We start from the raw sequence: 51,116 nt of genomic DNA, 5'->3' as shown, positions 1-51,116 counted from the left end.
GGTTTCCGTCCCATCAACAGGCGCATGACAAGATTTTTCGCTATATTGAACTGATTTACAACCGCAAGCGTATCCACAGTACCCTGAACTATTTGACCCCGGTGCAGTATTATAAACAGCAGGTTCTGCGGAGTCGAGCGCCCGTAGAAACCTCCTAATGCAGGCAGGAGAGTACTTTTTTCCTTAACCACCGCTCTAGATGATAGAGCGGATGGGTCAAGCGGTTTGAGCTTGACGCTTCCGCGGCATCATCTATCCTGACAGGTGGGAAAAAACCTGCGTCCGTTCCGTTTTATAACGGACAAATCATAAAAAAGGGTGTCTACTTTCTTGACATAGATCCAAAATGTCCGGAAAAGTTCACGAAGGCCGATTATTCGGCCATTTAACGGAATAAATGTCCTCAAGCCATCCTCATATCCCATTCGCTGATAACCGCAACATAGTGAAAGTACCCCCCTGACCAGGGTATGTTACATCCTAATTTAACAATAAATGTAAACTATAAACTTATAAATTTATAAAATGTACAATATTGACGATATTTATGTAAACTTTTTTATTTATAAAATTCATAAGTTTGTATCTGCTTATATCTTTTCTTTACTTATTTATACTTAGTCATCTGAACGTTTGTAGTAAAAACGATGTGTGATAAAGTGCAAACATAAGTCATTCAGAGGAGGTCTCCATGGACGATAAAGTGTTTCATGAAGTGGAGCAAGCACATAACCAGATTATTGAAAAACTTGCTGATAACATGCGTTCGTTTGGAACTTCCACTACGGTCGGCAGGGTATTGGGCATTATTTATATGAACCGTGCCCCCATGACATTGGATGAGCTGTCAGAACAAACAGGCATGAGCAAGACAAGAATGAGTCAGGTCGTCCGTGAAATGATGGAATTGAACATTGCCGAACGGACGTTTCAACTCGGGGGGCGGAAGGATTATTATCAGGTCGAGCAGGATTATTATCAGACCTTTATTTCCCTGTTTACGTCAAATTGGCGGCAGGCCATAAACAAAAGCAGACATTTTGAGCAGAAATTAAAGAACAGACTGGAAAAGCTGCTACAGACAGAAAGACTGACAGAAGAAGAAGAGGAACAAATAAATGAACTTCTTCATGAAATTTATGAATGGATGGAATACTACGACTGGATTTTCCGTTTGATTCAGTTTTTTGAAAGCGGAGAAGTGTTTGAACATGTACCAAAAAACCGAAGCATAAGAGGAGGGACTCATTCTGATGAATAAAAATCCGATTCTTTCCTGCGCTGTAACAGGAGCAGGGGAAACGACAGAGAAAAACCCGGATGTACCGGTAACACCCAAAGAAATTGCGGATTCATCCATAAAAGCTGCAAAAGCCGGAGCCACCATTGTCCATCTTCATGTAAGAGATCCAAAGACAGGAAAACTCAGCCATGATGTGGAGCTGTTTAAAGAAGCGGTGGAAAGAATTAGAGAAGCCGATACGGATGTCATCATTAATATAACAGCCGGCGGCGGCGGAGATTGGGTGCCAAGCACTGACGACCCAGCTAAAGGCGGTGCCGGCACAGATATTCAGATACCGCAGGAAAGGCATGAGCCGGTCGAAGAACTGCTGCCGGAAATTTGCACACTCGACTGCGGCAGTATTAATTTCGGCGATCAGGTATATATCAATCCAGGAAGCTGGCTGCGGGAACATGCAGCATTGATTCAGCAAAGCGGGGTGAAACCGGAACTTGAATGTTTTGATACGGGTCAGATCCGCATGGCAAACCAGCTAAACAACGAGGGACTCGTAGACGATGATATGCTGTTCCAGTTTTGTCTGGGTATTCCGTGGGGAGCAGCAGCCGATGCCGAAACAATAGCCTACATGAAAAGCCGTATTCCCGATAACAGCAGCTGGGCCGCATTTGGCATCGGGGCACAGCAGATGCCGATCGTGGCAGAATCAGTTCTGCAGGGCGGTAATGCCCGCGTAGGGCTGGAGGATAACTTATATTTGAAAAAAGGAGTCCTTGCTACAAACGAACAGTTGACAGACAAAGCAGTGGACATTATTCAAAATCTGGGCGGCGAGGTCATGTCACCGCAGGCTGCCAGAGAAAAACTGCAGTTAAAAAAGAGATAGGAACGAATAAAAAATTCGTCACCCCATAGGAGGAGAGAAATCATGAGAGAAAGTCAACAGAAACAGCCGACGGTGGCGATTGTTGGAACGGGAGTTATCGGAGTCGGCTGGATTACACGGTTTTTAGCAGGCGGGTGCGATGTCGTTGCAACCGACATGGCAGAAGGTGCAGAAGAGCGGATGAGAAAAGGAGTAGAGCAGGCTTGGCCGTATATGGAACAGCGGGGACTGGCAGAAGGGGCTTCGATGGACCGGCTGACATTTAAAAACAATATAGAAGATGCTGTGAAAGACGCTGCATTGGTACAGGAAAACGTCCCGGAGAGAGAGGACATCAAAAGAAAGGTTCTCTCTGATATTGATGAACATGCTCCGCTGGAGGCAGTTATTGCTTCCAGTACATCAGGGATCACCCCCTCCACCCTGCAGCAGGATTGCAATCATCCGGAACGGGTGATTGTAGCCCACCCGTTTCACCCAGTATATCTGCTTCCTTTGGTAGAGCTGGTAGGCGGTACTTCTACCGTTCAGAAAACAATGGATAAAGCAGAGGATATTTATAAACAAGTCGATATGAAACCGCTCGTCATCGAGAAAGAAGTAGAAGGCCATGTCGCCGACCGTCTCATGGAAGCGTTGTGGCGGGAGGCCCTTCATATTGTAAACGACGGCATTGCGACAACAGAGGAAGTCGATGCAGCGATAACGTATGGCGCCGGGTTGCGCTGGGCTCAGATGGGACCGTTTATGACATTTCATCTTGCCGGCGGTGACCAGGGAATGCGGCATATGCTTCATCAGTTCGGACCGGCATTAAAGCTTCCATGGACGAAACTGGAAGCGCCGGAACTGACAGAAGAGCTGAAAGAACAAGTCATTGAAGGAAGTGAAAAAGGGGCCGGTAATCAGAGCGTAGCGGAGCTTGAAAAACAGCGTAATGAGTTTCTCGTGAAGCTGCTGGACTTAGTAGAAGAATACTGGCCGGAACCTCAGACGATCATGCATAACAAAACAAAGGAGTCCAGTCATGATGGGTAACAAACTTCTTTTAAACGAAAAGGTTCGCTCGGAATGGGTAGACTACAACGGTCACATGAATGATGCAGCTTATGCCGCTGTATTCAGCCTGGCAGTGGATGAACTGATGCAGGTTATCGGACTGGATAAAAAAGGCCGCGAAGCCCATGCCTATACGATTTATACGTTAGAAACCCACCTCTCTTATCTGATGGAAGCAAAAGAAGGAGAAGACATCCGTGTAACGTATCAACTGCTTGACCATGATGCAAAACGAATGCATGTGTATTTCGTCATGACCGGCAGTACGGAGGAAGAATTGGCAGTAAGTGAACAAATGCTGATGGGTATCAACACAGAGACAGGCCGGCCCGATGCATTTCCAGCTGATATTCGAAGTAACCTGGAAGAAATCGCTGCTCATCACCAAGAAGCAGAAACCCCAGCGCGGGCAGGTCGGAAAATAGGAATAAACAAGAAATAAAAAGCAAACATTCAAAGGAGAATGTTCATGAGTAAAATCAACGTGCAGGAACTGACTAAGATTTTTGGGCCTTCGCCGGAAAAGGGAATGGAATATTTAAAACAAGGTAAAACAAAAGATGAAATATTAGCAGAATCAGGAATGACCGTAGGAGTGAATCAGGCTTCCTTCTCCGTAGAGGAAGGAGAAATCTTTGTGATCATGGGCCTTTCCGGAAGTGGAAAGTCTACCTTGATCCGGCTGCTGAATCGGTTGATTGATCCCACATTTGGACAAGTATGGATTGATAACGAAGATATTACGAAGGCTGCGAATCAGCAGTTAATAGAAACCAGACGGCAAAAACTTGGGATGGTTTTTCAACGGTTTGGCTTATTCCCCTTCCGTACGGTTCTTGCTAATGTGGCCTATGGGCTCGAGATTCAAGGTATAGAAAAATCCGAACGGGAAGAAAAAGCCGCCAAGGCAATCGAAGATGTCGGCCTGAAAGGATATGAAAAGAGCTATCCAGAGCAATTGAGCGGCGGAATGCAGCAAAGAGTGGGACTGGCCCGGGCCCTTGCCAATGAAACTGATATTCTGCTGATGGATGAAGCCTTTAGCGCACTGGACCCGCTGATCCGCCAGGAAATGCAGGATGAGCTGCTGCAGCTGCAAAACAAATGGAACAAAACGGTCGTCTTTATTACCCACGACTTGGACGAAGCCTTAAAACTGGGAGACCGGATAGCTATTATGAAAGATGGAGCTATCGTTCAGGTGGGAACGGCAGAACAAATTCTGGAGTCTCCGGCAAATGATTATGTGTCAAGATTCGTAGAAGACGTGGACCGTTCGAAAGTGCTTACCGCCTCTCATATTATGAAAAACCCCTCGGTTCTGGCATCAGAAAAAGATGGACCGCGGGTGGCTGTTCGAAAAATGGAAGAAGCAGGGGTGTCCAGTATTTTTGTGGTAGACCGGGAACGCCATTTGAAAGGATTATTAACCATTGATGATGCAATTGGTGCTCACAAACAAGGCCTTCCTATGGAAAGTGTACTAATTTCTGATTTTCATACGACTACCCCTGACACTCCAATTCAGGACTTGATTGCGAATGCGGTGGATACGAAATACCCGATTACCGTATTACAAGATGGAAAACTGACGGGCATTGTATCACGGGTTTCCATTCTATCAGGTCTTGTACTTGGCAAAGAGGAGGAGGTGACATCATGAAGACATTCTATCTCCCATTAGAGGAATGGACCAATTCGTTTGTAAATGACTGGCTTCTTCCCACTGTAGGCGGATTTTTTAATAGTTTAAGTGACGGTATAGAATCGGTGGTAGATGGGATTACAGATTTTCTTATTTTTCTTCCCCCGCTGCTTATTACGATTGTATTAATTGGATTAGCGTTATGGCTGGCCGGAAAAGGCATTGCGCTCTTTACCCTGGTGGGCTGTCTCTATCTAGGAGCAGTCGAATTATGGCCAGAAGCTATGATGACCGTAGCTATTGTTATTGTTGCTACCTTTCTTTCTGTATTTTTTGGAGTGCCTCTTGGGATACTCGCTGCTAAAAGTGATATGGTCAACCGTTTCATCAGGCCGGTACTGGATTTTATGCAGACCCTTCCAAGTTTCGTTTACCTTATACCAGCGATTTTACTTTTTGGGCTCGGAGGCGTACCAGCCGTCATTGCTACGTTTATATTTGCCACGCCGCCGGCAGTCCGAATGACGAATCTTGGGATACGCCAGGTGCCGGAGGATATTGCGGAGGCCTCCAAAGCTTTTGGTTCCACTTCCTGGCAGATGCTATTAAAAGTAGAACTGCCCATGTCGCTGCAGACAATTATGGCAGGAGTAAACCAGACGATTATGCTGGCGCTGTCGATGGCTGTTATAGCTTCGATGATCGGAGCGCCAGGACTCGGATCGACAGTATTGTCCGGAATATCCAATGTAAACGTGGGCTTAGGATTAACCGGAGGTCTTGGCATTGTCGTATTGGCTATTATCATCGACCGTATTACCCAGGGCATTGGAGACAAACTTTAATTCTATGAAAAGGAGAGAAATGAACATGAGAAAATTTGGACTTAGTTTCATAGCAGCCGCAAGTATGATGGTATTTGCCGCTTGCGGGGAATCGGAAGAGGAAAGCAGTGCAGAAAATGCCTCGGAGGACGCGGGGGAAACGACGCAGAATGAAGAAGCGGCGGATAATGAAAGCGCAAAAGATGAAGTGATTGAAATAGGAGTCACCCCGTGGACCAGTACGGTTCCTCCTACAGAAATTGCAACGATTATCCTTGAAGACATGGGATATGAAGTAGAACAGACCCAGGCTGATGTAGGCGGCGTATTTACCGGATTGTCCAGCGGCGACCTTGATGTCTTTATGGACGGCTGGTTTCCCATGCATAACACGTATATGGAAGAGTATGGAGACAGCCTCGATGAAACAGCCGTAAGCTACCCTGAAGCCGAAGTAGGCTGGGTGGTTCCGGAATATATGGAAGATATTAATTCTCTGGAAGATTTAAAAGGCAACGAAGATCAGTTCGAAAACGAAATGTATGCGATCGAAGAGGGAGCGGAAGCCACAGAAACATCCCGGAATATGGTGGAGAATTATGACCTGAACATGGAAGTGGTCGCTTCCAGTGAGGGTGGAATGATGGCAGAAGCCTCTCGTAAAATCCAGCAGGAGCAGCCAGTGGTATTCTACGGCTGGAGGCCCCATCCAATGTTTAATGATTACGACTTGAAAGTATTAGAAGATCCGGACAATTTCTTTGAAACCTCAGAGGTGAAAGTCATTACAAATGCCGATTTTCAGGACAAGGCACCTGAGGCTTATGAATTCCTGAGCAACTGGAGCATTGATATCGCAGATGTAGAGCAGATGATTGTGGAGATTGAAGAAAATAACAAAGACGCGGAAGAAGTAGCGCAGGAATGGATCGATAACAACCAGGACAAAGTCGACTCCATGACAGGCGAATAACGACGTATAGAAACATCAGAGGAGCGGTATCAAAAGGTACAGTTCCTTTTCTATGTTCAAGAAAAACCACTTTGGGCGGGAGCGGAAGGCGGCGACTCCGGGCCAACAGGATGTTGGTCATGCAGGCGTTGCCACACGATGTGGCGGTTTTAGCCTGTTTCCTTTTCAAGCAGCAGCCGAAGATCCCATCAAACGAAGGCTCCCACGATGGGAGTCAGATCGGCGTTGGCACAGGACGTGCCGAACTTAGCCGATCTTCCTTCAGGGATGTAGCTGAGGCGCTGCCCGGCGGCAAAGAAGACACGGCGATCCGCAGGGAGCCGATGTCGCCCTTGTGCTCTGGAGTGAAAGCGTCCGCCTGCAGCGGATGCCCATGTACTTACGAAAGCCCCTGCCAATTTAAATGGACTTTTGATACAGCCCCCCTTTTTAAGATGAAGATTTTAAACACATTAGAAGAACACTTTTGCACACCTGGCAGTATGTATCCAAACCTTTACAGACTGTAGTATAATACAAGAAACGACAGTGTGTACGAAGGTATGTGGAGGTCGTATCATGACGGAACAAGCAGTACAGGGAATAAAACTGTATGAAAGCAAGCATAAAGAAAAGGATATCGTCCAGGCCCATCATCATGTGACCCATCAAATTTTATACGTGCTCGATGGAAACGGGAAATGTACATTAAACGACAGGGAACATTCGTTAGAAGCAGATAACGTGGCGGTGGTGGCTCCGTATACGAACCATTCGATTATTTCCAAGTCAAAAATGACGGTCCTGGTGCTCGAATTTAATGAAACATTTTTAAGCGAAGAAGTAAGAGCAGAACTGCTTCCGCTGGTGTTTGACGAATCCAGGGTGCTGAAGATGAGCTTGTTTGACAGCAGTGAACTCAGGCAGCTGCTTCGGAAAATGCTGTATGAGCAGTCTCATGGAGATAACCTGCGGATGCTTGCGATGAAGATTTTTTTGGCAGAACTGCTCTTTGTGTTTAAACGTTCTTATCAAACGAATCAAATCAATGACACAAATATATTGAGAGTAGAGTGGCTTCGTAATTATATCAATACGCATTATTTTGAAATCTCAGGTTCAGATGACATTTCAAAAAAAATGGGGATGAGCACCCGTTATGTGCACAGCATTTTCAAAGAACACTATGAAAAAACGCCGATGCAGTATTTAACAGAAGTCAGGCTCGAGCTGGTCAAAAAGATGCTGCTGGAAACGGATAACGATATTGCTTCGATTTGTTTTGAAGTCGGATTTGAATCGGTGTCGACCTTTTACCGTGTATTTAAAAAATATGTAGGGGTCCCGCCCAACCATTATAGAACCTCCCATCTCGAACCGGAGTACAGGAAAGAATAAAGATCTAACGAAAACTACTTCTTCTTTGGAGCTGTATCAAAAGGTAGTAAGCAGTTGACTGAATCCCAAAAATAATCCCGTATCACTTCAAAAGTGGTACGGGATTATTTGTTTTGATGTGATTTTATCCATTAAAGTGGGGGCTGAAATTATTAAAAATAACTTGATACAGCCCCAATATTTATTATAAATTCAACAACTTGTTTATAGCATTGCAAGTAGTCGTTTATTACGTAGCAGGAGAGCTCTTTCTGAGCCAGCTAGTGCTCCTAATCCAGTAATCGCAATATTTTCCCAAACGGAAAATTCAATTGGAGATATGAATGTACCTACATTTTCTGAAATCCATGGAATTTCAGAAATGGGTTCTATTAATTGGGGTAATTCTAAAATTAGAGCTGCTAATAAAGTTATAACAGAGATAACCCCGATGAGTTTGCTGATTCGGGGGAAGTGTTGGTCTAAACGCAACCGCAACCCTCTGATAGAGCGTTTATCGGGAGTCAATGGACACTCTTCTTTTTCATCTGCAACATAATGCATTCGGTTAATTCCATAGTTGCCTTCTGCCACCTCAATGACACCATTTTCTACGGGGAAAGTAGCTGGTAGTGTGGAGGAGGCGATATGCCTTCCCTCACGGTATAAATCAGCTCTAGGCTCTTCCACGAAATATTTATAATTTACAGCATAGTTTAGCACTTCGTTTTTATCGTTCTTTATTTCTATATGGAACAATGAACGAGTGAAAATATGCCAAAACTTATATTTTTTTAATGTATGACCATCCCCTTTTTTGACTTTTTTTAGACGTCTATTACGGCGATTAAATCGAAACACGGTCAGATACAACTCCCTTATTCATTTATTTGAAATTAGTTTTTTGAAGTAGAGTCAAGTTTGTCACTCGTATTCCAAAATGAATCTAGCACTTCTAGTTACATAAATTTGAATTGATCATTTATCACCGTTCAGTTTGATTTTCATTAGGAATGGTCTGAGGAGTCAGCTCAGGACTGCTATGGCGAGTGATGAACCATACAATGATAGTGATGAAAATAATAAATGCAGAAATGATAAGGATAATCTCTGATCCCGCTCCGGCTGATCGATCGCTCTCGGCTAGTAACTCCGTGCGTAGTACCACTGCTAAGACGAAAGTGAGCGTATTATTCACAGCGTGAGCAACAATAGAGTACTCCAACCCACCTGTACGCCAAGTCATCAGTGCAAAGGTGACGCCGAGAACGAGGTAATGCAGGTTGAGCCACGGATCGGTCGATAGATGAATAAGAGCAAACAATACGCTAGAAACAGCAATACCGAAAATAAGCGAAGCTCTAGGACTACGAATCCAACTTGAAGCAATCTGGAATACGAGTCCGCGAAAGCCGTACTCCTCACCCGCGCTTTGGAGCGGCACAATCAATATCCCCACAGCAAACATAGCAAACAGATCTGCGGTGCGCCATTCTGTGGTGGTGTACGGAGCGAACCAATTAAAGAGGAGCAAACAGACTGTCCAGATTGGAAGAATGAGCAGAAATGCACGACCGAAAACATCTGATCGGAAGGTTGAACGAACCGAATGCAAAATGGAACCCTTTCCCCCGTAAAGCCAGCGCTGTATCAACATACTCCACGGAATGAGCATGGCGATCGCAAGGTAGCTGCTAGCCATATGAACTGGGGTGAAGCCTGTCTCCCCGACATGTCCGAAAACACGTGTGTCGATTTCACTTCCGATGAAAGAGAACGCTATAGCAAAGAAAAACATTCCCCCGATAAGAAGAATAAAAGCTAGTATGCCACGCCAAATACGACGATTACTGCTTACGAGTACACGATGGTATGGAACTTGTTCCGGCACAGAGTATGTCCCTTGCTTAGTCTTTTCCATAATTAACTTTTCCTCATTTCTAATGTTTTATATCATATGTGTCTGTAGTGGTTCGAAGAGGGTTATTGAATCATTTTTAAAATGCTCTTAACTAACTTTTCACTGTAATCTTCAAGGTTTAGCTTATTTTCATATTGAGGTAATGACATCGACCCTGATATAGCACCCCGTATGACAATCGCAATCACTTGAGGATCAAAGTCGCCAAATTCTTTAGATTCTTGTCCTTTGTAAAGAATCTCTTTCAACAAAACATTTAATTCATCTTCATGATCAATTTCTACCAGATAATAAGGTACATTGTCTGGGGTACGCCCATTAAAAACAATTTCAAGTAAAGCGATGTTATTTCCACGTTTTGTACCCTGATATGCTAAACCTGCTTCTATAAAAACCATTAATTTTTCCATATAGGTTTGCTTCTGTTCTACTTTTTCCTTAATAAAGGCTCGCTCTTGTTGAACCAAATACATCAAAGTATTTCTCATCAAATCTTCCTTACCAGAGAAATGATAAGAGATAAGTCCTGTACTTATATTTGCTTTACTTGCTATTTTGGAAAGACTTGTGCTGGAATACCCAATATCTGTCAAAACCTCTATAGATGCTTTGATGATTTGTTCTCTCCGAGCTTCAGCTATCAAATATTGTTTATTTTCCATTTCTTCACTTCCTTTATAATATTGATTGTTCATTTAATAATTTGATCGTTCAGTCAATTTTATATTAAACATTTCCCTAGATCCTGTCAATGTTTTGTGAGCAGCTCTACTGTATAGTCTTCTCAGCCGCCTAAAGTGTTGCCTTCTATGGGCACACTTCGGTGCTAATATAATAGTATCCATATTTAAAATGCGGATTTTTCAGCAATTTCGACGCTGGGCTTTCTGAAGTCTCCTGATTTTTTTCGAAAAAGCGGGAAGCGGTAACTCTAGCGGATGCTGGAGTTAAAGTAGAATGATTAGGTGAATAAGAGGTTAAAGATTACGGAGTTTGGGCGGTTTTCCCCTGCCCGTTTTTTTGTTCCGATATTGAGATCATCCTTCGGTAATTAATAAGACATTCTGCACTCTGTTTATTATGATAAGGTTACATCAAAAAAGGAGAGGGATGATTCGATGTCAGCACAAAAAATCGGTATTATCATGAACGGAGTAACGGGAAGAATGGGAACCAATCAGCACTTGATCCGTTCCATTAAAGCCATTCGGGAACAGGGCGGAGTTGACTTGGGCGACGGGGAATTCCTTATGCCGGATCCGATCCTCATCGGCCGCAATGAAAAAAAACTGGAGTCGCTTGCAAAAGCTCATGATGTTGAACGCTGGAGTACGGATTTAGAAGCAGCACTGAATGATTCCTACAATCAGATTTATTTTGATTCCCAGACGACTGTACGGCGGGCAGAAGGCATTAAAAAAGCGATCGCAGCAGGGAAGCATATTTACTGTGAAAAACCGACAGCGACATCCCTGGAAGAGTCCATTGAACTAGCCCGTCTTGCGAAAGAAGCCGGGGTGAAAAATGGGGTGGTGCAGGACAAGCTGTTTCTGCCAGGTCTTTTGAAACTGAAACGTTTGATTGACGCTGGATTTTTCGGGGAAATGCTTTCGGTCCGAATGGAATTTGGATACTGGGTGTTTGAAGGGGATTGGCAGGAAGGACAGCGGCCGTCCTGGAACTACCGCAAAGAAGACGGGGGCGGCATTATCGTAGATATGTTCGCTCACTGGAGATATGTGATTGATAACTTGTTCGGAAACGTTAAATCTCTGACATGCCTGGGGGCGACGCATATTCCAGAACGCCTTGATGAAAACGGCGAAAGATATAAAGCAACTGCGGATGACGCCGCGTACGGTACGTTTGAACTGGATAACGGGGTGATTGTGCAGGCGAACTCGTCCTGGGCGGTACGGGTGAACCGGGATGATCTGCTCACAATCCAGGTGGACGGCACAGAAGGAAGCGCTGTCGCCGGGCTTCGCGAGTGTAAAACACAGCATCGCGTCAATACGCCGAAACCAGTATGGAACCCTGATATTGAAAACCCATTCGATTTTGAAGATCAGTGGCAGGAAGTCCCGGACAATGCTATCTTTGACAACGGTTTTAAAGTACAGTGGGAATATTTCCTGAAACACGTATACGCGGATGAGCCGTTTCCTTGGGACCTTTTGGAAGGGGCAAAAGGAACCCAGCTTTCCGATCTCGGCCTGAAATCCTGGGAAGAGCGGAAATGGGTGGACGTCCCGGAAATTAATTTGTAGGAGGTGGACTTAAAATGGTTCAATCATTAACACTGCCGAAAGCTGGAGGAGAATTATATACGTATACTCCGTCGCAAAGGGCGGCGTTTGAAGTGGAAAAAGGAAAACCGTTTGAAAAACGGACGGCTTTTTCTGCAGCTCACGTGGTCTGTGATCCGCTGGTGGATGCCGATCCGCTCCATAACGCCCATATTGATTGGAAAGCAACGATGGAATACCGTCATTATCTGTGGTCGCTCGGTTTCGGGGTGGCCGAAGCGATGGACACCGCGCAGCGCGGAATGGGCCTCAGCTGGGAAAGCGCTCAAGAATTGATCCGCCGTTCCATCCCGGAAGCACGTTCTGTCGGCGGCAGGATTGCCTGTGGTACCGGAACGGACCAGCTGCTTCCTGCCCCGGATGTCACGCTTAACGACGTGGAAAAAGCATATGAAGAGCAATGCGAATTTGTGGAAGGAGAAGGCGGACAGATTATCCTGATGGCGAGCCGTGCTCTTGCCGCCTGCGCTGCCAGTCCGGAAGATTACGAACGGGTTTACGGAAATATTCTCGGCCAAGTGTCCCAGCCTGTTATCCTGCACTGGCTCGGCGATATGTTCGACCCTGCTTTAAAAGGATACTGGGGGTATGAAGATCTCGACAAGGCAACGGAAGTCTGCCTGAAAGTCATTCAGGACAATGTGGATAAAGTGGACGGCATTAAAATATCGTTGTTGGATAAGCAGCGGGAGATTGATATCAGAAACAGACTGCCCGAAGGAGTGAAGCTGTATACCGGAGATGACTTTAATTACCCGGAATTGATCAAGGGAGATGAAAAAGGGTACAGTGATGCCCTGCTCGGTATTTTTGATGCTATTGCCCCGGCCGCATCGGCAGGACTGCACGCACTTGACGAAGGGAATATGGAACGCTATCACGACATTCTTGATAAAACTGTTCCGCTTGCTCGCCATATTTTCCAGAAACCGACCTTTGCCTACAAAACCGGTGTGGTGTTTATGGCTTATCTGAACGGTCATCAATCCCATTTTCGAATGATTGGCGGAGCAGAAGGGGCACGTTCCATTGTCCATCTATCCGATCTGTTTGTGATGGCCGATGAAGCCGGACTGTTGCTGAAACCAGAACTGGCTGTCCAGAGAATGAGTCTTGTATTGGAACAGGCCGGGGTCAAACAGGAGGTGCAGACCTCATGAGCAGCCAGCCGTCCCTGGAGAAAATCAGTTTAAATCAAATTACGACCGAACACTGGTCTCTGGAAGAAGCGGTAGAAGGGTGCCTGCGTCAGGATGTGCCCTGGATCTCTGTCTGGCGGCATAAAATTCATGACCTTGGCCTTTCTAAAAGCCGGAAATTGATAAACGATGCCGGGCTGAAGGTATCAAGTGTCTGCCGCGGCGGTATGTTTCCAGCTCCAACACCAGAAGAACGGAAAGAAAGAATGGAAGACAATAAGCGTGCAATCGAAGAAGCGGCGGAATTAAACACGGATGTCCTCGTGCTTGTCTGCGGGCCCGCCCCTGATAGAGATATAGACAGTGCCCGGAAATGGGTCGAAGAAGGGATTGAAGAATTAATTCCTTATGCCGGTCAGCACGGTGTGAAGCTGGGTATTGAGCCGCTTCACCCGATGTATGCTGCAGACCGGTCCGTGATTTCTACCCTTGGCCAGGCCAATTCTATTAGTGAAAAATTAAAGTCAGATCAGGTGGGTGTTGTGGTGGACGTGTTTCATGTCTGGTGGGACCCGCAGTTGTATCTTGAAATTGCAAGAGCTGGCAGCAATATCCTTGGTTTTCACGTTTCGGACTGGATTGTCCCCGTCCCGGATATCTTTAAAGGGCGCGGCATGATGGGGGATGGCGTCATTGAAATCCGCCGAATGCGAAAAGCAGTGGAAGAGGCTGGATATCACGGGCCGATCGAAGTAGAAATTATAAATGAGGCCATCTGGAATCAGCCTGGCGATGAGACGTTAAAGCAAATGAAAGATCGGTTTATAGAACACGTGTAAAAAAGGAAACGGAGTGGAGAGAAAATAAAAAGGGATAAAGCAGCCTGCTTTTTTATGGCAGGCGCTTTAATCCACGTTTTTGTTCAGAAAATTTAGATTATAAGGGAGAGATCGAGCTGGTGACCCAAAGAGAACAGGCGTTAAAAATGCATAGAGAAGCCCGAGGAAAAATCGGAACCCATTCCAAAGTAGAGCTGGCTTCCCGGGACGATCTCGGGTTGGCCTATTCTCCGGGAGTAGCAGAGCCATGTAAAGAAATAGAGGAAGACAGGGATAGGATATATGAGTACACAAGCAAAGGGAATATGGTAGCGGTTGCCAGTAACGGCTCAGCTGTACTTGGCCTTGGAAACATCGGAGCAGAAGCCTCTATGCCTGTCATGGAAGGAAAGGCTGTCTTGTTTAAGGAATTTGCCGATATTGATGCTTTTCCTTTATGTATTCATAAACAAGCATCCAGATGAATTCATTGAAGTAGTAAAAGCGTTGGAACCAACGTTTGGCGGCATTAATCTGGAAGATATTGCAGCACCGGACTGCTTTTATATTGAGGAAACCCTGCGGAGCGAATTAAATATACCCGTTTTTCATGATGATCAGCACGGCACCGCCATTGTCACCCTTGCCGGTTTAATCAATGCGTTGAAGCTGGCCGGGAAAAAAGCAGAAGAATGTAAAATGGTCATTAACGGCGCTGGGTCAGCCGGCATTGCTGTTACCAAATTACTTCTCTCGCTCGGGGTCACAAATATCATTTTATGCGATTCCAAAGGAGCTATCTATCAGGGACGACAAGAGCGGATGAACCCACGGAAGGATGATCTTGCGGCCCGGACAAACCCTGAACGACAGGCAGGACCGCTGGAAGATGTTATGGCGGAGGCTGATGTCATTATAGGTGTTTCCGTGGCAGAATGTATCTCCCAAAACATGGTACGCTCGATGAACCGGGATCCCATTATATTTGCCATGGCCAACCCCGTTCCAGAAATTTTACCGAAAGCCGCAAAAGAAGCCGGGGTGAAGGTAATCGGGACAGGCCGGTCCGACTTCCCAAACCAAATCAACAACGTTTTAGCTTTTCCTGGTATTTTTCGTGGAGCACTGGATGTGAGGGCTTCTGAAGTGAACGAAGAAATGAAACTGGCAGCGGCGTACGCTATAGCTGAGCTAATAGAAGAACACGAACTCCACTCCGATTACGTTATCCCAAGTCCTTTAGACGAACGAGTGGTCAAAGCCGTAGCAGCAGCTGTAGCCAATGCCGCAGTACAAACAGGAACCTCCAAAAAGAAAAGCAAAGTAAACGAAAAAATCTTTCTATAAAATAACAAATAGAGAAGAGGCTGTCCCCCGAAAGGCAGCCTCTTTTCTATGTTGGGAAGCCGTCGTCCAGAAAAAGGAGCGGCTTCGGACTTCTTTATTTATTGGTAAGTTTATGATTGTTTTTGAATATTTAATGAACATCCAGGTATTCAAATTTAAATACAGAAATATTTCAGAAAATGAGAATTAATTCTTTTTGTAATAAGATATAATCAAATTAAACAGATAAAATTAAAAATAAATAAAGATTAATAGAGAAAATTGTAAGGGATTTCAAGTTTGCATGGGGATATTAATATTTGGAGGAATAAGGATGAAAAAATTATTTCTTTTGTTATTATTTACAGCTCTGGTAGGGAGTGCTTGTTCCAGCAGCACCGGCACTACTACGGGGGAAAATGGAAGCGGTACCAGCGGCATTCAAGAAAGAGAACTGACATTGGCCCATATTCATGGGGAAGCAAGTCCAGTTTATGGAAGTCTGGAAGAATTTGCAGAGGAAGTGGAAGCACAATCGGAAGACAAGATATCCATTGAAACATATGGACAAGCCACTCTGGGGGATGAAACGGTTCTGCTGGAGCTGTTGAAGACCGGTGTCATTGATATGGCTAAAGTAAATGGAGGAGTACTGGAAAGTTTTTCTGAAGAATTTTCTGTTTTCAGTCTCCCTTACATATTCGAAGATAAGGATCATTTTAAAAGAGTTATGAAATCGGATACAGTCCAGCAAATGTATGCTGATCTAGAAGAGACGGGATTGCGGGGCATTACTCACTATGAAGCAGGGACACGAAGTTTTTATACGAAGGATACCCCGATTGAGCATCCGGACGACTTGAACGGCCTCAAAATCCGTGTCATGAATAACTCCACGTCCATCAGAACCATGGAACTGTTGGGGGCCTCTCCTACACCGCTGCCTGCTTCTGAAGTGTATTCCGGTCTGCAGCAGGGCATCATCGACGGGGCAGAAAGCAGTCACATTGCGTTAACGGATGCGAATCACGGGGAAGTAGCGAAAGTGTTTTCTTATGACGAGCATACCCGGATTCCGGATTTTCTGATAATGAGTGCGAAAACATGGAACAGCCTATCGGAAGAAGAGAAACAGCTGGTACAGGAAGCCGCCCGGAATTCATCTGAATCTCATGATGAAACATGGGATGAACTCATGGTAGAGAGCAAAGAAGAATCGAGTGGAGAGATGGGCGTGGAGTTTCATGAAGATATTGATAAAGAGCCGTTTCGTGAAAAGGTGGAACCTCTTATTGAAGAGCGACGGGAAAATGAAAAGATAGCTGATATACTGGATGAGTTTGAAGAACTGGCAGACGAAGAAAATTAATTCACGATATGCTCAAGGAGGAAGAAGGATGGCCAAAACAAAAAGGATATTGGATACTTTTCTATTAACGATCGCAAGTATTCTCCTTGTATTTTTAACAGCTGCGGCCCTGTGGCAGGTATTTACGCGCTTTGTGGTGGGTAATCCCAGCGTAATGACAGAAGAGATAGCAAGGTTTTCGTTGATATGGATAGCAATGCTTGGAGCGGCTTATGGGTTTGGGAGTGATGAACACTTATCCCTTGATTTCGTTAGAGAAAAACTGAAAGGAAAAGCCTATGCGTGGCTGCGGCTTGGTATAGATGCGGTGGTATTATTATTTGCTGTGTTTGTTCTTGTTATTGGAGGAGGTATTATTGTAAGCGCCACATTGAGCGAAGTTTCCCCAATTATGGGAATTTCCATGGGAGTGGTTTACAGTATCCTTCCGATATCAGGCGTGTTTATTATTATGTATCAGGTGATGAATGTATTGGCCAGAAAACGTTTAGAAAGTAGGGAACATTCATGAGTATTACTTTCATTACAACATTAGCATTGTTTGGGGTTTTCTTTATCCTATTGTTTGTGGGGGTTCCCATTTCTGTGAGCATTGCTGTGGCAACCTTTGCTGCCGCATTATTCTTTCTGCCAATGGATTCCTCCCTTTTAGTGACATCCCAGCAAATTATCACCGGGATTGACAGTTTTGTCCTGGTAGCCCTGGTTTTTTTCATGCTGGCGGGAAGTATTATGAATAATGGAGGGATCGCCCAGCGCTTAATTAATCTAGCTAAATTAATTGGCGGAAGAATGTCAGGGTCGCTCGCGCACACAAATGTTATTGGAAACATGCTCTTTGGTTCTATATCTGGATCTTCGATTGCATCCGCTGCTACGATGGGAAAAATCATGGGGCCGCAGCAGAAAAAAGAGGGTTACGATCCCGCGTATTCAGCTGCGGTAAATATTGCCTCGGCTCCTACCGGGCAGATTATTCCCCCTAGCGGCATCCCGATTATTTATTCTTTATTAAGCGGAGGCACCTCTATTGGAGCCTTGTTTTTGGCTGGATATATGCCTGGTATATTAATGGCGCTGCTCGTATTAATCGTTGCCTATATTATAGCAAAAAGAAATAAATACCCTGTAAGCGGTTCGGTTCAATGGGGCGAAGGTGTAAAGATTGTTCTTGATGCTGTTCCAAGTCTTCTTCTTATCGTTGTCGTGATTGGCGGTATTGCCGGGGGCGTGTTTACAGCGACGGAAGGAGCGGCAGTAGCCGTGTTGTATGCGCTTATATTAAGTTTGATTTATCGAGGCCTGGCGTTCAGCGATATACCAAAAATATTGAAGGAAACCGTGGTATTTTCCGGCATGATTCTATTGCTGGTGGGAGCTTCCACCGCTATGTCATGGGTAATGACGTATGCCCAAATCCCCCAGACGATCACCAACGCATTGCTGGCTTTGTCGGATAACTACTATGTGATTATGTTGATCATCGCCTTTCTATTGCTGCTGGTAGGAATATTCATGGATGTGGCTCCGGCCCTCCTGGTTTTTACTCCTATTTTATTTCCAGTAGCAACACAGCTCGGGGTGGATCCAGTCCATTTTGGGATGATTATGACAATGGGACTGGCTATAGGGGTAACCACTCCGCCGATCGGCACAGTCCTTTTTATAGGAAGCAGTGTGAGTGGAGTTAGTATTGAAAAAATAGTAAAGCCGCTCGTCATTTTCTATATCCCGTTGGTTGTTGGATTACTGCTCGTCACATTTATTCCAGAAATCAGTCTGTGGCTGCCTAAAACACTAGGTGTTATGGAATAGAAAGGGGAGGCGTTACCAAAGCAAGCTACAGAGCGGAAAGCGTCCCGGCTGGAGCATAGGCAGGATTCAGTGTAAACAGATTTTGGGGTTTTCCCAAGATCTGTTTTTCTTAAAAGATAGGAAGGTGTTTTTGAGTTCCAACTGCTTGGAGGCTTGAATTGGGTCGTTTTGCATCAAGGCAGTACGGGGCATGCTGAAAGTTCGCAGGTCAAGGATTCGGGGGACTCAGACATCGTTCTGCTAATAGTGAAATGTCTATCTTTCCCTGAAACGGGAGGACATTTATACCGTTATTTTCTCTTTTTAGCATAAAAAAAGCACTCCAGGCCCCGAATAGCGGAATAAATGTCCCAAAAAGCCGCTTCAGACCGCTTGTTCAGCCATTTAACGGAACAGATGTCCGCAAGGTACTTTATTAAAATGCTTAAGACGAATACAATTGTTCAAGCCAGGTGGAAGCCATCAGCATGTCACCTCTGGAATTCATATGTACACCATCTGTGGTTAATGGTATATCTGTATTTGCGTTTAAAAAAGTGAGGAACGCTTGATGGGTTGGTATGACTAAAGCATTGTACTGTTCTGCCAGCCGGTGGATAGTGGCAACGTATGGTTGGAGCAGCTGATTGCCTTTGGATGCCGGGTCTTCATCAATAATTGTCGGCTCCATCAGAATAAGATGGGCCTTTTTGTGTTGGATGGTTTGCGAAATGATGTCTTCATATACTGTTTCAAACATGTCAGGGTATACCTGCTCCATATCCGGGCGGTCGAGCTGTCTCCAAACATCATTAATCCCGATGGAAATACTGATCCAGTCCGGACTTTCCTGCAGCGCATCTTGTTCCCAGCGCTCCGCAAGATCGGTAACCCGGTTACCGCCGATTCCCTTATTCACAATGTCCAGTCGCAGCGTCGGATGTTGCGTAACGAGGTAATCATGAATAAGTCTTACATACCCATCTCCTAATTGATCTGGATCTTCAAATCTTCCTTTTTCTGTGATACTATCCCCGATTAAAATAATACGATCTTTTTCCTTCCAGCTCATATTCTTCCTCCTTGAGTATCATGGGTTTTGCCTTTCCAACTTTTAAGAGGGGGATGAATGGTCGGTAAATTCAAAAAAGGACTTCTATTGTTTGTAACTATACCTGTTCTGGCCAAAAAATAAAAGCATTCCTATAAAACAAAACGATGGCAGAAGGAAAGAATATTATTTATGACCTTAATCAAAAACAAACCTAAAATTACAAACACGAATAAAGTGTATTACTTTTCAAAATATATTTAACATTTGTTATATATAACTAACAGGAAAAAGCGCTTATAATAGGATTGTAAGCACTTACAAAAAAGAAAAGGAGGAGGGTCTACCTTTGAAAAAATGGAAAAAATGGATGGGGCTTTCATTTTTGTGTCTGATGGTTGCCGGATGCAGTCCTGGAGGACCAGATGATACCAATGATGATGCTGGTGGAACAGACGACAGTGGTTCAGCATCGGAAGAAGGACAGACAACAATTCGTTTTTCCTGGTGGGGAAACGATGAACGTCATGATCTGACTCAGGAAATGATTGAATTATTTGAAGAGAAAAATCCGGATATTTCCGTAGAACCGGAGTATACCGGGTGGGACAGCTACTGGGAACGATTGACGACCCAGGCAGCAGGAGAAAATCTGCCGGCAGTGGTGCAGATGGATAATTCAAAATTAACCGAGTATATTTCCAGTGGTCTTGCTCTTGATCTTAATAATTTGATTGATGAAGGCACCATCAACATGGAAGATGTGAATGATGTTTATCAGGACATGCTTGTGGTAGATGAAAGCACTTATGCGATATCCGCTGGATCCAACGGTCTGGCCACCATTTATAATCAGGATTTATTTGAAGAGTATGATATTAACCTTGAACCCGGCTATACGTATGAAGATCTGGAAGAAGAAATGGCCCGTCTCTCGGAAGAAGAAGGAGAAGGATTCTGGGGATATGACTTTGTCAAAGCAGAGTATGAGACATTTTTCCATTATGCCCGTCAATTTGATCAGCATTTCTATAATCAAGAAGGCACCGGCGTCGGCTTTGAAAATGAAACATTGGAAAATTTCCTTTCGATTGTGACGGCATGGATTGATGAAGGGACAGCTACCCCTCATGACGTGACGGTGGAGATTAATGAAAGCGGCGAATCGATGGTGGCCAATGAAGAAGCTGGAATAGCCAGTGCAGCAAGTAATGGTTTAATTGGAGTGCAGACGCTTGCAGAAGCAGACCTGGGCCTGAATGTCATGCCGAATGCGGCTGATGGGGAAAAGTCGGGCAATTGGGTGCGTCCAAGTATGTCGTTCATGATCTCCAGCAATGTTAGTGAAGAAAAACAGGAAGCTGCGGCAAAACTAATTGATTTTATTACTAATGACCAGGAAGCCAATGAAATTCTCCGCGCAGAACGAGGCGTTCCGATAGCAGCTCAAGTTCGTGAAAATCTAGTAGAAGAAGTGGATCCAACCGTACAGGAAACATTTGAGTTTCTGGAGGTTCTCGAAGAAAGAGCCGGCGATCCGGAACCGCTTCCGCCGCCTGGGGAAGCAGAAGTAAGAGCTGCCTTTGACCGGATGCTGGAAAGTGTAAAATACGATGATATGACGATTGAAGAAGGGGTCGAAAGCTTTATTCAGGAAGCCGAACAGATTTTAAATCAATAATTTCGGGTGCACAGAATAATTACAGAAGAAAAAGGGGTTGAAGGCGGGCTCAGGAAAAGCGGGCCTGCCTTTTCCTTATTCCCCGCACACTAGGAGAGATATCCATGAAAAGCAATCAAGCACTGGAAGACGGGAGGGTAACTCCCGAATTTGTAGAAAATGAAAGAAAAAAGAGAAACAGACGGGAATCGTTAACCGGGTACGCCATGATTTCTCCATGGCTGATCGGCTTTTTTGGATTGATTATTGGTCCGATGATTTATTCTTTTATTTTATCTTTTACGGACTATGATATGTTAAGTGCTCCACAGTGGATCGGTGTTTCCAACTATGTGGAGCTGTTTACGAACGATCCAAGGTTTATTAAATCGTTGCAGGCGACTCTCACCTTTGTGGCTATTGCGATTCCGTTAAAATTAGCTTTTTCTTTGTTTTTAGCACTTCTGTTCAATACAGGGCGAAAAGGATCAGGTATGTTCACCACCATTTATTATGTGCCTTCTATTATAGGCGGCAGTGTAGCCATTTCGGTTGTATGGCGGCAAATGTTCGGAAGAGACGGTGCTGTCAATACGGTTCTCGATGCATGGGGTCTAAATACGATTAGTTTTTTTGGGAATTCCACCGCGGCGATGTCGATATTAATAATTTTAATCGTATGGCAGTTCGGAGCGCCGATGATCATTTTTCTAGCCGGACTGCGCCAGATTCCGCAGGATTTGTATGAAGCAGCAAGTGTCGATGGAGCCGGTACGATACGAAAGTTTATGAAAGTAACCATACCAATGCTGACGCCAATCATTTTTTTCAATCTTGTCATGGAAACAATTAATGGTTTTATGACATTTACCCAGGCGTTTCTGGTGACTGGCGGAGGCCCGAGAGACTCCACCCTGTTTTATGCTGTTTATCTCTATGAAGTTGCTTTTGAATTCTTAAATATGGGCTATGCTTCTGCGATGGCATGGATTTTATTAGTCATTATCGGCGCCTTTACCCTGCTTATCTTCAAATCTTCCACGTTCTGGGTGCACTATGATTAATTAAAAAGGGAGGAAAGAATGATGAACCAACGTACCAAACTATCTGATATCATCTATTATTCCTTTGTCATTGCTTTCAGTTTTTTGATGCTGTATCCCATATTGTGGATGTTTGGGACTTCATTAAAGCCGGAGACAGAAGTTTTTGCAAATGCCGCCTCGTTAATCCCTGTTGACTGGGACTGGCTTAATTATCCAGAAGGCTGGGAAGGGTTTGGGGGAGTAGGGTTTGATGTGTTTTTCCGGAATTCATTATTCGTGACAGGCAGTGTAGTGATTGGCTCCCTGCTTTCCTGCAGCATCGTGGCCTATGGGTTCGCAAGGATTAAATTCCGGTTCCGAAAGATTTTATTTGCCTGCCTGATTTCCACGGTCCTGCTGCCTATTCAGATTATTCTGGTTCCCCAGTATCTGCTGTTTCAGCAATTAAACTGGGTCAATACGTTTTATCCACTGATCGTCCCGCATTTTCTGGGAGGGACCCCGTTTTTTATCTTTCTGTTAATCCAATTCATCCGCGGTATTCCGCGTGAACTGGATGAAGCAGCCATTATTGATGGGTGTTCTCGTTTTGGGGTATTTTGGAGAATTGTACTTCCTCTGTTAAAACCAGCTTTAGTGACTGTTGCCATTTTTGCGTTTATGTGGTCCTGGGATGACTTTCTTACCCCTCTCATATATTTGAACAGTGTCGAAATCCAAACTGTTTCCCTGGGGCTGCGAAACTTTATGGACGCGGAAGCTGGAACCTCATGGGGGCCGCTGCTGGCTATGTCTTCTTTGTCCCTGCTTCCCCAGTTTATTCTCTTTTTGTTTTTTCAACGTTATTTAGTAGAAGGAATATCGACGACAGGTATCAAATAATTACAAAAGGAGAGGGTCACGATGGTAGAGCGATTGGGAAATGGTGTATTTTCGCTGTGCGAATGGCTTGCCCGGCTGGCCGTGCTCAATGGGTTGTGGGTGGTTTTTATGTTAGCGGGTCTGGGGATTTTCGGTTGGGCCCCTGCCACCGCTGCTGTCTTCTCGGTACTCCGTACCGCCTTTTTAAACGGCGGTCTGGCTCAGCTGGAGACACGTTCGATGTATCAGGACTTTAAAAGCGTTTTTAAAGAAGAATTTTTTCAGGCCAATGCAGTGGGACTTCTACTTCTATGGGGAGGGGTTTTATTATATGTGAGCGGCTGGTCGATGACGGCCATGGATGTTTCCTTGTTCCCGCGTCTTTTGCTGATTGGGGTGGTTTCGCTATTTCTTCTTATATTTCTGCTTGTCTTTCCGGTACGGGCCCATTTCCAGACCTCAGTGAAAAACTCTGTTCAGTATTCTCTTTTGCTCGGTCTGGCGAACCTGCCGGCTGTTTTGTTAGTCCTGGCAGGGACAGGGGGACTTGGAATTTTATTTTTAATGATGCCTGGTGTCATGGTATTTTACGGAGTAAGTCTTCCAGCAACCGTTATTATGCACCAGAGTCTGCACTTATTCAGGAAAAACGGGGTTGAAGCCTGATTCCTTCTCCCTATGTGAAACTATTTTCACGAAAAAATGAAAGCGGTATCAATGGGAGTGGAGCTGAGACGATGGAGCTGTTTAAAAAATATAAAATCCGGAGCATATTTTTTACGAGTTTCTTTGTATTTGTAACCGTTCTGCTCCTTGTTATTATTTATGTAACCTATCAATTAACAGCAAGAGAAAGCATTGCTGTCACATTAACACACCAGGAAGAAAAGCTTAAATTGCTTGGGGAGGATTTAAGCAGTGAAATCAGCAATTACCATGAAACCTCGATCGGTATGTCACGGCAGAATGCATTCCAAAACCTTTTGCGGGGAAATGGAGGAGATACACAGCAGCACCGGCGTTTGCATTCTTCGATGAATCTCGATTTTTCCAATATCACATATAGTGTGCCGGGTCTTCATTCTGTATCGATTTATATGGAAAACCCGCCCATTAACGGCGCGCATCCGGTCAGTTATCATCCGTTGGCAGAACTGGAAGAAGGATGGGAGGAAAAGCTGCAGAACACAAGTGCAGCCTGGCTTGGAGAACGACAGGTGCAGCTGTATTTTGATTTTGATAATGAAGATGTCATTAGTTACGGCAGAAATGTTTATTCCGCCCGGGGAGAACTGCAGGCGGTATTGGCTCTCAATATCAGCATCTCGTATATCGAAGAATGGATGCAGGAAAGAAGCGACCAGTCCCGATTGATTCTCCTGGATGGAGACACCTCCGTTTTATCACGGACAACATCGATTTCAATTCCTGAAGAGACACAGACATACATTGAAGAGACAGCGCTTCGGTTTCAGGAAGAGAGCGGATTGTCAGATACAGCCAGTATACAGGGAGATCATTTGGTTGTCTCTGCGGCCATACCTTCAACCGATTGGACATTTATGGAGGTTACGCCAATGGAGGAACTGACAGAGGGGAGCCGGGAAATAGCAGGATGGCTGGCACTGATCGGGGCCGTTTCCATTATTGCTGCGTTTTTTGCCACGTTGTATCTGACAAGAAAATTCACGGACCCGATTTTATATTTAACGAAAGTGTTAAACAAGTATCCTTTGAAAACCATACCGGAAGAACTGCCGGCCGATTATAAAAATGAATTCGGTCAGTTGTTTCAAGGATACCGCCAGTTAATGTATAGAAGTGAACGGTTATATCAGTCGCTTATCGATAAAAACAGACGTCAGCGGAAAGCGGAAATGCGCGCCCTGCAGGCCAATATTAATCCTCATTTTCTGTATAATACACTCGATCAGCTGAATTGGAGGGCACTGGAGCGCGGAGACGATGATATGAGCCGGATGATGGAACTGCTTGGAAGAATGCTTCGGATCGGATTATCCAAAGGAGACAGTATTATATCGGTCCAGCAGGAAATGGACTATGTGTGCAGTTATCTGGAACTGCAGAAAATAAAAATGGAAGACTCCCTTACCTATCACGTGGACGTGAACATCCCGGCAGGACGCTATTATATCCCAAAGCTGACCCTGCAGCCTTTTGTAGAAAACTCTATTATACATGGCCTCCCGGATATTGAAGACGGGGAGATTGCATTAACAGTTTCCGAAAAAGGACAGGAACTTATTTTTGTAATTACGGATAATGGCAAAGGCATTCATGAGGAGAACACGTCCCCTACGATTAATGCCGGGGGATACGGCATGAAAAATGTGAAGGAAAGGCTGCATGTATACTTTGGAGAAGCGGCCCGGGTGACCCTCTGCAATAACGAAAAGGGCGGGGCTGCGGTTACTATCACGATACCTAAAATTCAGGAAAAAGCGTTTTTTGATCAAAGGGACGAGGATTATCTTGAGTCTGAAAGGAAGAGGAGCGCCAAATGTGGAAGATCGTGATCATTGATGACGATGAAAGTGTACTGCGGGGGATGAAAAAGATCATCCCGTGGGATAAATTGAATTGCGAATGGAGCGGGGAAGCAAAAAATGGAGAAACGGGGCTGGAACTCATTCGAGCTGTAGAACCGGATCTCATTATAACGGATATCTATATGCCGGTAAAAAATGGTCTGGATATGATGGAGGAACTTCGGACAGAAGGGTTCGAAGGACGCGTCATTATTCTCAGCGGGTACAGTGACTTCGAATATGCCCGCAAGGCCATGCGCCTGGACATTAATGATTACTTATCCAAACCTGCCTCCCGTAATACCATTGAGGAAGTTCTTTCTAAAGAAATAGAACAATTGGAAGAAAAAGCCATAGAACAACTGGAATTTGCGGAGCTGCGCCATAAGGTAGAGTGGTATGAACCAGTGATTGAAAAGGAATGGATAAAATCGTTAGTCACCGGGGCCAACATGGTGAAAGAGCCTCCGGAAACAGCACATACCATGCTTAAGCAGTGGGATAATCAAGAGCACCTTATCATTCTGATTGCGTATACGGATCAGCTGGAGCGTTCTACTCTGTTTGAAAAAGACTGGTATTTATTCCGGTTTGCCTCCAGCAATGTGATAAAAGAAACCACGCAGCAATGGTCCCTGGATTTTGATTTTATTGAGTTCCATACCCACCAATCTGCCTTGTTTCTTCACGTTCCCAGAGGATATGCTGCGTACTACGAAAACAGATTCCAGACGTTAAAAAAAGAATTGAAAGAAACCCTGCGCACGTATCTTCATCTCGATGTTATGGTTACCTCCGGTTCGATGAAGAATGACTGGCGGGAAGCCAGTACATCCACAAAGGAAGCCATTGAACATCTACCTTATACCGAAACAAAAACAGGAATCAATACCGAAGAACAAGGAACAGCGGAAGATACAAAACGCATCGCTGTGTTAACAGATTCCATTGAAATGAATCAGCAGCTTTCCATGGCGATTCGTTATGCCGACGAACCCAAAGCCTGTGCCGTGATTGATGAATTGTTTGAGAAACTGCACGATCAGCCGTTTCATAAGCCCTCCGTCCTTCATTTAGGAATCGAAATGTGGACGATGATGACCTACGCCCTCTTCGACATCGGAATTCGTATCCGGGATATGTTTCCAGAGAATTTTGATATTTATGAGGTATTATCCCGCCAGTGCTCATGGAAAGAAGTGACGACGGAACTGAAAGACATTGTTATGAAAATATGCCATCATCAAAAATGGGACGAAAACTTAAAACACCGGCAGCTGGTGGAACAGATGATTGCTTTTGTACAAGAACGGCTGCATGAGAACATTACGCTGCATGACTTATCGGAGGAACTGTACATTTCCCGGAACTACCTGGGAAAGATCTTTAAAAACGTCGTCGGAGAAACATTTAAAGATTATGTCACACGAATTCGAATGGAAAAGGCGAATAACATGATTCAGGAAGGACATTATTTAATCTATGAAATTGCAGAAAAGGTAGGATACGGAAATCCAGCTTATTTTTCAAGCTTGTTCAAGAAGTATACAGGGTATACACCGACCGAACTAATCCAAAAACGAACCGTAGAACAGTAAAGCCTTTTTAAAGATGGGGCCGGACATTTGTTCCTCTATTTCTCCTTTTCCGCGTAAAAGAAACGCTCCAAAGCCCGGATAGCGGAACCAATGTCCGAAAAAGCAGCCGCAGGCCCCTCATTGCACGATTTAACAGAACAAATGGCCGCAAGGGTCCGCCTATAAATTTCAGGTTTAACCGTACTGATCCAGAAAGCGTCTCTCCAGTAGCGGAGGTTTTAACAGAGCTTGACAACTGCCCAGGCTCCGCTTTTCTATCTAGTCATCCCAATGATTCCCCGCCGTCAATATAAATATCCGAGCCGGAGATATGAGAGGAGGCCTCGGAAGCAAGGAAAAGAATCAAGTCGGCAATCTGCTCCGGGAGGGCGGAGGGAAATGTATGGCCGGGCGGGTTCGGGAGGGGAGCCTGAGCCGTTAATTCGTCAGCACGGTGCAGACTATTTTTAAAGTCCGTCTTCACTCCTCCCGGACATATGGCATTTACCCGGATGTTCGAGGGGGCAAGTTCACTGGCGGCCATTTTCATAAATGCGGACTGCCCGGCTTTGGCAGTACTGTATGCCGAAAAACCTGGCTGGGAAAACACACGATTTCCACTCATGGAACTGGTAATAATGATACTCCCGCCCTGCTTTTTCAAAAAAGGGACCGCGTATTTTATGGTGAGAAACGTCCCCCTTAGATTCGTCTCGATGGTGCGGTCCCATTCATCTGCACTCATGGTTTCAATGGGTGCCATCGTGCCGGCGATACCGCCGTTTGCCAGTACAATATCGAGCCGTTCAAAAGAAGATATCAACTGGGTGTAGGAACGCTCCATGTCCCCTGCGGAAGCAATATCTGCTTCCAACACCACCGCTTCTCCGCCTTGTTTTTCAATGTTGTGTTTCGTTTCTTCTGCTTTCTGACGGTTAATATCCAATACTCCGACGCGTGTTCCTTTTTCGGCAAGGAATAAGGCCGCTGCTTTCCCGATGCCGGATCCCGCTCCTGTGACCATCGCTGCTTTATCTGCCAGTTCTTTATAATTTTCCATATTCGTTTTCCCCCTTTTTATGGTTGCTATATGACATTTTCATCAGGAGTTCACGGCAGCTTATCACTTATAGATGGAAAACAGAATATCAAAGGCGTTGCGAATTGTCTATAAAAAAAACAACAAATTCTATTATAAATCAATGAATGTGATGTTTGTTAGTTTTTGAAATATCATATTATGAACAGATTATTAATTTATGAATCCGCTAACAAATAATTAAATAAATATATTCAAAAATAAAACCAAATTTGTTATGATAAAAACAAGGTAACAGAGACTTTAACTAACTGGAGGTTTACCATGACGGAAAATCTATGGAATGAGACAGAAGCAGCGAAAATGAGCACGATGTTGGAGGAATTGGTCTATCGTTCAAATCTCCTGGGATCAGACAGAGCGGTCGCGAACTTTGGGGGCGGCAATACATCTGTAAAAACAACCGAAAAAGATTTCCGCGGACGTGACACAAAAGTGATGTGGGTGAAGGGAAGCGGCTCGGACCTCGCGACGATGGGGGGGAACCATTTTACCAGTCTTCGGATGGATGATATCCGCCCCTTGATGGAACGGGAAGAAATGAGTGATGAAGAGATGGTCGAGTACCTGTCTCACTGCATGGTCGACAGCAGGCATCCGCGTTCTTCCATTGAAACACTCCTTCACGCATTTCTCCCTTATACTCATGTGGATCATACCCATCCAGATGCCATTATCAGCATATGCTGTGCCGACAATGGTAAAAACATAGCCGAAGAAATCTTTGGAGACCGTTTTGTCTGGGTGCCGTACGTAAGACCGGGTTTTTCCCTATCTAAAATGATTGCAGACGGTGTGAAAAACAATCCAAACGCAGAAATGGTTTTGATGGAAAAACATGGTCTGGTGACCTGGGGAGAAACCTCAAAGGAAAGCTATGATCATACAATTTCTGTGATCCAGGAAGCGGAAGCTTATCTTTCCCGGAAGATGGAACAACAGGAAAACTTCGGCGGTCCAAAATATGAAGCACTGTCTAAAGAGAAGAGAGAGACGGTATTGGCAGAGATCCTGCCTGTGCTCCGCGGCGAAGTCAGTGATGAAAAGAAAATGCTTTTAACCTATGCTGACGCCAACAATGTCCTGGAGTTTGTTAATAGTAAAAATGCAAAAGAGCTCTCTCAAGTTGGTGCGGCGTGTCCGGATCACCTGGTTCATACGAAAAGGGTGCCATTGTATGTGGACTGGGATCCAGCGTCGGAAGATACAGAAGTATTAAAACAAAAAATTAGAGAAGGTGCTGCTTCCTTTAAAGAAGAATACAAAAACTACTTTGACAGGAACAAAAATGAAGGAGATGAAATGTTTGAGCCGGCTCCCCGCGTTATTCTCATTCCCGGTATCGGCATGGTCAACTCCGGAAAAAATCTGAAAATGGCCAACGTGAGCGGAGATTTATACCACCGGGCGATTGAAGTCATGAAAGGAAGTACAGCACTTGGAAACTTTGTATCTCTCAATGAAAATGAATCCTACAACATAGAATACTGGCCGCTGGAACTTTATAAATTGTCCCTGGCACCGCCGGAAGCGGAATTTTCCAGAGAAATTGCCTTTATTACCGGAGGGGCCGGGGGCATCGGAAGTGCTGCGGCAAGAGAACTCTTAACCCGGGGGGCCCATGTTGTGCTGGCAGATCTGAATGAAGAAGGAGCCCGGGACAAAGCGGAAGAATTCAATCAAGAGTTTGGCACCGGCCGGGCCCTTCCCGTCAAAATGGATGTAACAAAAGAAGACCTCGTACAGGACGCTTACGTCAAAACAATTCTTGCCTACGGCGGCATCGATGTGATTGTTAACAATGCCGGTCTGGCGACCTCAAGTCCGCTCGAGGAAACAACCCTGGATGAGTGGAACTTGAATATGAATGTTCTCGGCACCGGCTATTTCCTCGTTGCCAGGGAAGCATTTAAGAGAATGAAAGAACAGGGAACAGGCGGCAGCATGGTCTTCATTGGTTCGAAAAACTCAGTCTATGCCGGGAAGAATGCTTCTGCTTACAGTTCCGTAAAAGCGATGGAAGCCCATCTTGCCCGATGTATTGCAGCAGAAGGAGGCGAACATGGTATTCGTGTAAACTCCGTATTGCCTGATGCTGTCCTGCAGGGATCCAACATATGGACGTCGGCGTGGAGAAATGAACGGGCGGCTGCCTACGGGATAGATCCGGATGAACTGGAAGAACATTATCGCCAGAGAACCACATTGAAAGTGAATATATACCCGGAAGATATTGCAGAGGCTATCGCGTTTTTTGCTTCGTCTAAATCTCTGAAAACTACTGGGGCGATGGTCACTGTGGACGGCGGGGTTCCTGCCGCATTTGCCAGATAGGAGGAAGAAACGATGTCGATAAAAGGAAAAGGAGACACCCATTGGATTATCCCCGATGGGTTTATCCCGCCTGAAAGCAGCGGGAGCCAGACAAGTCATGAATCCATCTGTGTCTTGAATTTGCAGCAGGAACCAGCCCAACTAAAGGTGACGATCTATTTTGAAGATCAAGAACCGCTGGAAGAAATAGAAGTACAGGTCAAAGGGAAAAGAACAAGTCATATCAAAACCGCTCTGCTGGAAAAAGACGGACGGACGATCCCGAAAAGTGTCCCTTATGCCATCGAAGTGGAAAGTGATCGGCCGGTGATCGTGCAATACAGCCGGCTGGACTCTACCCAGCCGGAGCTTGCCCTGATGAGTACCATGGCTCACCCGTTAAATACCTAAATAATAGAAAGGCTGTGAAACGATGAGTGATAAACAGTACGCCTTGTTTGAAGAGCAGCAGCGAGCACGGGGAATTGATATCGAAAAAGTAAAGAACAAAATCAAACAATTAAAAGTGGAAACGCCTTCCTGGGGTTTTGGGGATTCCGGGACTCGTTTTAAAGTATTTGAACAGGAAGGTGTCCCGCGGGATCCCTTTGAAAAATTCGAGGATGCCGCCCAGGTCCATAAATTCACCGGAAGCAGTCCTTCGGTGGCGATTCATATTCCATGGGACAAAGTGGATGACTACAAAGCGTTAAAGTCTCACGCCGAAAGTCTTGGGTTATCAATCGGAGCGGTAAACCCTAATGTGTTCCAGGATGATGACTATAAATTTGGCAGCATAACAAACGCGGATCCTGCTGTTCGTAAAAAAGCAACGGACCATCTGCTTGAGTGTGTAGACATAGCAAAAGAAGTTGAGTCAAAAGCAGTGAGTTTGTGGTTTGCTGACGGAACGAACTACCCCGGGCAGGCTGACTTCCGAAAAAGGAAAAACTGGATGCAGGAATGCCTGCAGACGATGTATAACCGCCTGGATGATGACATGAGAATGCTGATAGAATATAAGTTTTTTGAACCTGCGTTTTATCATACAGATCTCGCGGATTGGGGCATGGCCTTTAATATGGCCAACAAACTGGGTTCGAAGGCTGAAGTTCTTGTCGATACCGGGCATCATCCGCAGGCTGCTAATATTGAGCATATCGTTGCCTATCTGCTTGATGAAAAACGGCTCGGCGGGTTTCACTTTAACAGCCGGAAATATGCTGATGATGATTTGATCGTCGCAGCGCACAACCCACATGAAATTTTCCTGATTATGCAGCAGATTGTGGCGGCGGAAGAAGACAAAGAAGATCCGGGTGCATCTAGAACAGCGGCAAACATTGCTTATATGCTGGATCAGTGCCATAACATTGAGCCGAAGATTCCGGCCATGATCCGCTCTATTTTGAATGTCCAGAACCTGTATGCAAAAGCCTGCCTCGTTAACTTGGAAGAGTTACGGGAAGCCCAGGAGAAACAGGATGTTTTATGGGCGGAAGAGGTCGTCCGGGAGGCCTACGAATGTGACGTATCCCCTCTTCTTAAAGCAGTCCGGGAAGAAATCGGGGCGGCGGTTGATCCAATGAAGGCGTACAGGGAAAGCGGGTACGGAGAAAAGATATTATCCAGAGGTAAAGGCGGTGCAAGCTGGTGAGTGTCTTAGCTTTTGACATTGGGGCAGGAAGCGGACGCGCCCTGTTGGCAGATGTAAAAGATGACCGCCTGGAAATGAAAGAAATCCACCGTTTTGATAATACACCTATACAGATTGGAAAGCGATTACACTGGGATGTATACCGGTTGTTTTTGGAGATAAAACGGGGCATTGCAGAAGCAAAAAAAACGGGAGAAGCGCTGGAAGCACTTGCGATCGATACATGGGCCGTTGACTTCGGGCTGCTTGGAAAAGACGGCGAACTGCTCCGAGCCCCTTATCATTACCGGGATCATCATACGGATGGGGTGATGGAAGATTGCCATAAAAACAAGGTAAGTAAAAAAGATATCTTTGATAAAACGGGTATTCAATTTCTTCCATTTAATACTATCTACCAATTACAAGCCATGAGCAATACAGGATCCCCGCTGTTAAATGAGGCTGTCGATCTGCTTCTTATGCCCGATCTGCTGCGGTATTTTCTGACGGGACAGAAAAAAACAGAATTTACTAATGCGACGACTACCCAATTATTTAATCCCAAAACAATGGAGTGGGACGAAGATCTTGTGAAGGCGGCAGGAGTGACTAAAGATATTTTTCAGGATATTGCCCTGCCGGGAACCATTATCGGAGAGCTGAGCAAGGAAGTCTGTGAAGAGCTGGATGTGGATCCTATCCCCGTGATTGCTGCCGGAGAACATGATACGGCATCGGCTGTCGCAGGGATTCCCGCCCTGGATCAGGATTTTGCCTATGTCAGCTGTGGCACGTGGTCTCTTATGGGGACGGAAGTTCAGGATGCAGTCATTAATGATAAAGCATTCCAGTGGAATTTCACGAACGAAGGCGGCGTCAACAATACGTTCCGGCTTCTGAAAAATATTATGGGACTTTGGATTTTAGAAGAATGTAAACGTATATGGGAACACGACGAAAAAGCAGGATACAAAGAGCTTCTTCAGGAAGCAGAAGCAGCCCCCTCTTTTTCCTTTTTTATTGATCCAGACGATTTTCGTTTTTTGAATCCGCCTCATATGCCAAAGGAAATCCAGCAGTATTGTGAAGATACGGATCAATATGTGCCTCGTACACGTGGTGAAATCGTAAAAGGGGTGCTGGAAAGTCTGGCTTTGAAATACCGGTATGTGTTTGAGCGGACCCAGCATCTCGCCGGCACTCCTTTTTATGGACTGCATATGGTCGGCGGGGGAATTAAAAACACTGTTTTATGCCAGTATACCTCTAATGCTCTTGCAAAACCAGTCTGGGCCGGTCCTGTCGAAGGCAGTGCCATTGGCAACGTGATGGTGCAGTTGATGGCAGTTGGAAAAGTAGAAGACCTGGCCCAGGCCCGATTGATTACGTTGAAAAGCACGAATATGCAATATTATTTTCCGGAAGACGAAAAGAAATGGCATCGTGCTTATGGCAGGTTCTGTGATACGATAGGAGTAAATAATGGTGAAGATCTCACCGTCTAGACGGAAAGTAGGGAAAAGAGTGTTAGTGGCAGAAAGGTATGAACGGATTCTTCAAACGGTGGAGGAAAAAGGCAGTGTCCGCGTGACGGAATTAAGCGAACAGTTCGGAGTAACAGAAGAAACCATCCGCCGGGATCTGGATCACCTGGAAAAGGAGCGGAAAATTAAACGGAGTCATGGCGGAGCAGTGTCCGTTAAAAATGATAAAACCGAAACTCCTTATTCGGAGCGGGAAGTCATTAATGTAGAAGAAAAAAACAAAATTGCGGAAAGAGCTCTGGATTTTATCGAGGAGAATGACCGTATTATTCTGGATGCAAGCTCGACGGCATGGTATATGGCAAAAGGACTTCCTGATATTCCGCTTATTGTACTGACGAATTCGATGAAAGTATCGATGGAACTAAGTGAAAAGCAAAATATACAAGTAATTTCCACGGGCGGCATTCTGTCCCCCAGGTCGCTGTCATTTGTAGGCCCTCTTGCTGAATACGGAATTCATATGTATCACGTGGATAAAGTGTTTTTCTCCTGCCAGGGAGTGCACGGGGCGAAAGGGTTAAGCGACTCGAATGAGCTGCAGGCGCATGTGAAACAAAAAATGGTCGAAGCAGGGGACAAAGTCCATTTATTAGCGGATCACTCCAAATTTAACGTGCAGTCTTTCAGTCGAATCGCAACATGGGACAACATTCATGTTTTTATTACCGATGAATTAGCCAAGGAAGAGAAATACCTTCTGACTGAGAAAGAGGTCGACGTGATTACGCTGTATGACCATTAAATGATAAAAAGGCTCCCTCCGCCAGCTGGAAGGAGCCTTTTTAATTACGAAGTGTGTAACATATCCTGATTCGTATAATGCTGATGCAGTGCTGTCAGTTTTTCATACCAGAACTGGATGCATGTGCCTATGGTTAACGCGACAATGACGGTGCCAATGCCGACGGGCCCTCCCACGACGAAGGCGGTGGCCGCAACCAGTACAGCAATCAGAGTTTGAGAGGTTCGTATATTCCAGTTAAAACGTTCACTGAAAGCAAGGAATAACTGGTCAATTGGTGCTCTGGGGAAGCCGGGCAGGATATACAGAGCCACTCCGAGACTGACACACAGAATCCCGGCCGCAAATACAAGAAGCTGGATATAGAGAGGAGCTGCCGTTAAATAAAAGTTTTTAAAAACGATCTCCAGCCAGAAATCAAACACCGCTGTTTCCAATACAAGCGGGATAAAGGCCAGAAACTCCGGCCGTCTGCATAAGAGGTATCCATTTACAAAGATAAAGATGAACTGGAAACATCCATACCACATGCCGACGGTGAAGCCGAGCTGCTCAGACAGCCCTGTAAAAAAGGCAGCCCAAAAACCGGCTCCCATCCCGGATTTCACAATTAAAGAAACACCTAAGAAATTAATAATAATTCCGGTAAGATAAAAAAAGCATTTATAAGCGTTTGTCAAAGTCATGGCTGCGGCCTCCTTTCCGTTAGTTATAGGAAGGTATAATGAAATACTAGTAGTTGTAATTAGTATATAAAACATATAACCGTATAAACGTAACATATAAAGATTTTTAGCGTAAAATCATTATAAATGAGAAATGTAAAACATGGAAGAGAAAAATGAAATGTCAAAAAATTTAATCTTGCCAAACAAAAAAAGACTGTCCGAAAGAGTCCGTTCTCTCTTTCAGACAGCCTGTTTTCATAGGACAGCGTTGATACTGTCAATATATCCGGCCACGGAGACTCCTATGGGACGAAGACGAGCTGAAGTTCCACTTGGTAAAACAATTTTCTTTACCAAGTCAGCTGAAGTCGTCCTATGGAAAGCGCAGTGGCCGGCCTAGCGATCATACAGCGGTGTGCTCCGTTCCCATTGGTTGTTTTAAGAAGGCAGATGCAGATGAAAAATCAACAATGCCGAATTCTAATTAGAATTCGGCATTGTTCGGATTTTTATCCTGACTTATATGATTTGTCCCAGTCTCGTGTATTTGTCTTAATAATGGTTTTGTAATTGGCGCCCCAGGCAGGATTCGAACCTGCGGCCTACAGCTTAGGAGGCTGTTGCTCTTCCCCTGAGCTACTGGGGCTCAAACTCACAAAAGCTATTGTACCAGTACTTTTGTGATTTGTAAATTCCAGACTATTTTAGGATGTGGGTAAACTGCAAACATTTTGCAAACGAGAGGGTTTGCAGTGGATCATTGGTTCCCTTTTGATTCCATGTCAATGGGAGGCTGTTCTTTATTTTTTGACCAAAAATAATGGTTCTAACCGATTTGACCCTCTTCTCAGAATTTATGCGTGCGGAAGAATGGAGCAGTCTTTAAGAGAGGAGGCCTTTGCCCGGTGTAAACCGCATCCTTTCCGAGGGACAGTTTATTTCTTCGGTGACATCCTTATAATCATGTATTTGAATCGGAATCCTCCACCGGTAAAAAGTTAAAAATTTCACCGGAGTTAATAGAATGTACCAGTTTTTGTAGCCAGTGACAGTATTTCTTATACTCCTCTAATTGTTCAAGGTCCTGCCTGGCTCTTTCCCTTAGATGGTCTTCATTATTTTCCTCTTCTATGACTTCTTGAAGCTGATATTGTGCTTGTTTAATAGCAAACAGGTTTAACTCAGCTTCCCTTTTCCACTTATCTCCAAAAAAGCGCCCGAAATAATTGAAGAAATCTTTCTCAGCCACAAAATGGTCTTTCCTGGATCCTTTCTGCCATGTTTTTCGGACAATGTGGATCTCCTGTAAATTACGAACCGCCGTGCTCATACTAGGTTTTGTCATGCCGAGTTCATCTGACATTTCATCTAGGGTCATCGGATGCTGCTTAAAGTACATGGCGGCGTACAGTCTTCCAATTGACGGGGTGATCCCGTACAAATCCATCGTTTCGGCAATAGCATTAATGACTTCTTGTTCGGCATGGTTAATTTTTAATTCAGCAGATAATTGTTCCATAAAATCCCCCATTCTTCCAAGATATCATCACCCATTCAAATGGTCGAACAGAAAAGTATACCAAGTGTATTTTTGATTAGACTTTTTTTAATATTTTTGGTGTTTTATTATTTTTAAACACCCAGCCAAATAAAAAAGACCGTAAAACAACGGCCGGCTATGTAATTTTACTCAAGATTTCCTTTTCTTGTACTTCTTATTATACCAGCCTTGTTTTAAAAAGAAAGGATGACTTCCCGGCGGGCAGGTCTTTTGTATTGCTTTATAGGAGGGCAGGCTTAATTACTGACGATAAAATTGATTGACATACACTTGAAACATGGTTCATTTACTGTTGGGACAGGTAGAGAAAGGAGGAGCTAAAGTGAGCGATCAAATAGCGTGGCAGAAGTATGTTATCAAAGATGACCTGCCCAGAGATGGATGGGAACGAAAAATCAAAGAAGAAGAAAAAGCCTGGATGGAAGAATTACAGCAGCGGCGTAAATATAAACGAGGACCTCGGCGAAGAGCAGATCATATATGGACGGAGAAGCCCTCTCCCAATGCAGCAGACTCTTGAGAGGCCGTAGTCATTAAACGTTTAAATCAAAACATTCATGTCCCCCCTTCCCCTTAACACATCCCTTCTATTGTGATAGCGAATAAACAGTGAAAAGTATATACACCAATCGAATGAAAAGAAGGGCATCAAAACCCAGACCAGACAACAAGAGATAAAAGAGAGCCGGCCGACTGCTGGCTCTCTTTTCGTTTTATAATAGACGGTTATTTTTCATAAAAACGAAAGAAAAGGTTCTATCTCCCCCTATTTTTCATTTATGATGAAGAAGAGAGGATGCATGGAGGGGGAAAAGATGAAAAGAAAAAGAAAAAAACAAGGAATCCTTCTTTTCTCGGTTTTCATTTCTATCTTTATCATCGTGAGCGCGGTGTCGGTTTATCACTATGTGAAGCCCCTTCCAGAAGGGGTTTCCGTGGAGGGAGAAGTATATCACACAGAGGATATTGATTTTTTATACGATCTGACGTATCAAGAAGAGGGGGAACGGCACCAGGAGCAGATGATTTTCGATCGTGTATTTCAAATAATCGGGGAGGCAGAGGAATTTGTGGTGCTGGATATGTTTTTATTTAATGGCCAGTACGACCCATCTCTCGATTTTCCCAATCTCTCTGAAAAACTGGCGCAGACGCTTATTGATAAAAAGCAAAAAGATCCGGAGGTTGATATTGTTATCCTTACGGACCGGATTAATACGTTTTATGGCTCATATGAAACTGATATTTTAACAAGGCTGGAGGAGAATGGGATTCCGGTCTTTTATACGAATATGAAACCGTTACGGGATTCGAACCCGGTGTACTCAGGGATTTACCGAACCTTTTTTCAATGGTTCGGAACGGAAGGGAAAGGATGGCTGCCGAATGCGTTCAGTGCGGGAGCTCCAGATGTAACACTGCGGTCCTACCTGGAACTATTAAATTTCAAAGCAAATCATCGAAAAACGGTTATTACGGAAGAGCGGGGCCTCCTCACCTCGGCCAACCCTCATGATGCCAGTGCGTATCACTCGAATATAGGTTTTGAAATCCAGGGAAGCGTGCTGAATGATATGCTGCAGACGGAAAAGGCGGCAGCGATAAGGGCCGGTGCCGAAGCATCGTTGTTTTCTTCGATGGAAGTGCAGGCAGAAACGCCGGAAGAAACTCCCTATAATATTCAATTGCTGACGGAAGGAAAAATTGAAAAACATACCCTTCAGGAGATAAAGAAAACGGAAGCAGGCAGCAGCATTACGTTGGGTGCTTTTTACCTTTCGGACCGTGATGTGATTGATGCGCTGCTCCAGGCTTCCTCAAGAGGAGTGAACGTCCGGCTGGTATTAGATTCTAATAAAGATGCGTTTGGCAGGGAAAAAAATGGGATTCCCAACCGCCCGGTGGCTCATGAATTAATAATAGAGTCAGACGGTGACATTGAGGTGAAATGGTACCGCACTGATGGAGAGCAGTTTCATACGAAGATGGTATATATCGAAAACCACCAGAAAGATGTACTCATAGGCGGCTCGGCAAACTATACGAAACGTAATATCGGAGATTTTAATATGGAGAGCAACGTAAAAATTACAGCAGAACCAAACAGCGTAAAAGAAGCGTCCCAGAGCCCGGATAGCGGAACAAATGTCCGAAAAAGGCGCTTCAGGCCCGACATTCTGCCATTTAACGGAACAAATGTCCGCAAGGGAACCCTTTAATATCTTCAACCATCCTCCCGGCAAAGCATTTAGCTTATCCTATTCGCTGTCTAGGCGTTGGAGCGGCGGAAGCTCAAGGTAGCAAGTAAGACAAGCACGGTGGTAAAAACGAGCATGAAAAGCACTTCTTCGGCAACGGTTATGCTGCGGCCGAATAATGTTAAATTGAGTCCCATGGCTTCCCGAATCATAGGAGAGAGGCTGTCTATGTCAATCATCACCTTTTTCATCACATCTACACCGTAGGTAACGGGGTTGATTTTTACAATGATATCCATCCAGCCGGGCATATTATTTACTGGAAACAGGGCCCCGGATAAAAAAACCATGGGCATGACTAAAATCTGAACGATTAATTGAAATCCCTGCGTCGATTTTAAAAAACTGGCGATTAACAGGCCGACCGAAGACAGGGCACAGGCCAGTAAAAACATAAACGGAAGGACCTGCAGCAGAGATAAAACACTATAGCGGATGCCAAGAAAAGGGATTAACAGGAACATCATCATTCCCTGAAGACACGCCACCGTGGAAGCGCCGAGCATTTTCCCTACAGCTATATTCACCCGGGATACAGGAGAGACCAGAATTTCTTTCATATACCCGAAATCACGATCCTCGATAATCGATAATGAGGAAAATACCGAGGTCATGAGTAACGTCATGGCAACGATACCGGGGAACACAAATTGAATATATTGGAATTCTCCGCCCCCCTCTATACTTCCGCTGATTAAACCTTCCATTGTGCCGCTTAAGCCCCCGCCGAAAATAAGCAAAAATAATATCGGCATCGTAAAGGAGCCGAATAAGCGGGCGCGATCCCTGAAAAATTTTGTTACATCACGCTGCCATATCGCAAATATTCCTTCCATGGAACTCCCTCCTTTGTTCCCCTAATGATCCCCGTGCTGAATATTCCGGCCGGTGAAGGCAAGGAAGACATCATTCAAGGTTGGTCTTCTAATGTTTAAATGGGTGATGGGAACGGTTAATTCTTTGATAAAACCGGAAATGAAATCATCACTATCCGCTACCTTTAATTGAATCATATTGTCCTGCTGGGTGATTTCTGCGTCTGAGATATTGCGGTGCATTTCTTCCAGGGCCTGTTCATTGTTTTTCGTCGACAGCTCGATAATATCGCCGCCCAGTTGTTTTTTTAATTGGGCAGGGCTGTCGATCGTAATGATTTCCCCGTGATCCATAATGGCAATCCGGTCGCTTATTTCCGCTTCATCCAGGTAATGGGTCGTTAAAAACATGGTGATGCCTTCTTTACGTTTCAGCCTTAAGATATATTCCCAAATATGGGCGCGGGTTTGGGGATCCAGACCTACCGTCGGTTCATCTAAAAAAAGGACTTTTGGATAATGAAGCAGGCCGCGGGCAATTTCGAGCCGTCGTTTCATTCCACCGGAAAAGGTCTCCACTTTTTTCTTTTTGCTTTCGACAAGATCTACGATTTCCAGGACTTCCTGAATCCGTTCCTGTCGTTTTTCTTTAGGGACATTATAAAATTTGCAATGAAGCATGAGATTTTCGCCGGCAGTTAATTTTTCATCCAGTGTATTTTCCTGAAATATAATTCCTATGCTTTCCCGCACTTTGTTTTTCTGTCTGCTGACATCATAGCCGTTGATCATAATACTGCCGCTGCTTGGGGCCAGCATCGTACAAATCATATTGATCGTGGTGCTTTTGCCGGCGCCGTTTGGGCCAAGAAAGCCGAAGATTTCTCCCTGTTTGATGTCAAAATTTACATCTTTCACGGCATGAGTGTCTTTATAATGTTTATTTAATTGTCTGACCTCGATAATATTATCCATACCGTCACCTGCTTATATCAGGATTACGAAACCTAATTAGTTATGATATCATAACTATATTATCGTGTCCGTATTGTTTCCTGTCAAATTATTGTTTTGGGGGTATTCGATGAACAATGAAGAAAAAGGGGAAGTAGCAAGAAACCTGTTAACCCTTTTTCCCTTGATTAATAAAAAACTGTTCCCTCCTTTTAAATCTTGGAACGAAAACGATTTAAATATTACTCATTTTTTTATATTAAGAACGTTAGAAGAGGTTGGGGATTTAACTTTAACACAAATCGGGAAAAAGCTAAGTATACAGAAATCCAATGTCACTCCGCTGGTGCAGAAACTGGAGAAATCGGGGTTTATTCAGCGGCAGCCGTCTCCCTCTGATCGACGTGTGAAATATATGAGCCTGACAGAAGGAGGTGCTGACTATTTAAAAAGACACGAGGAGGATTTGGAAATGCAAATGCAGAAAAACCTCGAATCGTTGAAGGAGGAAGATTTGCAAAAGCTGAGAGAATCAGTTCTTCAATTGCAGAGCATTCTTGCCAAAATTGATTAAAAGAGGGGATTCGTATGAATACTATTCTACATGGAATTGAATTGGAATGCATGAAGGGAGATATAGCCAAACAGCCGGATATGGAGGCAGTCGTTAATGCAGCCAATGCGGAACTAATGATGGGGGGAGGCGTTGCTGGTGCTCTCCATCGTGCTGCAGGACCTGAACTCGCAGAGGCCGGTGCTCCGATGGCTCCGATTAAACCGGGTGAAGCGGTCCTGACAGAGGGGTTCCGGCTGCCAAACGATGTGGTTATTCATTGCCTTGGGCCGGTTTATGGAAAGGACAAGCCGGAATCTGAGCTGCTTCAGGCATGTTATTGGAATGCTCTTCGTCAGGCAGAAGAAAATAATATAAAAAGTATCGCGTTTCCCTCCATTTCGACAGGAGCCTTCGGGTATCCGGTGGAAGAAGCGGCTCCTGCAGCGATGGAGGAAATTGCGGCACAATCCAGAAACCTGGAACAGGTGGAAAAAATCCGGTTTGTGTTGTTCAGCAGCCAAGACCTTAAGGAGTACGAAAAGGCACTCTCCCGCCTGTGATGTTTTAAATTGACAATATATACCTCCCAGCTTATACTTTGCTTATACGGACAGACAAGTAATAGAGGAGAGCTGCGGAATGCTGGAGACAGAACTTCGTAATATTTCTGATAATTGTATGAATGGCCGACCTGTTCCGGTGGAGCACATTGAAATCGAGAAGAACAGCTTATCTCATATTCCTATGTTTATAGAAGAAAAACAGTATAGACGTGTTTTTCTAATCGTCGATCATAATACAAAAACAGCGGCAGGAGAGAAGTTAAAGGAGCTGTTAAACACTGGGGGAATAGAGACAGAGTTCATTTTACTGCCGGAAGACCAGCACGGCCAGGTAAAAGCAGATGAAGAGACGGTGATGGAGGTATTCATCCAAGTTCCGTCCGCGGCTGAATGTCTGATCGCTGTTGGTTCCGGAACAATTCATGATATCACCAGGTTTGTGAGCGGAAAAATGAAGATCCCTTTTATTTCTGTACCTACAGCAGCTTCTGTAGACGGTTTTACGTCTATGGGGGCTCCCTTAATCATAAAAGGAACGAAAAAAACCTTCCAGGTAAGCTGTCCCATTGCTGTTTTCGCTGATATTGACGTACTGCAACAAGCCCCGCCTGCATTGACTGGGGCAGGAGTCGGGGATATAGCTGCGAAATTCACTTCCCTTTTTGATTGGGAGCTTTCCCGTCTTATCGGGGGAGAACCTTATAACAGCTGGGCAAGATACATGATGGAGGACACCCTTTACTCGGTGAAAAATCATATAGGACGTATTGCAAAACGAGACGAAGAGGGAATAAAGAGACTAATGGAAGGCCTGATTCAGTCTGGTTTAGTGATGATGGCTCTGGATTATTCCCGGCCGGCGTCCGGAGCCGAACACCATTTGTCCCACTACTGGGAAATGGCGTTACTCCAGCAGGAGGAAAAACAGCTGCTTCACGGAGCAAAAGTGGGAGTGGCAACGGGTATCATCTGTGATTTATATAATTATTATTTCAAGCAGCCTCACAAACTCCAGCTGAAAAACGAACCGGAATGGCAGAAACGATGGGAAGAGAATGAGGAGACGATTAAAAGGCAGATAAGCCTGCTGCCTTCCTCCAAAGAGATCACGGATTGGCTGCAGTTATTTGGGGCACCGGTCACTACAACAGAACTTGGTCTCAGCGATGAATTGGTAAAGGAAAGTTTAAATAACGCTCATTATTTAAGAGATCGCTGTACTGGATTAAAACTAATACATCTATCCAGAAAACAGATCCTCCGCTATCCTTTTGAATAAAACATAAAGCGGCATCCCGGGGCCGGGAAATGCCGCTCTTTCATATTATCAGAAGGTATAGAATGTTAGCGTTTTTGAGATTCTGCTTCAGCGCCGCTGCTCTGCGCGGCAGAGGGCGCTTGCACATTTTCTTATTACGTAAGCAGAGAATCAGTCCACGGTTTGGCAGTGGAAGCGCGCAGTACCAGCTCCGGCTCGTATAGGACGGAACTCGGTTTTGTTTCTGCCTTATTTTCGAGTAAGTCCACAATTAAGGCGGCTGCGTCTTCCCCCATCTTCATTTTTGGATGTTTAATCGAGGTGAACTTTATTTCTGTCGTTTCTGTAAGCGGGGAATCATCAAAGCCAACAATAGATATATCATCCGGGACGGAAAGCTTTTGCTCCCGAAGGATGTTTAATATTTGAATAACTAATTCGTCGTTATAACAGACAATCGCCGTCGGACGCTTATCATTTGCAAGGAGCAGCTGTCTTACTTCCTCCACCGGCTTCTCAAATTTTTCTTTAGTCGAATACGTAATAATTCTGTTCGGATCCACCGGGGTTTGAAACGCTCGGTGGGCCTTTAAGAAACCTTTCATACGACGGCTTCCTTGAATGTCGTCATTTTTAAAGATCCCAATGATATCCTGGTGTCCCAGCTCCAGCAAGTGTTCTGTCTCCATATACCCGCCTTTTTCATCATTCATGATCAGGTGAAGAGGTTCCAGTTCCTCATAAAAAGCGTTAATCATCACATACGGAATCCCCTGGTTTTCCAGATTCAGATAATAGTTAATGTTGGGATTGGTAAAAGCACTGCGGGTCGGTTCGGCAATAACCCCCTCTACATGCTGGCTTAATATATTTTCCAATGCAATTCTTTCTTTTTCCAGATCATTATTAGTACTGAAGAGAATAACGTTATACCCTTTTTCACTTAAATAACTTTCCGCCCCCCGGATGATATAAGGAAAAATATAATCAGAGATATACGTGGTAATAATGGCGATGCTTTTTCGAGAAGGCTGCTGCAATATTTTTGAGCGGTCGGCACAAAAGGTTCCAACCCCATGTTCCCGGTACAGCCATCCCTCGCTCACCAATTCTCCAATGGCCTGCCGGATGGTATGACGGCTCACATCAAACTGCTGCACCAGTTCATATTCTGAATTAATTTTCTGATGAGCCTGATAGGAGCCATCCAGGATTTTAGATTTAATATATTGTTTTACGTTTTTATATTTAGGAGTCATACTACACCTCACTGCAAATCTTCATAAATTTTATTATAGCACACTTGAACGTACAACTTCATCATTATATATTTTTTATCATTTTCTATCGTTTTAAACCAGGAATTTGAAAATAATTTAGTAAAAATTTCAAAGAAAGCGGTTGCAAAATGGAAAAGAGTGTGATTTAATAAATATACCTTATACGTACAAGTTGATTCGTATTGGAGTAATGTGTCGTAATTGTACGAACAGGGATTTAGAATCAATATTTTAAATATTCCGTATTCTATGGAATGTGAAGGGGGAGATAGTAATGAAGAAATGGCTTGTATCGGCACTTGTCCCATCATTACTAATGGCAGCATGTGGTGGAAATGGTGGAGATGGGGGAGAGGAAGCCGGCGGAGAAGGACCGGAAGAAGCGGAAGTTATTGGGGAAGAGGCTGAAGATGCCACAGAACTCACGTTATGGCTATTCGGAGAGCAGCATTTAGGTGTATTTGAACCGGCAGTTGAAAGATGGAATGAGAATAACCCAGATAATCAGGTAACTTTAAATGCTGAAGTTTATCCATTCGATCAAATGCATAATAATCTTCGATTAGCCCTGCAGTCAGGAGAAGGGGCACCGGATATAGCGGATGTTGAAATAAGTGAATTCGGGCCATTCATGCAGGGAGAGCCCCAGTTTGAATCGATGAACGAATATGTAGAACCCATTCTGGATGACGTAGTAGAAGAAAGATTTGAGATTTATGCAAAAGACGGAGAATATTACGGCACCCCTTACCATATCGGATCTACAGTAGTCTACTATAACACTGAAATTATGGATGAAGCTGGGGTGGACATTGATTCGATTGAAACATGGGAAGACTATGTAGAAGCGGGTGAACAAGTTGTTGAAAACACGGACTCAGTAATGACTACAGTAGAAACTGCAGATCAAATTAATTTCTGGGGGCTTATCAGTCAGCAGGGCTCTGATTACTTTGATGAGAACGGAGACGTAATCCTCGATAATGAAACGAATGTGAGTACACTTCAATTTCTGAGCGATCTTGTCAATGAATATGAGATTGCTGATACTACGCCTGGTGGAGAACATCATGCTGAGGAATACTATGGATTTATGAATGACGGTGGGGCTGCATCTGTCGTTATGCCAATGTGGTATATGGGGCGTTTCGTTGATTATATGCCTGATCTTAAAGGCAAGATGGAGATCCGGCCATTGCCGCTCTGGGAAGAAGGAGGAAATAGAACTGCAGGTATGGGGGGCACTGGTACCGTGGTAACAAATCAGGCGGAAGACCCAGAACTTGCAAAAGAGTTTATGGCTGAAGCAAAGCTTAGCGAGGAAGCAAACATTGATCTTTGGACAGAATTGGGATTTGATCCACCCATGCACACCGTGTGGGGGGACGAAGAGATGAAAGAATCAAACCAGTATTTTGACTATTTCGACGATGAAATATTTGACATGCTGCTGGAACTGAACGATGAAGTGGAAGCACTTAACATAACGCCAAATGTGTCAGATGTTTCGGAACAGGTTGGTACAAATGTATTAAACGGGGCGATTAGACAGAATGAGGATCCTCAGCAAGTGCTGGAACAAGCAGCGGATGATGTGAGAAACAGTATGTCTGATTAATATACAAGGGGGAGAAATAAAAGCAGGAATCGCCTCTTTTATTTCTCTCCATTGTTTTACTTTAGGTACAGGGAGGAGGAAGCTGAATGGAAGGATCTACTTCGACAAATACTAATACCCCTCCTAAGAGGGTACGTTCCTCGATATGGTCCAGATTTCTCACTTCAAAAAAAATAGCGCCGTATGTTTTTGTGATGCCGTTCATTATTTCTTTTTTAGCCTTATTCTTTTATCCGATGATTCAGGCTTTTAACATGAGCTTTCAGCAGGTACTACCTGGGCAGGTGACGTATGTTGGGCTTTCAAATTATGAACGTCTGTTAAACCCCACCTTCTATAGAGCTCTGACAAACACAAGTGTATATGTAGTATTTACAGTTGTTATATTAGTAGTTTTCCCTGCGTTATTTGCAGTGTTTTTAAATAGTAGAATAGTAAAATTCAGAAATTTCTTCAAAGCTGCATTGTTTGTACCGGCACTTACTTCCGTTATTGTCGCAGGGGTTATTTTTAGGATGATTTTTGGAGAAACGGAGGCTGCCGTGGCGAATGAAATTATCGGTTTTTTTGGTATTGCTCCGATTGACTGGCAGTATGGTTCCATATCTGGAATGTTTCTCATGGTTATCCTATGTTGCTGGAGATGGATGGGGGTAAACATCCTTTATTTCCTAGCCGGATTACAAAATGTACCACATGAATTATATGAAGCAGCCGATATCGATGGGGCCTCTGCCTTTCAAAAATTACTTTATGTGACAATTCCTTCGTTAAAACCTGTGATTATATTTGTGTCTACAATAAGCATTATCAATGGTTTTCGGATGTTTGAAGAAAGTTATGTTTTTTGGGAGGGTTCCTCACCAGGAAATATTGGTCTTACGGTAGTGGGATATATTTATAGAGAAGGGGTATCACAAAACGATCTTGGGTTTGGTGCGGCAATAGGGGTGGTGCTCATGCTGGTCATTTTTATCATCAGTGTACTGCAGCTGAAATTCGTCGGAGCATTTAAGGAGGATTGATGAGGAATGGCTCAGGAAAATTTAGATGTACACAAAAAAAATAGGTTCTATAAAATATTGCTGACAATGTTATTTTTCATAATTACAATCGTGGTTTTGTTTCCCATTATATCATTGCTGGGAGCCTCTTTGAGACCACCTTCCGATCTCATGAGAAGCGGATTAACTTTATTTTTTAATCTTTCAGATTTGAATTTTAACAACTACCTCTCCATATTTTCTGAAAACGGCAGTCAATATTGGCGGTGGTATATCAATAGTTTGGCTATAAGCGGGATATTAATTGTATTATCATTGTTTTTTTCTTCGATGGTAGGCTATGCATTAGCTGTGTACCGGTTTAAGGGAAACCGTTTGATTTTTCTACTGGTTCTGTTCATATTAATGGTTCCCTTTGAAATTTTGATGCTGCCACTTTACCAGATGATGATCAATCTTGATTTAATCAATACGTATTTTGCTGTAATACTGCCCTTGATTGTAGCTCCGATTGCTGTATTTTTTTTCAGGCAATATGCTGTTGGACTGCCGAAGGAATTAATGGAATCTGCCAGAATGGACGGCTGCTCCGAATACGGTATTTTCTTCAGGATCATGGCTCCGTTAATGGGTCCCTCTTTTGCTGCGATGGCGATACTTCAAGGTTTAACAAGCTGGAATAACTTTTTATGGCCGTTGGTCGTATTGCGATCGAACGACATGTTCACCCTGCCTATCGGCCTTGCTACGTTAATCACCCCTTATGGTAATAATTACGAATTGTTGTTTGCCGGTTCGGTTCTCACTATTATACCGATTATTGTACTGTTTCTCTTTTTCCAGCGATTCTTTATTTCCGGTCTGACCGTAGGGGGAGTAAAAGGGTAGGGAAACATAACAGGCCTTGTTATTTTTGCTGTTTATTATAGTAAGGAAGGTAACTTGTACGTATAAGACATTGAAAAATTTATTTTGGGAAAGAGGCGGTAACATGGCAGAACAACTAACGAACGCAACTATGATCGTGGACAAGGATTTTAAAGTCTCCGAAATTGATCCAAGAATTTACGGCTCCTTTATCGAACACCTGGGGCGTGCTGTATATGGAGGCATTTATGAACCGGACCATCCGGAAGCCGATGAACACGGTTTTCGAAAAGATGTACTCGATCTGGTGAAAGAACTGCAGGTGCCAATCGTCCGCTATCCCGGCGGGAATATGGTTTCTGCTTATAATTGGGAAGACGGCGTAGGTCCAAAAGAAGAACGTCCGAAACGACTGGAACTTGCGTGGAGAACAATAGAAAACAATCAAGTCGGTACTAATGAATTTGCTGATTGGGCCAAAAAAGCTGGTACGGATGTAATGATGGCGGTGAATCTGGGAACGCGGGGCATTGATGCAGCGCGAAACCTGCTTGAATATGCGAATTATCCCGCCGGCACGTATTACAGTGATCTACGCAGAAGGCACGGCTATGAACAGCCGCATAACATCAAGACGTGGTGCCTTGGCAATGAAATGGATGGTCCGTGGCAGATTGGGGGGAAAACGGCGGAAGAATACGGAAGACTTGCTTATGAAACAGCCAAAGCTATGAAGCTCGTGGACCCGGATATTGAACTGGTGAGCTGCGGAAGTTCAAATTCAGATATGCCGACCTTCCCGCAATGGGAAGCAACAACTTTGGAACATACGTATGAATATGCAGATTATGTCTCCCTGCATCAGTATTACACCAATTATGAAAATGATACAGCCAACTTTCTGGCACGTTCGATGGAGATGGATCATTTTATAAGCACCGTCGTTTCCACCTGCGATTATATCAAGGCGAAGAAGCGCAGTAGAAAGACGATGAACCTCAGCTTTGATGAATGGAATGTCTGGTTTCATTCGACTAAAGCAGATCAGCACATAGAACCGTGGCAGACCGCTCCGCCGCAGCTCGAAGATGTGTACACGTTTGAGGATGCGGTGCTTGTCGGCAGCTTGCTGCATACGCTGCTAAAACATTCCGACCGGGTGAAAATAGCCTGCATGGCGCAGCTGGTGAATGTGATCGCACCGATCATGACGGACAACGGCGGAAGAGTATGGAAACAGACGATTTTCTATCCCTATTACTACACATCGGTTTACGGCCGTGGTACCGCGCTGAACCCTGTGGTGAACTCCCCAAAGTACGACAGTAAAGACTTCACCAATGTGCCGTATCTGGATACTTCTGTTGTTTATAACGAAGATAAAGACGAACTTGTCGTTTTTGCTACGAACCGTCATCTGGAAAACACATTAAAAGTAGACTGTGACATCCGGTCCTTTGAAGATTTTTATGTGAAGGAACATGTAGTGCTGGAACATGAAGATCCAAAAGCAGTGAATACAGCAGGGCAGGAAAAAGTAACACCGCACTATAATGGACAGTCCTATATGGAAAGCGGCCGCCTCCAGGGCATCCTGCCAAAAATGTCGTGGAACATGATCCGGCTTCAAAAGCAATAACCAGAATAAGATAAGGAGTGGAGGATGGATGTTGAAAACAAAAAACTATGATATTTGGTTTATCACGGGAAGCCAGCATTTATATGGGGAAGAAACACTTGCAGAAGTTAAAGCCCACTCCGAGGAGCTAGTTAATGGGCTGCAATCAGACGCTGCGATTGCTGTAAATATTAAATTTAAACAAGTCGTAACAACCTCCGATGAGATCTTAACCTTCATCCGGCAGGCGAACAGTGATGATAACTGCGCAGGCATTATTACCTGGATGCACACCTTTTCACCAGCGAAAATCTGGATTGCCGGATTAAAAGCCCTGCAGAAACCGCTCCTGCACCTGCATACGCAGTACAATGCAGAAATTCCATGGGAATGGATCGACATGGATTTTATGAACTTGAACCAGTCTGCGCACGGCGACCGGGAATTTGGTTTTATGACAGCGCGGCTGGATATCCCCCGGAAAGTGGTAACCGGCCATTGGAAGCGGTCAGAAGTAAGATACAGAATCGGACGCTGGGCCAAAGCCGCCGTTACATTTTCGGAAGGGCGTAATATCAAGGTAGCACGTTTTGGCGATAATATGCGGAATGTAGCAGTAACAGAAGGAGATAAAGTAGAAGCTGAAATAACATTTGGCTGGATTGTTCAGGCCCACGGAATTGGGGATCTGGTGAAATATATAGATAAGGTGGAAACCAGTAGAATAGAGGAGCTGATGAAAGAATATCAAGAGCAATATCATATACCGGAGGAAAGTAGGAACGACAAAAATCAATGGGAAGCAATCCGCGGGCAGGCTCGTATTGAGGCAGGAATGGAGTCATTTCTGGAAGACGGCGGCTACACGGCTTTTACGACGAACTTTGAAGACCTGCATGGTATGAAGCAGCTCCCTGGTCTTGCGGTACAGAGGCTGATGGAAAAAGGGTACGGATTTGGCGGCGAGGGCGACTGGAAAACAGCAGCTCTCGTGCGTGCGATGAAAGTGATGGCGGATGGAGAAGATACATCATTTATGGAAGACTACACGTATCATCTGGAAGAAGGGCGGGAACGAATTTTAGGCTCTCACATGCTGGAAGTCTGTCCTTCTATCAAAAAACCGGAGGAAAAACCGGAAATTCAGGTTCATCCTCTCTCCATGGGAGATAAAGCGGATCCTTCCCGCTTAGTGTTTAACAGCAAAACAGGCCGTGCGGTTAACGTATGTATCATTGATATGGGAGATCGATTCCGCATGGTATTGAATGAAGTAGATGCGGTAGAAGTCACAGAGGAGATGCCTCATCTGCCGGTGGCCAGAGTTCTCTGGGAGCCAAAACCGAA

Annotated in this window: 46 protein-coding genes, 1 tRNA gene and 1 pseudogene; 37 read left to right on the top strand and 11 right to left on the bottom strand. The window is 44.5% G+C overall.

The features are described from left to right. From G475_RS28100 to G475_RS0117970, 9 genes are all read left to right on the top strand, one after another. The coding region (locus G475_RS28100) for an IS3 family transposase (protein WP_156911782.1) at window positions 1–158 on the top strand (158 nt) is incomplete at its 5' end. Window positions 159–691: 533 nt separating this feature from the next. Further along, the gene (locus G475_RS0118010; RefSeq protein WP_026702474.1) at window positions 692–1,261 is read left to right on the top strand and encodes a GbsR/MarR family transcriptional regulator; all 570 of its coding nucleotides are present in this window, start codon (window positions 692–694) and stop codon (window positions 1,259–1,261) included. Next, entirely contained in the window at window positions 1,254–2,132 is an 879-nt protein-coding gene (locus tag G475_RS0118005; RefSeq protein WP_026702473.1) for a BKACE family enzyme, read from the top strand. The genes G475_RS0118010 and G475_RS0118005 overlap by 8 nt, the downstream gene beginning before the upstream one ends. A 42-nt stretch (window positions 2,133–2,174) precedes the next feature. Beyond that, window positions 2,175–3,170, top strand: coding sequence for a 3-hydroxyacyl-CoA dehydrogenase NAD-binding domain-containing protein (locus G475_RS25545; protein WP_035711765.1), 996 nt, complete (start codon window positions 2,175–2,177; stop codon window positions 3,168–3,170). Continuing rightward, a complete protein-coding gene (locus G475_RS0117995; protein ID WP_026702472.1) occupies window positions 3,160–3,633 on the top strand; it encodes a thioesterase family protein in 474 nt (157 codons plus the stop codon). Before G475_RS25545 ends, G475_RS0117995 begins: the two co-directional genes overlap by 11 nt. Before the next feature lie 27 nt (window positions 3,634–3,660). After that, on the top strand, window positions 3,661–4,854 hold the full coding sequence (locus tag G475_RS0117990; RefSeq protein ID WP_026702471.1) for a quaternary amine ABC transporter ATP-binding protein: 1,194 nt from the start codon (window positions 3,661–3,663) through the stop codon (window positions 4,852–4,854). Then, window positions 4,851–5,681, top strand: a complete 831-nt coding sequence (locus tag G475_RS0117985; protein ID WP_026702470.1) for an ABC transporter permease — start codon at window positions 4,851–4,853, stop codon at window positions 5,679–5,681. Before G475_RS0117990 ends, G475_RS0117985 begins: the two co-directional genes overlap by 4 nt. 25 nt (window positions 5,682–5,706) lie before the next feature. Beyond that, window positions 5,707–6,633, top strand: a complete 927-nt coding sequence (locus G475_RS0117980; protein ID WP_026702469.1) for a glycine betaine ABC transporter substrate-binding protein — start codon at window positions 5,707–5,709, stop codon at window positions 6,631–6,633. A gap of 558 nt (window positions 6,634–7,191) precedes the next feature. After that, complete coding sequence (locus tag G475_RS0117970) at window positions 7,192–8,010, top strand: AraC family transcriptional regulator (RefSeq protein ID WP_026702467.1); 819 nt, start codon at window positions 7,192–7,194, stop codon at window positions 8,008–8,010. 204 nt (window positions 8,011–8,214) lie between these two features. Here the strand turns inward: G475_RS0117970 and G475_RS0117965 are convergent, their stop codons facing one another. The 3 genes from G475_RS0117965 to G475_RS0117955 form a co-directional block, all read right to left on the bottom strand. Further along, window positions 8,215–8,850 (bottom strand): hypothetical protein, encoded by a 636-nt coding sequence (locus G475_RS0117965; protein ID WP_035711762.1) that lies wholly within the window; start codon window positions 8,848–8,850, stop codon window positions 8,215–8,217. A 124-nt stretch (window positions 8,851–8,974) separates the two neighbouring features. Next, entirely contained in the window at window positions 8,975–9,910 is a 936-nt protein-coding gene (locus tag G475_RS25540; protein ID WP_051302671.1) for a CPBP family intramembrane glutamic endopeptidase, read from the bottom strand. 62 nt (window positions 9,911–9,972) lie between these two features. Continuing rightward, window positions 9,973–10,572 (bottom strand): TetR/AcrR family transcriptional regulator, encoded by a 600-nt coding sequence (locus G475_RS0117955; RefSeq protein WP_026702465.1) that lies wholly within the window; start codon window positions 10,570–10,572, stop codon window positions 9,973–9,975. A gap of 456 nt (window positions 10,573–11,028) precedes the next feature. Here G475_RS0117955 and G475_RS0117950 point away from each other — a divergent pair, with 456 nt between their 5' ends. From G475_RS0117950 to G475_RS0117920, 7 genes and pseudogenes are all read left to right on the top strand, one after another. Further along, the gene (locus G475_RS0117950) at window positions 11,029–12,180 is read left to right on the top strand and encodes a Gfo/Idh/MocA family protein (RefSeq protein ID WP_026702464.1); all 1,152 of its coding nucleotides are present in this window, start codon (window positions 11,029–11,031) and stop codon (window positions 12,178–12,180) included. A gap of 14 nt (window positions 12,181–12,194) precedes the next feature. After that, window positions 12,195–13,379, top strand: a complete 1,185-nt coding sequence (locus G475_RS0117945; protein ID WP_026702463.1) for a dihydrodipicolinate synthase family protein — start codon at window positions 12,195–12,197, stop codon at window positions 13,377–13,379. Next, window positions 13,376–14,197 (top strand): sugar phosphate isomerase/epimerase family protein, encoded by an 822-nt coding sequence (locus G475_RS0117940; protein WP_026702462.1) that lies wholly within the window; start codon window positions 13,376–13,378, stop codon window positions 14,195–14,197. The genes G475_RS0117945 and G475_RS0117940 overlap by 4 nt, the downstream gene beginning before the upstream one ends. A 146-nt stretch (window positions 14,198–14,343) precedes the next feature. Further along, a pseudogene (locus G475_RS25535) lies at window positions 14,344–15,523 on the top strand (NAD(P)-dependent malic enzyme). Window positions 15,524–15,836: 313 nt separating this feature from the next. After that, window positions 15,837–16,871, top strand: coding sequence for a TRAP transporter substrate-binding protein (locus tag G475_RS0117930; protein ID WP_026702461.1), 1,035 nt, complete (start codon window positions 15,837–15,839; stop codon window positions 16,869–16,871). Window positions 16,872–16,899: 28 nt separating this feature from the next. Beyond that, window positions 16,900–17,382 (top strand): TRAP transporter small permease, encoded by a 483-nt coding sequence (locus G475_RS0117925; protein ID WP_026702460.1) that lies wholly within the window; start codon window positions 16,900–16,902, stop codon window positions 17,380–17,382. Further along, complete coding sequence (locus tag G475_RS0117920) at window positions 17,379–18,686, top strand: TRAP transporter large permease (protein WP_026702459.1); 1,308 nt, start codon at window positions 17,379–17,381, stop codon at window positions 18,684–18,686. Before G475_RS0117925 ends, G475_RS0117920 begins: the two co-directional genes overlap by 4 nt. Before the next feature lie 424 nt (window positions 18,687–19,110). Here G475_RS0117920 and G475_RS0117915 read toward each other — a convergent pair whose 3' ends face one another. Continuing rightward, a complete protein-coding gene (locus tag G475_RS0117915) occupies window positions 19,111–19,737 on the bottom strand; it encodes an SGNH/GDSL hydrolase family protein (RefSeq protein WP_026702458.1) in 627 nt (208 codons plus the stop codon). A gap of 328 nt (window positions 19,738–20,065) precedes the next feature. Between G475_RS0117915 and G475_RS0117910 the strand changes: the two genes are divergently transcribed. From G475_RS0117910 to G475_RS0117885, 6 genes are all read left to right on the top strand, one after another. Then, window positions 20,066–21,397 carry an ABC transporter substrate-binding protein gene (locus tag G475_RS0117910; protein ID WP_026702457.1) on the top strand — a complete coding sequence of 444 codons (1,332 nt, stop codon included), beginning with the start codon at window positions 20,066–20,068 and terminating at the stop codon, window positions 21,395–21,397. 104 nt (window positions 21,398–21,501) lie between these two features. After that, on the top strand, window positions 21,502–22,440 hold the full coding sequence (locus tag G475_RS0117905) for a carbohydrate ABC transporter permease (RefSeq protein ID WP_026702456.1): 939 nt from the start codon (window positions 21,502–21,504) through the stop codon (window positions 22,438–22,440). A 21-nt stretch (window positions 22,441–22,461) separates the two neighbouring features. Continuing rightward, window positions 22,462–23,304, top strand: a complete 843-nt coding sequence (locus G475_RS0117900; protein ID WP_026702455.1) for a carbohydrate ABC transporter permease — start codon at window positions 22,462–22,464, stop codon at window positions 23,302–23,304. Between the two features lie 21 nt (window positions 23,305–23,325). Continuing rightward, window positions 23,326–23,949, top strand: coding sequence for a YesL family protein (locus G475_RS0117895; RefSeq protein ID WP_026702454.1), 624 nt, complete (start codon window positions 23,326–23,328; stop codon window positions 23,947–23,949). Window positions 23,950–24,020: 71 nt separating this feature from the next. Beyond that, window positions 24,021–25,820 carry a cache domain-containing sensor histidine kinase gene (locus G475_RS0117890; protein ID WP_026702453.1) on the top strand — a complete coding sequence of 600 codons (1,800 nt, stop codon included), beginning with the start codon at window positions 24,021–24,023 and terminating at the stop codon, window positions 25,818–25,820. Continuing rightward, window positions 25,805–27,430: a response regulator transcription factor gene (locus tag G475_RS0117885; protein WP_026702452.1), complete on the top strand. Its 1,626-nt coding sequence runs from the start codon at window positions 25,805–25,807 to the stop codon at window positions 27,428–27,430. Before G475_RS0117890 ends, G475_RS0117885 begins: the two co-directional genes overlap by 16 nt. A gap of 262 nt (window positions 27,431–27,692) precedes the next feature. On the opposite strand, the gene G475_RS0117880 is transcribed toward G475_RS0117885, so the two are convergent. Then, the gene (locus G475_RS0117880; protein WP_026702451.1) at window positions 27,693–28,469 is read right to left on the bottom strand and encodes an SDR family oxidoreductase; all 777 of its coding nucleotides are present in this window, start codon (window positions 28,467–28,469) and stop codon (window positions 27,693–27,695) included. A 249-nt stretch (window positions 28,470–28,718) separates the two neighbouring features. On the opposite strand from G475_RS0117880, the gene G475_RS0117875 reads away from it, so the two are divergent. The 5 genes from G475_RS0117875 to G475_RS0117855 are packed head-to-tail and all read left to right on the top strand — an operon-like array spanning window position 28,719 to window position 34,749. Beyond that, complete coding sequence (locus G475_RS0117875) at window positions 28,719–30,842, top strand: bifunctional aldolase/short-chain dehydrogenase (RefSeq protein WP_267880113.1); 2,124 nt, start codon at window positions 28,719–28,721, stop codon at window positions 30,840–30,842. A gap of 12 nt (window positions 30,843–30,854) precedes the next feature. Beyond that, complete coding sequence (locus G475_RS0117870; RefSeq protein ID WP_026702449.1) at window positions 30,855–31,232, top strand: sensory rhodopsin transducer; 378 nt, start codon at window positions 30,855–30,857, stop codon at window positions 31,230–31,232. A 22-nt stretch (window positions 31,233–31,254) separates the two neighbouring features. Next, window positions 31,255–32,478 (top strand): L-rhamnose isomerase, encoded by a 1,224-nt coding sequence (gene rhaI, locus G475_RS0117865; protein ID WP_026702448.1) that lies wholly within the window; start codon window positions 31,255–31,257, stop codon window positions 32,476–32,478. Then, a complete protein-coding gene (locus tag G475_RS25530; RefSeq protein WP_035711758.1) occupies window positions 32,475–33,965 on the top strand; it encodes a rhamnulokinase in 1,491 nt (496 codons plus the stop codon). The genes rhaI and G475_RS25530 overlap by 4 nt, the downstream gene beginning before the upstream one ends. A gap of 19 nt (window positions 33,966–33,984) precedes the next feature. Further along, complete coding sequence (locus G475_RS0117855) at window positions 33,985–34,749, top strand: DeoR/GlpR family DNA-binding transcription regulator (protein ID WP_026702447.1); 765 nt, start codon at window positions 33,985–33,987, stop codon at window positions 34,747–34,749. 44 nt (window positions 34,750–34,793) lie between these two features. Here G475_RS0117855 and G475_RS0117850 read toward each other — a convergent pair whose 3' ends face one another. From G475_RS0117850 to cudC, 3 genes are all read right to left on the bottom strand, one after another. Next, the gene (locus G475_RS0117850) at window positions 34,794–35,435 is read right to left on the bottom strand and encodes a YczE/YyaS/YitT family protein (RefSeq protein ID WP_026702446.1); all 642 of its coding nucleotides are present in this window, start codon (window positions 35,433–35,435) and stop codon (window positions 34,794–34,796) included. A gap of 553 nt (window positions 35,436–35,988) precedes the next feature. Then, window positions 35,989–36,063, bottom strand: a tRNA-Arg gene (locus G475_RS0117840). 315 nt (window positions 36,064–36,378) lie between these two features. Beyond that, window positions 36,379–36,936: a choline uptake/conversion transcriptional regulator CudC gene (gene cudC, locus G475_RS0117835; protein ID WP_026702444.1), complete on the bottom strand. Its 558-nt coding sequence runs from the start codon at window positions 36,934–36,936 to the stop codon at window positions 36,379–36,381. A gap of 364 nt (window positions 36,937–37,300) precedes the next feature. Here cudC and G475_RS0117830 point away from each other — a divergent pair, with 364 nt between their 5' ends. Together G475_RS0117830 and G475_RS25525 are read left to right on the top strand one after the other, a co-directional pair. Further along, complete coding sequence (locus tag G475_RS0117830; protein WP_026702443.1) at window positions 37,301–37,498, top strand: hypothetical protein; 198 nt, start codon at window positions 37,301–37,303, stop codon at window positions 37,496–37,498. A gap of 295 nt (window positions 37,499–37,793) precedes the next feature. Then, window positions 37,794–39,197 carry a phospholipase D family protein gene (locus tag G475_RS25525; protein WP_169728535.1) on the top strand — a complete coding sequence of 468 codons (1,404 nt, stop codon included), beginning with the start codon at window positions 37,794–37,796 and terminating at the stop codon, window positions 39,195–39,197. A 50-nt stretch (window positions 39,198–39,247) separates the two neighbouring features. On the opposite strand, the gene G475_RS0117820 is transcribed toward G475_RS25525, so the two are convergent. Continuing rightward, complete coding sequence (locus G475_RS0117820) at window positions 39,248–40,072, bottom strand: ABC transporter permease (protein ID WP_026702442.1); 825 nt, start codon at window positions 40,070–40,072, stop codon at window positions 39,248–39,250. Between the two features lie 21 nt (window positions 40,073–40,093). Continuing rightward, window positions 40,094–41,026 (bottom strand): daunorubicin resistance protein DrrA family ABC transporter ATP-binding protein, encoded by a 933-nt coding sequence (locus tag G475_RS0117815; RefSeq protein ID WP_026702441.1) that lies wholly within the window; start codon window positions 41,024–41,026, stop codon window positions 40,094–40,096. Window positions 41,027–41,135: 109 nt separating this feature from the next. Here G475_RS0117815 and G475_RS0117810 point away from each other — a divergent pair, with 109 nt between their 5' ends. The 3 genes from G475_RS0117810 to G475_RS0117800 all read left to right on the top strand — a co-directional run bounded on the left by G475_RS0117810 (window position 41,136) and on the right by G475_RS0117800 (window position 43,403). Further along, window positions 41,136–41,579 (top strand): MarR family winged helix-turn-helix transcriptional regulator, encoded by a 444-nt coding sequence (locus G475_RS0117810; RefSeq protein WP_026702440.1) that lies wholly within the window; start codon window positions 41,136–41,138, stop codon window positions 41,577–41,579. Window positions 41,580–41,593: 14 nt separating this feature from the next. Further along, complete coding sequence (locus G475_RS0117805; RefSeq protein WP_026702439.1) at window positions 41,594–42,121, top strand: macro domain-containing protein; 528 nt, start codon at window positions 41,594–41,596, stop codon at window positions 42,119–42,121. A gap of 79 nt (window positions 42,122–42,200) precedes the next feature. Further along, window positions 42,201–43,403: a sn-glycerol-1-phosphate dehydrogenase gene (locus G475_RS0117800; RefSeq protein WP_051302667.1), complete on the top strand. Its 1,203-nt coding sequence runs from the start codon at window positions 42,201–42,203 to the stop codon at window positions 43,401–43,403. A gap of 134 nt (window positions 43,404–43,537) precedes the next feature. On the opposite strand, the gene G475_RS0117795 is transcribed toward G475_RS0117800, so the two are convergent. Beyond that, window positions 43,538–44,641, bottom strand: a complete 1,104-nt coding sequence (locus tag G475_RS0117795; protein WP_026702437.1) for a GntR family transcriptional regulator — start codon at window positions 44,639–44,641, stop codon at window positions 43,538–43,540. 295 nt (window positions 44,642–44,936) lie between these two features. Here G475_RS0117795 and G475_RS0117790 point away from each other — a divergent pair, with 295 nt between their 5' ends. From G475_RS0117790 to araA, 5 genes are all read left to right on the top strand, one after another. Continuing rightward, the gene (locus G475_RS0117790; protein WP_026702436.1) at window positions 44,937–46,280 is read left to right on the top strand and encodes an ABC transporter substrate-binding protein; all 1,344 of its coding nucleotides are present in this window, start codon (window positions 44,937–44,939) and stop codon (window positions 46,278–46,280) included. Between the two features lie 86 nt (window positions 46,281–46,366). After that, window positions 46,367–47,305: a carbohydrate ABC transporter permease gene (locus G475_RS0117785; protein ID WP_026702435.1), complete on the top strand. Its 939-nt coding sequence runs from the start codon at window positions 46,367–46,369 to the stop codon at window positions 47,303–47,305. A 6-nt stretch (window positions 47,306–47,311) separates the two neighbouring features. Beyond that, window positions 47,312–48,172 carry a carbohydrate ABC transporter permease gene (locus G475_RS0117780; protein ID WP_035711754.1) on the top strand — a complete coding sequence of 287 codons (861 nt, stop codon included), beginning with the start codon at window positions 47,312–47,314 and terminating at the stop codon, window positions 48,170–48,172. Window positions 48,173–48,275: 103 nt separating this feature from the next. Next, window positions 48,276–49,790: an arabinosylfuranosidase ArfA gene (arfA, locus tag G475_RS0117775; protein ID WP_026702433.1), complete on the top strand. Its 1,515-nt coding sequence runs from the start codon at window positions 48,276–48,278 to the stop codon at window positions 49,788–49,790. A gap of 28 nt (window positions 49,791–49,818) precedes the next feature. Continuing rightward, on the top strand, window positions 49,819–51,116 hold a 1,298-nt coding region (araA, locus tag G475_RS0117770), incomplete at its 3' end, for an L-arabinose isomerase (RefSeq protein WP_026702432.1).

This window comes from Salibacterium aidingense DSM 18341, assembly GCF_000429685.1.
Taxonomy (GTDB): Bacteria; Bacillota; Bacilli; order Bacillales; family Marinococcaceae; genus Salibacterium; species Salibacterium aidingense.
Note: the sequence above shows the minus strand (reverse complement) of the source record. Positions and strands in the feature narration are given on the sequence as shown.

Excerpts from the sequence above, each read along its gene's own strand:
- G475_RS25545 (WP_035711765.1), top strand. The coding sequence starts at position 2,175 with ATGAGAGAAAGTCAACAGAAACAGCCGACGGTGGCGATTGTTGGAACG.
- G475_RS0117805 (WP_026702439.1), top strand. The coding sequence starts at position 41,594 with ATGAATACTATTCTACATGGAATTGAATTGGAATGCATGAAGGGAGAT.
- rhaI (WP_026702448.1), top strand. The coding sequence starts at position 31,255 with ATGAGTGATAAACAGTACGCCTTGTTTGAAGAGCAGCAGCGAGCACGG.
- G475_RS0117905 (WP_026702456.1), top strand. The coding sequence starts at position 21,502 with ATGAAAAGCAATCAAGCACTGGAAGACGGGAGGGTAACTCCCGAATTT.
- G475_RS0117955 (WP_026702465.1), bottom strand. The coding sequence starts at position 10,572 with ATGGAAAATAAACAATATTTGATAGCTGAAGCTCGGAGAGAACAAATC.
- G475_RS0117800 (WP_051302667.1), top strand. The coding sequence starts at position 42,201 with ATGCTGGAGACAGAACTTCGTAATATTTCTGATAATTGTATGAATGGC.
- G475_RS0117980 (WP_026702469.1), top strand. The coding sequence starts at position 5,707 with ATGAGAAAATTTGGACTTAGTTTCATAGCAGCCGCAAGTATGATGGTA.
- G475_RS0117920 (WP_026702459.1), top strand. The coding sequence starts at position 17,379 with ATGAGTATTACTTTCATTACAACATTAGCATTGTTTGGGGTTTTCTTT.
- G475_RS0117890 (WP_026702453.1), top strand. The coding sequence starts at position 24,021 with ATGGAGCTGTTTAAAAAATATAAAATCCGGAGCATATTTTTTACGAGT.
- G475_RS0117810 (WP_026702440.1), top strand. The coding sequence starts at position 41,136 with ATGAACAATGAAGAAAAAGGGGAAGTAGCAAGAAACCTGTTAACCCTT.
- G475_RS0117940 (WP_026702462.1), top strand. The coding sequence starts at position 13,376 with ATGAGCAGCCAGCCGTCCCTGGAGAAAATCAGTTTAAATCAAATTACG.
- G475_RS0117945 (WP_026702463.1), top strand. The coding sequence starts at position 12,195 with ATGGTTCAATCATTAACACTGCCGAAAGCTGGAGGAGAATTATATACG.
- cudC (WP_026702444.1), bottom strand. The coding sequence starts at position 36,936 with ATGGAACAATTATCTGCTGAATTAAAAATTAACCATGCCGAACAAGAA.
- G475_RS0118010 (WP_026702474.1), top strand. The coding sequence starts at position 692 with ATGGACGATAAAGTGTTTCATGAAGTGGAGCAAGCACATAACCAGATT.
- G475_RS0117995 (WP_026702472.1), top strand. The coding sequence starts at position 3,160 with ATGATGGGTAACAAACTTCTTTTAAACGAAAAGGTTCGCTCGGAATGG.
- G475_RS0117930 (WP_026702461.1), top strand. The coding sequence starts at position 15,837 with ATGAAAAAATTATTTCTTTTGTTATTATTTACAGCTCTGGTAGGGAGT.
- G475_RS0117900 (WP_026702455.1), top strand. The coding sequence starts at position 22,462 with ATGAACCAACGTACCAAACTATCTGATATCATCTATTATTCCTTTGTC.
- G475_RS0117795 (WP_026702437.1), bottom strand. The coding sequence starts at position 44,641 with ATGACTCCTAAATATAAAAACGTAAAACAATATATTAAATCTAAAATC.
- G475_RS0117925 (WP_026702460.1), top strand. The coding sequence starts at position 16,900 with ATGGCCAAAACAAAAAGGATATTGGATACTTTTCTATTAACGATCGCA.
- G475_RS0117815 (WP_026702441.1), bottom strand. The coding sequence starts at position 41,026 with ATGGATAATATTATCGAGGTCAGACAATTAAATAAACATTATAAAGAC.
- G475_RS0117915 (WP_026702458.1), bottom strand. The coding sequence starts at position 19,737 with ATGAGCTGGAAGGAAAAAGATCGTATTATTTTAATCGGGGATAGTATC.
- G475_RS25525 (WP_169728535.1), top strand. The coding sequence starts at position 37,794 with ATGAAAAGAAAAAGAAAAAAACAAGGAATCCTTCTTTTCTCGGTTTTC.
- G475_RS0117885 (WP_026702452.1), top strand. The coding sequence starts at position 25,805 with ATGTGGAAGATCGTGATCATTGATGACGATGAAAGTGTACTGCGGGGG.
- G475_RS0117985 (WP_026702470.1), top strand. The coding sequence starts at position 4,851 with ATGAAGACATTCTATCTCCCATTAGAGGAATGGACCAATTCGTTTGTA.
- arfA (WP_026702433.1), top strand. The coding sequence starts at position 48,276 with ATGGCAGAACAACTAACGAACGCAACTATGATCGTGGACAAGGATTTT.
- G475_RS25540 (WP_051302671.1), bottom strand. The coding sequence starts at position 9,910 with ATGGAAAAGACTAAGCAAGGGACATACTCTGTGCCGGAACAAGTTCCA.
- G475_RS0118005 (WP_026702473.1), top strand. The coding sequence starts at position 1,254 with ATGAATAAAAATCCGATTCTTTCCTGCGCTGTAACAGGAGCAGGGGAA.
- G475_RS0117850 (WP_026702446.1), bottom strand. The coding sequence starts at position 35,435 with ATGACTTTGACAAACGCTTATAAATGCTTTTTTTATCTTACCGGAATT.
- G475_RS0117870 (WP_026702449.1), top strand. The coding sequence starts at position 30,855 with ATGTCGATAAAAGGAAAAGGAGACACCCATTGGATTATCCCCGATGGG.
- G475_RS0117950 (WP_026702464.1), top strand. The coding sequence starts at position 11,029 with ATGTCAGCACAAAAAATCGGTATTATCATGAACGGAGTAACGGGAAGA.
- G475_RS0117880 (WP_026702451.1), bottom strand. The coding sequence starts at position 28,469 with ATGGAAAATTATAAAGAACTGGCAGATAAAGCAGCGATGGTCACAGGA.
- G475_RS0117785 (WP_026702435.1), top strand. The coding sequence starts at position 46,367 with ATGGAAGGATCTACTTCGACAAATACTAATACCCCTCCTAAGAGGGTA.
- G475_RS0117820 (WP_026702442.1), bottom strand. The coding sequence starts at position 40,072 with ATGGAAGGAATATTTGCGATATGGCAGCGTGATGTAACAAAATTTTTC.
- G475_RS0117780 (WP_035711754.1), top strand. The coding sequence starts at position 47,312 with ATGGCTCAGGAAAATTTAGATGTACACAAAAAAAATAGGTTCTATAAA.
- G475_RS0117990 (WP_026702471.1), top strand. The coding sequence starts at position 3,661 with ATGAGTAAAATCAACGTGCAGGAACTGACTAAGATTTTTGGGCCTTCG.
- G475_RS0117895 (WP_026702454.1), top strand. The coding sequence starts at position 23,326 with ATGGTAGAGCGATTGGGAAATGGTGTATTTTCGCTGTGCGAATGGCTT.
- G475_RS0117970 (WP_026702467.1), top strand. The coding sequence starts at position 7,192 with ATGACGGAACAAGCAGTACAGGGAATAAAACTGTATGAAAGCAAGCAT.
- G475_RS0117790 (WP_026702436.1), top strand. The coding sequence starts at position 44,937 with ATGAAGAAATGGCTTGTATCGGCACTTGTCCCATCATTACTAATGGCA.